The organism is Paenibacillus ginsengarvi, from assembly GCF_003626695.1.
Classification (GTDB): domain Bacteria; phylum Bacillota; class Bacilli; order Paenibacillales; family NBRC-103111; genus Paenibacillus_AB; species Paenibacillus_AB ginsengarvi.
The window spans coordinates 1-57,671 of record NZ_RBAH01000033.1 but is presented as its reverse complement, the minus strand read 5'-3'; the positions used below and the strand labels follow the sequence as shown (position 1 = coordinate 57,671).

Genomic DNA, 57,671 nt, shown 5'->3' with positions numbered 1-57,671 from the left:
TTTACCCCGGTAATCCCGTGAGGCTCAACGATCGGCACAGGTCCGCCGGTACTGGTATTATTCGTGGATGTCGAAGCTCCGTTAAGCAAGTCGTAATCGTAGCTAACGCCGGGATAATTGTACATATGTTTAAGCGTAATTACGTTCTGGCCGCCAACAGGACTATCTTGGGATTCAATGATATTATTCCGATAATACGGTCTGTATAATTGAGCGTCTTTCCGGGTTATATGACCCATTGGACTAATGATCGTATTGTTAAACAGATAGTTAACGCCCAATCCCATTCTCCAATCAGCAGGATCTGTTCCGTGCTTGGTTACTCCTGTAACCAATCCCCATTCGTCACCCAAGTTCGTGATCAGATTTCTAAACACATACACGGGACCTATATAAACCGAATCCATCCCTAAGCCGCCAGACATGCCCTCTATTTTGTTGTTGTAAAACCTTACGTTCATATTCGAGCCTTCTAATTCCATGCTGTCGGCTTGACCAAACGCCAAATAGTTTCCGTATACGTCGGAATCGACCCCGATACCGCCGTCTGTATCGTGATTTCCGTAAGTTTCAATGAGAGCGTTAAAACGGTGATCGTCGCTTCCGACAATGTCGTTGTATCGAATCACGACGCCTACTCCTCCTCTTGCATACATGCCGCTTACACCTTGCGGATGTTTTTCATTCCATTCGAAGAACCCCGGCACATTTTCGTACCATCCTCTACCTCCGCCAGCATTCCATGCATTGGATTTTGTTCTTGCATTATGAATAAAGTTTTTTTCAATGACGAGATAACTTGCGTCGCTTACATGGATACCCGAGTCATTGTTGACAGGCGTGGCGTTGGCAGAATAAACTTGCCCTGTGCGCAGGTCAACAGCCAGATTCGGATTTGAATTGTTGACTATCGTTTGCTTTCCCAAGTAGAGGGTTGCTTCTCTTCCGAAACCGGAAATATCACTATTGATAATTCGGATGTGGTGACTGGAACTGAGAACCGAGATCCCGCTCCTTTTGCCTCCCCGGATGATTAAGTTTTCCAAAATCACATATTCGGACTGCGCGATCATGACCGCTTCCCAAAATTCATCGGTTACTTCGATCACAGTAGTTCCGTCTCCGATAATACGGATATATCCGCTTGCTGTTCCTCTCAACCCTTGAACGGACAGCGGTTTACCCGGCTCATAGATGGATGAGATAGGGATGTCCCTTGCGATCGGGACGTCTTCTTTCCATGTTCGGATTATATCGGTGTACGTAGAATTGTCCTTAAGGACTTTCACTTGCACTTCATATTCCGTGTCGGGCTCAAGACCGATGATAGAGCCTCTGAAATTCCTGTTAGCCGAATCGTATGCCAGTGAAAGGCCTTCTTCCCATGCCACAGCTCCTACTTTCCTGAAACGCACCTCATTTGCAGGATCAAGGGGAACTTGCATGGTGTTAGGAGATGCAACTGGAAGCGTATATGTAATTGAATCTCCGGCCGTATAACCGAAATAATCCAGATACACGCTTATATTATTGAACGTACTTCTTAGATGATAGGTGTAGTCGGGTATACTGTTACCGCCCCCGACAACTGTGGAAATGGTGGTTTTAAACCACTTATCCGGCGTGATGCCGTCTGAGTATTTAATTCTAACGCGAATGATTTCGTTGCCGGGGCCGCCCGCATAACTAATGCCTCCTTCAAAGGCGCCTATTTGCCGCATTATAACCGGGCTTAGGCATTTCAAGCCAAGCGTTGCCCGTATTTCTCGGTTTAGCAGGGATGACATAGTTGGCTGGATCCGCCGACTTCCGCCATACCGTTACTACAGCATTCGGATCGCTAAGCGGAATCCTATAATAGCCGTCTCTCGATTTTCCTACGGCTGTTATATCAACACCAGGCACGGCTGTAGGTATAGCAGCCTCATCGGTAAGATGCCGGTTTTCATCATAGAGAACTTCCGCCGTATTGCTCCCAGCATTCCACGTATATGTGGCTTCAAACGCATACATGAGCGTATCCAATGGGATAAAACTTCTATAGCCGTCTTTAAAGGGCATTGCGGTAGTAATGGTTGTAGTCGTTGAACCGTTATTTACTGTTACTTGGTTGCTTCCGTATGCGGCTGTCATTTTATAGTAATCATTTTTTAAAACAAATTGAGTGTGATCGGTAGTTTCATAAAATACCGAATATAGATAATGAGCCATTGCCTCGGCGGATACCCATATTTTACCGTCGTTAAATTGGGGCGGTAAATCCGATTTCACTAATTTGCCGTTCACCGTTATATTGATCGGCGAGGCCGGGTTTGTAATTGTAATAGGCGCATGCGTATATCCCGCCCATATCGAAGTAGGAAAAACAAGTGAAATAAGTAAGGCAACAACAAAAATAAATTTCATCCTTGGTTTCACCTTGTTGGTCATTTCAATAACATCCTCCCTTTCGATTTGCTGATTGCCTCGGGAATATCTTGTTGCCAGTAAATCCATCCGATTACGACAGCGCTTACAACGAAGCATGGCTCGAGATGATCCGCCATCGCGTCCACGATCATGGCTTGATCCGTTCCTGCAGTCGGATTCTCTACTCACAGGTCTTATAAAATATAAAGTACTATTCACCCCTCCTTTCTGACAGTTTCACAGGGATTGTGTCGCAATGGGAACGGAATGTCGTCGAGTTAATAAAACCATAAAACAACCGCTCCATTCTATTCAATCAATCATTTTCCAATCGGTCCTTATTATTCTACAAGCCCCGGCGTTTTTCACCATTCCAGGTTGGTCTTTTTTTTCACAATGCACTCAAATTCTACAATGGGTACAATTCAGCCTCTCGAGCAGCAGCTCACGAAAAGCCTCGCTGTCTACATCGATACAGGCCTCGACATTTCCGCGAGTGTTTCCCAAGTCCAGCCATATGCTCTCTTCCGGAGCTATTGCAACGGTTTGGCCGGTACCTACACGGTGATCATACTCGACCGTTACTTTCATTTTTCGGGTGGTAACCAACGAACGGTTCAACAATAGGGAGACGGCTAATGGATCTTGCATATGTGTTTTATCTTGGCCGGTTTGACGGATATCCGGTCTCTTGGTGCGAATCACTTCAAACCATTGTTCTACCATGTTCGCCAGCATTTCGTTCAGCGGATTTCCTGATTTTCGCAACAGGTCGCATTCATTTTGCGTGAATCTCACCTTCATAGTAACGTCTAATCCAACCATCACAATCGGTGCTTGGGATGAAAACACGACGGAAGCCGCTTCGGGATCGCGCTTTACGTTAGCTTCGGCAGGGTTCAGCCCCGCTCCGTTGCCCCCCAGTCGGTGAGCTCCCCCCATCAGGATAATTTCCTTGACAAATTTGATGATCCTGGGCTCCCGGACCATGGCCACGGCCACATTGGTCAGTGGACCGAGAGCCACAAGTGTGATTTCCCCGGGATTGTCCATAATGGTCTTGATCATGAAGTCAACCGCATGCCCTTTCCATTCCCTTCCGATGTCAACACCTTCATCCTCGCGACCGGCCTCCCAAGGCAATCCGTCAATGGTATGCCCGCCAGGACGATTGCACAGCATCGTTTCGCTTAATCCGGGATAAACGTCAATGTCATCCCTTCCTCCCAAATGCAGGATCTTTTGTGCGAAGCGGGCGCGCGGTATTGCATCTCTATAAACTGTGGTCACGCCTTCCAGCTTGATTTCCGGTGAGTTCATGGCGAGCGCAAGGGCTATAGCATCGTCCGGGTCCCCTCCGAGTACGGCCCCGGTTCCAATATCCGTATCGATTATGATTCTGTTCGCAAACATCTCTTCATTCATACTCTCGCCCTCTTTCCACGATGAACCACTCGCGGATTTCACACGACCGTGCGCCGTGAATCACATAGGGATCATGGGTGGCGAGCTCTTCGGCTTCTTCCAGCGTCTCCGCCCGGTATTGGTTGATTTCTTGATCTATCAAGGGCAACGTGACGACAAAATGTTTCATAGTTAGATTCTCCTTCTCCCAGCAGTTACACTACTCCTACAACTCGGCCAGCATCCCTCCGTCGATGACCATCCCGGAACCAATAATAAACTTGGCTTCATCACTGGACAGGAAACAAATCAGATTCGCGATCTCTTCAGGTTTTCCGATTCGGCCCAGCGGTTGAGAGTCTTTCCATGCTTCGTTCAGATCCGCATGAAACAATCCCCCCAATTCCGCATATCGATTCAACATGCCGGTATCGGTAGCGCCCGGAAGGACGGCATTCACGCGGATCCCCTGCTTGGCATAATCGATGGCCATGCTTCGGGTCAGCGCCATCAAGCCTCCCTTGGAAGCGGCGTAGGCCGCATAATTGCGTATCGTAGCTTGAGCATGAACCGAAGCGACATGGATGATCACGCCCCCACCTGTATCGATCATAGGCGGAATCCCGTATTTCCCGAGCAGAAAGGCAGAAGTTAGATTGACATTGAGGGTCGTGTGCCACTCCTCGATCGATAAATCCACGACTCCCCGTAAGGATTCAATGGCGGCGCTATGGACGATCCCGTCCAGCCGCCCGTAGGTATTTATCGTGGTATGGATCAAGTTCCGAATATCGTCATGCTGCCCGACATCCGTCTTCACGAACAGCCCAAGTCCCGCCAGACCATCAATCTGCTCCAGGGTCTCTTGGGCATTCATCTCCGACCGGTTCGCGATGACTACGCGAGCCCCTTCGCCAGCCAACCGTATAGCGGTTGCCCGCCCGATTCCGGTCCCTCCGCCGGTAACGATGAACACTTTGTTATCAAATCTCATGGCATCGCATCCTTCTTTACGGATTCAGAATGATTTTGCTGAAAGGGGATTTCCCCTCCACTAAATGTTGAAAAGAGGCGGGGCCTTCCGTCAAGCTGCCGGTAGCCGTCCACGGCTCCATTCGGATATGACCTCCGGCCAACAACTGAACCGCTTGCCCAAAATCCGCGTTGGAATACGAATAGGAACCGATGATGGATACCTCTTGCCGCACAAGGTGGCTCATCAGGATCGGCGATTCCTCATGCCCCAAGCCGACCATAATGATTGTGCCGCCGGAATTAATCAGTTGCAGAGCTTGGTTGCGAGTGGCCGTCACGCCCACACAATCAATGATCGTATCGATTCCTTGCGGCAAGCAGTCATTCGCTCCGTTGCCCAATCGTTCCGGCGTGACAACGTCCGCCCCCAGCGCCTTGGCATGGTGCATGCGCGCCTCTTGCCTCTCCACGACCAGAACTCGATTAGCTCCCATCCTCATCGCTGCTTGCACGGTGAGCAGCCCGATGGCTCCGGCGCCGAATATAAGGACATCCTCAAACGGCTGGAGACCCAACTTGACGGCATGGATGCAAACCGCGAGAGGCTCAGCCAAAGAGGCTAACGAAGCGTTCATCTCCTTGGGAACGGAGTACAAATTGCTCAAAGGTACCGCTACATACTCGGCAAAGGCACCGGGCCGATGAATGCCGATCAACTCGCGCCTGCTACAAAGATTTTGTTTGCCTTGTATACAGCGATCGCAGCTCCCGCAGGAGATAAGCGGATTCACAACGACCTTGTCCCCTACGGACCATTCGGATTTGTGGCTGGATTGTCCGACGACTTCGACGATTGTTCCGCAGAACTCATGGCCCATGATGAGCGGAGGAATCCTCACGCTGCTATGGCCCAAATACCCTTCCAATTCGCTCCCGCAAATGCCTACGGCTTCCACTTTGATCAAGGCTTCGGTCGGGCCTGCCTTCGGCAGCTCTTGCTCTTCGACGCTTATTTGCCGCGGTCCGTGATAAACCAAAGTTTTCATGATTTCCTACACCTCTACCCCGTTCACGATATGCTTGGGACGCTCGCCGCTGAATATTCGTTTAATTTCCAGAGCTGCATGTCGCTGCAGCCGGTTTAACGAGCTTTCCGAGTACCAGGCGCAGTGGCTCGTGATGAAACAGTCGTCGAATTGGAGAAGCGGACTGCTCATCGGAATCGGTTGCTCTTCTAATACATCCAAGGCCGCTCCTGCGATTTTTTTGGTTTTCAACGCATCCACTAAACTTGCGGTTTTGATCACTCCGCCCCTGGATGTGTTCACCAAGTAAGCGGTTGATTTCATTCGCTCAAAGGCTTCCTCATTAAATAGATGTTTGGTCTCCGGCGTTAAGGGAAGATGAACCGAAATCATATCGCTTCGTTCCAGCAAGGAATGCCAATCGACCTTCTGTGTTCCCCACTCGTTACAAACGGTTTCCGGCACATACGGATCGTAGGCGATCGTGTCGATGCCGAAGCTTTGGGCTCTCCTTGCCACATCTTTTCCGATATGGCCGAAGCCGGCGATTCCGAGCGTTTTCCCTTGCAAGCCCATAATCGGTCGGCACGGAGTTGTTTGCCACACCCCTCGGCGCACCTGGGAAACAATTTGGGGGATTTTCCGAACGCTCGAGAGCAAGAGCGACATCGCATGATCGGCGACTTCCCCCGTCCCATAATCCGGTACGTTGACAACGGGAATATTTCGTTCTTTTGCCGCTTGAATATCCACGCTATCGACACCGACGCCATACCTTACGATGATTTTGCAACGCTCCAAGTTCTCGATGACTTCTTTGGTGATCGGCGCTCTTTCGATTAAAATCGCATCCGCGTGTCTGGTTAATTGCATCACTTCATCCGGCGTTTTGCATTGTCCCGTTACAAATTCAAAGCCCATAGGAAGTAACACATCTTCTTCCTGATGCAAATCAGGAAAGCCATAGTCGGTCACCGCTACCGTATACTTGGTCATCTCATCAACCTCTCCTTTTTGCGTTGACTATAGCCGGACCATACTCTCCTGTGGTAACCGGAATATACTTCACCATATTCATATCCTCGGATTCAAAGGCATGCTCCCACATCTTGCCGTACATTTCCTTCAAAAGAGCTTCCGATTCCGGACGGTCCGCAATATTGTGCATTTCATACGGATCCGATTCCAGGTCATATAGCTCGTCAAAGTCGGTAGGATTATAGACGAACTTATAGTTCTTCGTCTTGACCATCCGGCTGGTATAGTATAATTCAGTACCGTTGCATTGGGCGTATATGCTGTCCCGCCAGTTATCCGGCGTTTCACTGGACAGAAACGGAACCAGGCTGCGCCCGCTCGTTTTGCCCAGCGGTTCCGCTCCAGTAAGTTCGATTAATGTAGGAGCTATATCCATGAGTGTCACGAATTGTTCGACGGCTCTCCCCGGACTTTGGACAAGCTTGGGAGAGCTCATAATAAGAGGAACGCGATACCCTTCATCGAACATGCTGATTCCTTTGCAATATAACCCGTGGGCTCCCGCATGTTCGCCATGATCCGATACGACGATTATCAGCGTATTGTCCATCTGGTTGTTGCGAGCCAAAGCATCCAGGACTTCCCCGAATAAATCGTCAACTAGCGTGCAGTAGCCCCAATAATGCGCAATGGATTCCTTCACCTCCTCTTCACCTAATTGGCTGAACACCTTGCGCATGCGTTGATAAATGCGGGGTTTATCCTCCATATCGTCCTCGTAATTGGGCGGCAGATCGATCTGATCGGGATTATACATCGTGGCGTACTTTTCCGGGATGATGAATGGATCATGCGGACCGTTCGGTCCGATATACATGCACCAGGGATCAACACTATCTTGCAGCCGATCCAATTGCGAAATGGCTTGATGCACGCATTCATAGTCGTCTAGCTCGGAGTAGGATTGGTCCGAAGTGCCGTAAAGGGTATAGCCTCCCCATCCGGGACGCAAGATTTCCCCGCGTTTTCGGCTTCTTTGGCCGCTTTCGCAGATCATTTCCCGATACGCTTTTCTGCGTGATCCATTGTCCAGTTCCTGTTCCTTCAGGTACAATTCCGTCCACCCTCTGGATTGCGGCGTTTCTGTGGCTGAGACGTGCCACTTTCCGGCATAGTACATTTGATAACCGCCCTCCGCCAGTTTCTCGGAAAAGGTCTCGATCCCGGGGGTGAGTTGGTTATGAATCGCTTGATCGTTGGAAACGTTGTTGTAGACCCCATGCTGGGAAGGATAAAGACTTGTCATGAAGGAAGCCCTGGCCGGACAGCAATGGGCCATAGGCGGATACGCGGAGTGAAAACTAACGCCGGCTTCTTTGATTTTATCCATGTTCGGGGTTTTACAGGGGTGACCGGGAAATGTGATTTGGGCCTGCATTTGATCCGGCATAAAGATCAAGATGTTGGGACGGGTCTCGTTTTTCAACTGCTTTTACCTCTCCTATTCTTCATGGTTTAGGGAAAACCGCACCGGATACAGATGCGGCTTTCCACAATGAACTGAAATTATTTCTTGTTCTTTTTATTGTAGTCTGCCATATATTCAGTCAGCATTTTGTCTCCGCCGGTTTTGCGCCATTTCTCGATTTCCTTCTTGAAACCGGCTTCGTCAATTTTGCCCATAATAAATTGGGTGGCCGCATCCGTGATGATTTGTTCCAGTTCCTTTCCGCGTTCCATGTAGGTTGCAGAGGTCAATGTCTTGGACGCATCAAAAACACCGTATTTTTCATCATCTTTGTCGCTGCGATCCGATTTATCCAATAGAGCATGCTGTTTGGGCGGCATTGTGTTGTGAAATATCCAGGTTTTCAGAAACTGGTTGCGTAAATCGGAAACATCCTTAAGGAATAATGCGCCGTCGGTGGTGAGCGCTTTGCCGTCTTCAACTTTGTAGTGCTTTCCGTTGACCCCTCTCGCGAGCAGGGTCGCCATTTCCGGTTCCGCGAGCTTGTCGAAGAAGGCGAGAATGCGAAGTAGCTCTTCCTCTGTTTTCACGGATGATTTAGGAATAAGGGTCAAGGTTTCCGTATTGATCTCCCCAACCACTTTTTTGCCCTTCGGCCCCTCGAACGCTGTGAAAAAATCCACTTCCGCTTGAGGCACCGGTTTGACCAGAACGGCATATAAGTTATAAGCGTTGCCGGAAACGGCTAGAACCATGCCCGACTTGCCTGTAGTGAATGCGCTTTGCGTTTGAGCTCTCGTGGCGACCGCAAAATCCTGATTCATCAGTTTTTCGTCATATAAACGCTTCATGAATTTCAAAACATCCATGTACTCTTTGGTCTCAAAATCGGGAATCAATTTTCCGCTTTCGATCGCAAATTTGTTTGGACCGCCATGCATCACAACGATGTTGTTGAGCTTGCCTAAGCCTTCCATGGATAGGCCAACTGTATCATTAGCGCCATTTTTGTCCGGATCATTTTGTGTATACGCTTTTAAGACTTGATAAAGCTCCTCTAAGTTTTTCGGCTCCTTCAAACCTGCATTCTTAAGCCAATCGCTGCGGTAAATGAGGGATTGTCTGGTAATCGGCCGTGAAGAGGGAATTCCATACACTTTTCCATCGATCTCAGTATGATCGAAATACGCTTTATTGAAAGTGGATAAGTTTTTGAATTTGGACAAATGCGGACCAACTTCCCAAAACATGCCGGATTTCATGGCACTTTGAATCGTAGGACTAAAGTTTGCATTCACGACCTTAGGCAGCTCTCCGGATGCAATCATCAAATTGATTTTGTCGGCATAAGCAGCCAAGGGAATCCACTGAATGGACAGGTTGGTATTCGTGAATGCCTCCATCCGTTTCTCGATTTCATTCCCTTCAGCGGGCGGTTCTTGCGCAGCCAGCGCGGCCATAGTGAGCTCGAGGGGCTTTTCCTCCTTCTTGACTGCACTTCCTTCCGGTTTATCCGTGCTGCTAGTACCGGCGGTGGAGCAAGCTAGGGTCGTCAAGAGCATCGAAGCAACAACCATCCCTTTAACCGATAACCATCCTTGCTGTTTCATTGACAAATGCTCACCCTCTCTTTGTAATAAAATCGGTCCCTTCTGATTTCCAGACCCTCACTGCCGATTCGTTCGTTCCCCCCCCCCTCAAGACTAGCCTTTTACCGATCCCAACAGAACGCCCTTAGCAAAATGCTTTTGCAGGAACGGATACACCATTAGGATCGGTGCCGTCGCAAAAGTGATCACTGCCATTTTCACGGTTTCCGCCGGGAGTATGGCATCCTCCAGCGAAGACGAATCCGCGAAGCCGGATTGCGCTAAGATGACAATTTGCCGCAGCATAACTTGGATCGGCCATTTATCGGAATCGTTCAAATAAATGATGGCGTTGAAATAGCTGTTCCAGTGTCCGACTGCATAGAATAAGGCAAAAGTGGCCAATGCCGGTGCCGACAGGGGAAGCACAATGCGGAGCAGAATCCGCATATCGTTCGCGCCGTCGATCTTGGCGGATTCCTGCAGTCCATCCGGAATTTGCTGAAAGAAGTTTTTCAGAATAATCAGGTTGAATGCGCTGATCGCATTCGGGATCATTAGGGCCCACAAGGAATTGATCAGACCTAGTGACTTGACGACGATATAGGTGGGAATCAAGCCGCCTGTAAACAACATCGTAAATAGCACGAGAATAAGCAAGGTTCGTCTTCCGCGCAGACGATGATGGGCAAGCGGATACGCCATCAAGGAAGTGAGTATCAGATTGATCAGTGTTCCTACAATGGTCACGTACAACGAAATCATCATGCTGCGAACGAGTGTATTGGTCGAAAAAATATACTTGTATGCATCAAGCGTTACATCAGTCGGAAAAAGCAAGAACGTTCCCTTCGCAACAATATGTTCCGATGAGAAGGATGCGGAGACGATATAAACAAAGGGAAGTACCGCCGATAAACCGATCAAGGTCAAAAGAATGACATTGAATGCGTCAAACATACGACCCCCGAGGCCTCGATGATTCACCAGATTCCCTCCTCTCCCGTCTTTCGTACCGCCCAGTTGGCCGACAATACCAGAACCAGTCCGATTAAGGATTTGAATAGACCTACAGCAGTGCTGTAGCTGAATTGTGCTTGTGTCAAGCCGACCCGGTAAATGTAAGTTTCAAACACTTCCGCAACCTCCCGATTCATCGGATTCAGCATCAGAAAAATATGCTCGAAGCCTACATCCAAGAAATTGCCCAGACGGAGGATAAACAAAATCACGATGGTGCTGCGGATGGAGGGCAAAGTAATCAGCCATAGCTGATGCCAACGGTTAGCTCCGTCTATACGGGAGGCCTCGTAGAGCTGGGGATCGACTCCCGCCAAAGCGGCCAGGAAGATGATCGTCCCCCATCCCGCGTCCTTCCAGATCGCCTGAAGCATAAACAGAGGCCGGAACCATTCCTCGCTGAGCAGAAAAGGGATCTTCTCCATTCCCATCGAGGCGATCAGGTCATTCACGACCCCGCCTTCTGTTGTGAAGAAAAGATAAGAAATCGCGACCACAACGACCCAGGATATAAAGTGTGGAATATAGACCAGCGTTTGGATGGTTCGCTTGAACAATTGAAGACGAATCTCGTTGAGAAGCAGCGACAAAATAATCGGTATAGGAAAATAAAAGACGATGTCGTACACGGCCAAAATCAACGTGTTTTTCAGAAGATTCATAAACTGCGGATCCGCAAACAGACGTTCAAAATGCTTGAACCCGACCCACGGACTGTTTAAGATTCCCAAATGCGGCCTATAATCTTGGAACGCCATAGCTATACCAATCATGGGTACATATTTAAAAAAAATGAAAAAAACGATACCTGGAACAAGCATTACATACAACCATCGATCCATGATCAGGTCGGCAACCCACGGCCTGCGTTTTTTAACAGACTGATTGCTTTGAAGATCGGTTGTCGCCATGGCGTTGTTCTTCATGTTTGATGTTCTCCTTTCCCAAATCGTTATTGGATACCTGAAATGTAACGCGCCGTGTTCAAAGAAGTATATATACCTCAGTTAACTATTTCACCGAGATCGACATTGATGATCGTTATATACAGAAGATAACCTATGCATCCACCCCATTTAGCTAATAGGTCCGATAAGAAGAAACACCCAAGTTTCCTTAGGAAGCATGGGTGTTTGTATGTCCTACAACTGCATATGATCTTTACGATACTTTCCAGGTGTAACTCCGGTAGCCTTGCTAAAATATCGGATAAACGGGGTTGAATTCGCGTAATTCAGCCGCGTGGCGATTTCCAAAATGGTCATATCCGTCTCGACCAGCCATTTCTTTGCGATCCGTAGCCGATGCTGCGCCAAAAAATCACTGAAGGTTAACCCGGTTTCCTTCTTGAACACGCGACTGACATAAACCGGGTGAAAATTAAGTCTCGCCGAGCAATCCTCCAGCGTTAAATTGGACTCGAATTCCCTTTCTATTATCCGAATCAGATCTTCCGTTATCCGATTATTATGCGATTCGCGTTCATCCCTTAAGTGGTTGGCTATAGGCATCGCGATTTCGTCCAATAGCCATCGTTTCCACTCAATCAATGATTTTCCTTGCAACAAATGATGGGCAACCTGCTTATCGCCAAGAACCTTCTCGGCTGACAAACCTGAACCGTAAAGCAACTCAGTCAAACTTCCGATTAATTGCATCAGCATAAATTGGAATTCTTGAATATGGATATTGGATTGGATGGCATGTAGCAAATAGACTTCCAAGCATGTGGAGATCCGCTCGGGATGCCCGAGCTTAACCGCATCAACAATATCCCTTTCCAACTGCTTGGGGTATACGGTTTCCTTGTTTCTGTTCAATTGAATGTCATTAATGTGCAATATCATTTCCGATCCCAGTTGGAACCTATACTTCAGAGCCTCAAGACCTTCCTGGTAAGCTCCCGATACATCGACAAGGTCGACATAAGAACGGCTGACCCCAATGCTTACCTTCAAACTGAGGAATTCCGCTATCTTGATTCGAATATCTTCCGCAATCGAGAGCGCCCATCTGCTGCATTCTTCATCTGTTTCAAATTCCGAAGCCAGAATCGTCACTTGCGAGTTGTCCATGGATACCGGCTGAAATCTTTTCATGGGTTCTACCAAATCGCCCACAATATTCCCGATCGCGAAAAGTAACAAATCATTGTCTCGTTCCTGATAACGGGTATTTTTCAAAGTATCAATTTGGACGACAAACACAATCAATCGCTTCCAAGCAACGGGAAAGCCTGTTGCGGACAAGTGCTCCAGCAATCTGCTTTTAGTGATTTTTCCGGCCAATAACCGCTGCACGAAGCTGTCCCTGAGTTGGACGGCATAGAAGGTCAATTGGTCCTGCATCTGAAGACCGCTGTTCATCAAATGACGAATACGTTGGGCCAAGTCGGCGAAATCATCTTTCACATCCCCCTCGTCTTTGTTGCCTAAGTCACTTCGCATGAATTGAACAAATCCCCGGATTGGCGAATACATCCAATGGGAGCCATAAAGGGCTGCCGCTCCGAAAAGCAGGAACAACGCCGCACAGCTTGCCAATGTGAAGATCCCGATTTGTCGAGCCTCCATTGTAGACTTTTTGGCATCTTGAACGGCTAGATAAGTCCAACCGTGCTGGGGTGATTGTATAAAATGAATCCATACATCTCGCCCTTCCCAATCCATCGGAAAGTGACCGTTGCGACTTTGCAAGGACTCTATCATTTCAGTAATCCGGTTTTGGACTTCCACAGATAATTCACCGATATTCGGATCACCGAGCACGGCTTGGGGGGAACGATCTAGCACGAACAAGTTTCCCAGCTCATTTTGCGCCAAAAATTGCCGATTCAAATCACTTTTTTTGATTTTTAAAATTAGCAAAGCACTAGTTTCCACGGAAAAATTCAATAGTGGCACTTTGCAGATCAGATTCAAGGTTCCCATCTCTGGGGAGGAAGTCGGATCCGGCATCCACACCAAATTGTTCCTCATCGAAGTATATCGTTCCAAGCTTTCATAATCGGCAAGCTCTTTAAGGTTGTTCCCGAATCCGTTTTTTCCTATATACCAGTTTTCCCTCACATTAATCAAAGAAGCATCTTGCACACCGATGAAAAAATGAAGATTATGCAATCCTTGCGACAAATCGTTGATTTCCTTGAAGTGGGTGGCGGTAGTGAGCGACTTATAAAGAGCATTATTAACAATTGGCGAACTGACATATTGCATCACCACGTACTCCAGTGTTTTGAGCAACTGCTCCACCCGCATTTGGGTCTGTAACAGATTTTGCAGATTGCCCTCGTCTACTTTCTCTTGAATGCCCTTGGATGCAATTGTATATGAAAACACTCCCAAAAAAAGAATCGGGAGTGACGTAAGAAGCGTGCTGAACACAAACCATCTTCTTAACAGTGAAGAAGCGATCACCGGTTGCACCTCTCCCGATAAGCTTTTCTGCGTTTTCCGAACGGGTCTGGTTTTTCATAGGGAAGCCCATAAATCGGTCATGGCGATCAAAGGGTTATGGCCCATATACTCGCGACACGGTTGATTAAACTCGGTATAAGGTTTTCTTTGGAGTTCGGTCGGATGTCCTCCATGTGGATGATAGAACTCCCATAATGTCCCGGTCTCGGAAAATTTCTCGGCTGTATGGTCCAATGCGCGTTCCAGAATCACTTTGGCCGCATCGTTTCTCCCGTACAGGGTACAACCCCGAGCGACCCAATAGGTGATACTGTTCCAGGAAGGCCCCCGCCACATGCGAAGTTCAAATGCCGGATCTTCCAGAGCGATGGTCGGAACCGGATGCTTGGTGAAAAAACGCTTTGGATTCAATACATTTTCATCGATCACGCGATTCGCTTGCTTCACGGTTGCCGCACCGACCATCATCGGCCACATGCCCTCAAAAGTAAGGCGACGGCTCCCGGGATTATTAACCGACCAAATATCGTGGAATAGAGCCGTTTCTTCATCGAACAAGGCGCAGCGTATAAATTCCGCAAGCTGTTCGGCTCTGATTTGCCATTTCGCGGATTCAGCAGGCAAATCAAGAAAGCTCGCCCATTGTGCAGCGAAAACATGCATTTGATAGACATGCGCCGTCGCATCGACGCACGCATATGGCCCCGGTGTGATATGGTCATACCGAATTCCGTCATCGACACCGCTTTCCCATACCTTTTTCCACAGATCGAGATAGTAGTACCCTTCGTTTTCCGCCTTCCGTTTGGTTTCAAACCAGCCGATTTGCCGAACCAGAGCATGGTAGGCGGTTTTCAACAAATCGATATCTTCGTATAGGTCATAATAATCCTGCACGGCCACCGGCCAAAACGGAGGATGCCCCTTCACCGTACTCCATTTCACCTCGCCGTCGCGGAACCAAATGCAGCCGGGGATCAATCCGTCGGAAGTCTGCAGGTTTAAGTAGTTTAAGATTTGATGTTTGGCATGATCCGGCTGATAACGGAGGGTGTCCAAAGTCGCATGGGTTAGATCAATGTGACCGAATGCCGGACCGTAGCAGTACCCCGTTCCGATTTCTTCCCATGGATAATGAAAGGGAGGCTCCGGTTCTCGAGTGCACTTTTTATGAAGCTCTACCGTATATTCCAGCATCGATTTCCACTCGGGCTTGCCCATGTCATACACTTGCTGTTTCAAACTTCTCATGAAAGTGTCTCCTTCTCTCTCCACAATCCTTCCCCGAGCGAACGTTCGTGACCGTGATACATCCTCCGATTCTCCAGCCGGTGCAACTTTCCTTGACTGCACCGGTCCGGAGGATCGATTCAAATATTCCGTCCGCCCATCGTTTGGTACAGCTGCTCGTAGGCTTCTGCGATCGCTTCCGATGCCCGGTAGGAGCGGACGGGCCAATATCCAAAAGCGTCGTGCGTTCGAATCGTGGCAACGACCAATTCTTCGGCAGGAGCGCCTGCAAGCTCGCCGGGAGAATCCGTCAACTTGCATTCCGAGCTGATGGCGAGCAGGTTGTCGAATTTTTTCGGTCCGATCATATAACTGCCCCCATCCGTAGAGGCTCTCAGGTAGAATGCGTGCGTGGTTGCTGTTTCATCTTTGGCCACTGCCTGTACGGCTACACGGGCACCTGTAACGAGTCCTCCGTTAACCGGATGAATGATGAGCCGTGAGCCGAACATGACAGGCAGCGTTCTCAGATCGGGATATCTTCGGTCATGGCATACATGCAGGCTGACCGGGACGCCGTAAATGTCAAATTCGTTCAGCCTGTGCCCATGGTAATAGTGCCTTTCGCAAGTCCTGAATTTTAGATTGTCGCGCACGGTATTGCCGTCCGGATCGTACAACCTGCAAGAATTGAAGACAGGTTCGGACGAACCGGGTCTCACCTGATCCCAATTCGGTCTCCCGACAATCAGGTAGGGAGAGTTTGCGGTTTCCCGCAAACAGGCTCGAATGATCGCTTCGGCCTCTTGCATCGGTTCTATCTGATCGAGCGTCGGCTTGGTGCCAAAAAAACCAAATATACAGTATTCCGGCGCTACTAATAATTCAATACCAAGCTCCGCCGCGCTTCGTATCCCTTTGCAAATAGATCGAACATTGTCCTTCACATCGCGGGAATTCAGCATTTGCCAGGCGCCTGTCTTCAAATACTCTTTCATCAGCGCTGTTGGACCTTCATGCGCGAATCGCAGCAGCTCCACATCCGCATCCTCGACACTAATCCTTACCCCCAACTGAGGGATGATATCATGATCGCCGCTGCGAATCACGCATTCGCCGTTCCAATAGATTGCCAGATCGGCCAGCTTGATCCGATTGCCGGCTCCTTCTGTTTTGACCAAAGTAACTTCGATCTCGTCCTGCACAGCAGGCGGCAACTCGACCCGAACGACGGGCTGTGCGCGATTCCACTCGCTGGTGAAAAGCGCAGCCTCGCGACAGCCGAGGTTGCATTCCACATAGGCGTATTCGAAACCGCCTTCAAAGCCGAATCGAACATAACCGGAGCCGCTGCCCAGATCTTTGAAAACTAAGTGAATGGCGTCGCCGTTGCGCGTATGAACGCCCGGACCTTCAATCGCAATCGACGGTCCGCCCGAAGCCCGTACGGACAATCCGTTCTCCTGCCGTACAACCCGATCCGATTCCGGGATCACCCATGCATCGGATTCTCTTGCAAAATCGAACTTGTTTAATACAAGCACAGGATCGTCTCCTCCCATTTCTCGATCAATCGTTTCATCGAGATATAATAATTCTCGGTAGGTATCCACATTAGAGATGTCGGCTTCATACCCGGCACCGACGCCGATTCTCGCTTCCACCCGGTTGCAGTAGGCCATGATCGCGGCATCCGCAGCTTTCACCGCCAGCCATGACTGGTAAGATTCGTCCGCTTTATAAAACTTCCCGGTCACAAGCAGGTCCTTCCATGCCGAAGTGAAGATCAGCGGTTCGGTGCCGGGTCATAAGCAACATTCCATTCTTCCAAGGACAACGGGCGTCTCAGATATAAGGATTCCATGGCGGAATTGATCAAGAAAGTGGTAAGCAAATTTCTTTCAATCCGGCAAGGAAGGGTCCCGTTGATGATCATCTCCTCTATCATTTCGGTCAGCCTGGTAAAATGGCGATAAGGCCTCTCTGTCCCTGTATTACAGTACGCAGCGATACAAGCGCCTTCATCATCCTGAACGGCAAAGCTCCATCGGGTTGCAAATTTATCGAGCTGAGCCACGTACCCCATCGTACCATCCTGATAGGTTACGACGAACAGCGCGGGATTAGGACACTCCTTACGGGGATGTCTCCCTGCTAGCTCCGGCTCGAGTGCGAGGGCACGCAGCATCAGCGCTTCCGGCCATTCTCCACGGTCCATCGCTTGCCACATCTCGTCACCTGACAAGGCATGAACGGATGCGACGCCCAACTCCGCCCCGAGGCGGTGTTCAGCTAGCGCCTGCAGCACTTCCATGCCATGGAATCCGTAAGACTCATGCCCGCCATGACTGTTGATGAAGAATATCCGGCCTCTCTGCAGAAACGCCCGATCGAAGTGAGGCAAATAATCCGTGTAGGGGATGGAAGAACCGGCCATGAAAGGAATACCCCGGCGCTTGACCTCATCATAAATCCAGCGCGCATCCGTATTGTTGTATGAGAAATGCTTATCCAGAAAGATCGGCACGCGAATGCCGTGAAGATCCATGGCCGCCAGCGTCTCTTGCATGAACCTCAGCCGCGGATACAAGTGCTGCTGCTTCTCATTCCACGGGTAATCTCCATGCTCCCCGATGACGACAACACCGTCGACCGGCCGTTCTGGGGCACCCCAGGCGACCGCTTCCTCAATGGTGGCACAGATGGGTACGCCGTGCCTCACGGATTGCTCACGACTCAAGTCTCTGGCTGTCACTTGTTCGACGTACATAGCGACAAGCTCGACTTGCGGTTTATATCCAAGCTCGCCAAGCAGCCTGCTGACGATCACATCAGCGTGGGAATTAAGCCAGTATTGGGTTATGATCACCGCAACCCGCTTCCTCATATCCGGATCCCTCCGTCGATCGTATACAGCGATCCCTTGATGTAGGCGGAGGCATCAGACAGCAGCCTTTCCGGGCCATATTGCTCCATCAGCGCCAACATCCGGGGAGAATTATTCGCAACTACCCAATCATTGGCGACCACCTTGGCGCCTCTCCAGAAACATTCGAGTTGAAGAGAAGCCGATCTTGCCCAGCGCGCCGGTTATTACAATCACTTTATTTTGAAGCTGGAGCTTCATCCAGTCCCCTCCATGCCTGGATTCAAACACCACTTTTAACGTTCGAACACCGCAAGCTTCCATAGCCGCTCGTCTGCAGCGTGATCATTTACGCCTACCGCCGTCGAAAAATTCCTGCTGCAGCCTTCAGGCTTCCTCGTTATCCTTTATGAGCTTGACAGCGTGCGCCGCTCGCTCGGCAAGCAAGGCGATGAGTTCTCTTCGGCAAGCCTGCGTAAAGTCCGGTGCGGTCAAATGTTCCCATTGCCTACGCAAACCTTATCCCACTTCCGCATGTTTAGAACTTGATGCCGGCTTTTAGGATAGTTCGATAATAATAAAAGATCGGGTAGTAGTATTGGGCAAACTTTTTCGGACTGTCTCCCCAAAAAATAAGCGCCTCGCCGGATATTTCCCTTGTTTTACCACTCCCCTGAGCGACTCTGATGGCCTCTTCGAAGGTGACTCGCCCGGCTTCCAAATATTTGAGGTCGCCGGAGAATTCGTAGGCATAGGAGAGCGATTCCAGACAGATTGGATTGCTGTGCAGATGCTGCGTGCTCGGCAGTTCTTTGTAATAGAACATGCCCGTTTCCTTCACATAGCAATGCTCCACATAATCCTCCAACGCGTCCACGATCATTTGCTTGATCCGTTCATCCGGGCGGATTCGATAATAGCGCATCAAGCTGTTGACGGCGATGCATATCATGAAGCCTGAACGATAAACGACATGCCCTGCAGCCGGTGCCAGCCAGGCGCCATACTTCTTTTTCCAGGCTTCGAAATGATCGACGATTTGGTCTGCGGATTGCAGCCACTTCTCGTCATGGGTCTCGGTATACAAAGCTCCCAGACTGCGAAGCGCCCAACCGCTTTCTCTTGCGGAAACGCCGCCTTCGCCTTGGTAACGGGGAGTAGCCAGCAGCCTCCTCACATTGTCTCCGATGCCGATTGCGGCCTCGAGTGCGGATGCTTCCCCCGTTAGGTGGTAGTAATCAAGCAACCCTTCCACCCACTCATGACATATTTTCACCTCGCCTGTCACATGCTTGGCGGAATGCATCACTTGACCTTGATGACGCAGCGGATTGGGGCTGTAATGGAGAATGTCCACGTCCTTCCAATGTTCCGCCGCTCTCATCAAATAGTCGTAAAACCTTCGTTTACCGGTTCTCGCATACAAATGCATCATCGCATGCGGCAGATCATATTCGTTGTTCACCCATACCCAATCTCCGCCGCCTCTGCCCTGGGCCGTATAGTCTTTATCCGGCGCATCGCCCCAATCAAGCATGCCGTATGTTTTCGTACGGCCGTCGGCCATCCGATAAAATCCGCGTTCCACCCAATCTATCGTCTGATCGCCGGGAATCGATTCGATTATGCCGGCGCGCTCGAATGCAGCAGACTCAAGAACGGGATGATCCGGAAGCTGGAATTGCAGACTGCGTACATTCACTTCTTCCAGCGTTTCGTCCCCGCGATGCACATGCAGGAACAATCGATGGGTTTTGGCCATTCCCTGCAGCATACGGATCGGATGTCCGGCAGGAATAATGCCGACGGTTATTTCTTCGCCGGTCACATCCAACGATTTAGGACAATTTTGCAAGGCCTGAAACAAAGTAACACTAATTCCGCCGTGCTGATGTCCGGACAGATCCGCCCAGAAAGTACCCGCGAACGTTTCCGCCTGGTCTTCGATAAATTCTTTTTCGAGATTCTCGGCCGTAAATTTACACGACAACCGTTCTCCCGGCGATCCGCTCTTCATCCTGCGATCGACTCCGGCGCGGTTCATCCCCAATCGAAGTTGATCGGACGTCCGGATAGCGTGCGCGGAACGAACATGCAATTCGGCTGCGTGAATCACCTGCTCGCTCTCTGGCTCCTTATTGACAATCTGGTAGTCGATCATTAGCCAAGGCTTGCCGGCATACGCATAGACCCGGACTACAAAGTCAAACCATTGGCTCTCTTTTGCACGATCGCGGTGCTTTCCTCTCGCTTCAACCGCACAGCGAACCGGACCCGCTTCGATGACGCGCCAGCCTTCTGAGGAAATCTGGCAATCATACTCCTGTTCGGAAGCGTCTCGAAGCGAGGGTCCAACCACATCATGGGTGGGTACAAATCCTGTTCGCTTCAACGATTGGAATAATCCCGTTCCTCCCGGTGCTGTCAACTCGGCTTCGATCGCACCCGTACGGATCACAAACGTGCCATTCACCGGCTCGATCATGACTGGGTTCGCAGGTACTGCCGTTACGCGATCCGTCGAGAGTGCGAACGCTTTGCCCAAATTGGCCGGAAGATCGGCTAGAAAATGCAGCAGCAGCCATTTTACGGAGCCATCGGGCCATTTGGCGGTCACCCTTGTTTGAGTCGGTATCGCCACGTTGCCGTCAAGGACGGATACTCTTGTTGTATCAGACACTACCCCTTTCGCGAATGGCACCGCGATCATGCACGGTTCCTCATGTCTGGGATACATGGAAATTTTCTCGAAATGGAGCGATATCATTCGTGCATCTCCTTCTCAATCAAGCTTCATGCTGTAATGAACCCGATCAATCGCGATTCTAAATTGGAGGGCAGCAACTGCCTTCCAATTTAGAATCTTTCTTGCATTCTTGGATTATTGGGAAGCTTTCAAAGCACGTTGATACGCTGCATTATAAGTCTTGACCAAGTCATCCAAACCGCGTTGCTTCAGTTCTCCTACGTATTTATCGAAGTTTGTCAACGGTTCCTGGCCGATGATGAATTTGATCATGTACTCGCTCGTTTTGTCCATAATCGGTTGCAGGTTTTTGGACACGATATCCTGCTCCGCTTGCGTAAAGCTCAGTTGCGGCTCCTGCTTGGTCCAATCGGGCTTCGAAGTTTCTACGGCATCGGCCACTAACATGCCTTCATTTCGATCCTTGAATAGGCTCGGCAGAGGAGCGGTAAAGAAATATTTGGATGTGCCTATGCCTAGATTTATGGGGTTATTCACCATATCTTTCTTGAAATCATCCGTATATTGCGGCTTTCCATCTTTCATGGTATAGCTCTGACCTTCAATGCCATATTGCGTCAGAAGCCTGCCTACAGGGCTGTACAAGAAGTCATAATATTTTACGATCAACTCCGCGTTTTTGGACTTGGACGAAATCGCCATGACACCTTTCAGGCTGAAATCCGGCAGCAACTCTCCTTTTCCGTTTTTATCCTTGAGCGCTCCGCCGCCCACCATCTTGGCTTTCGCATTTTCCTTCTTGAGCACATCCGTGAAGAAATCGGTGCGGCCCGGGTTAAAGAAGATCGCCCCCACATTGCCTTTACTAACCTTCGCTTCCCATTGCTGTTTCGAGATGATCGCAAATTCGGGATCGATTAATTTTTCGATATATAGTTTGTTCAAGAAGGTCAGCGCATCTTTCATCCCTGGAAGAGCAGGGCCAAATTGATACACCCCTTCTTTGTTCAGATACATGCGCGGATCCGTTCCGAACGCCCTGAAGATCGGGAAGTTGCTATAACCTTGCGGAGCGAACGGAATCGTGTCCTTGCCTCCCAAATTCGCATCTTTGAAAGCTTTGAGGACTTTATAAAACTCATCCGGGTTTGTTGGGGCTTTCAGTTTCACTTCATCCAACCAATCCTGTCTGTATTGCGGGACGGTAGCGGTGGTACCCGGCATGGAAAAATAGGGAATCCCATAAATTTTCCCGTCGGCTGCCCGCAAGGAAGCATCTATGCCTTCTTCCTTGATCGCTTTCAAAATGTTGGGGCCGAACTTTTTGAGCAAGTCGTCCAGCGCCAAGAACGCTCCATCCATGCCGTACTTTTTCGCCGAGGCGACGTCCGAATCCATCACATCCGGCAAATCGCCGGAAACCAGAGTCACCTTGAATTTATCGGCGTAGCTTGCAGAGGGAATGTTGGTCAATTTCAGCTGTACATTCGTTCTTTTTTCAATTTCGGCAAAAATTGGTTCAGTTCCCCTTTGCGGTTTCGTATCGTGGGCGGCGGAGAATATTTCGAATGAAGCCTTTTCCTTTAGCGGGAATGTGGCAGCTGGCGGCGCGCTTGACGCTGTACCGGCAGACGGCGCCGCGCTCGGGCTTGACTGCCCTGCCGAACCCGAATCCGAGCTGTTGCATCCTGCCGCACAGATCACCAAAACCGAACCGGCTGTCATCATCCACGAGATTTTCTTGAATTCCTTCATCGTTATACCCCTTCCTTTCGCTTTGCTCAAAACACAAAACGGAATGAAATCCGTTGGCGTCGATGAGCGATTTTTTTGTATGGTGGGCCGCCTCTTCACGAGGTGACCGCATCGTTATATGTGTCGGTTGGTTACCATGTGATGCCCGTGGCCACCTGACTTTTTATCCGCCTCCACATACATTTATTTCCATTTAACCGTTCTGAGCACGACTTATTTTGTTATGCCCGTTCTCCGTACTACGTGCGGTGAGCTTAGATTTCAGACTTTGAACCCCTCCTAAATGTTTTTGTATATATGGTAAAAAGCTTGCGCTTTTTCACCCTTTCAGCGATCCGATCATGGCGCCTTTTACAAAATACTTCTGGATAAACGGGTATACGAGCATGATCGGCAAAGCAACAATCATGATCGTTGCATATTTGAGCGATTCCGCCATCAAGATCGTCTCCGTGCTCCCTTGTCCACCCGTGATATCGGCCGTTTGACCAAGCAATACGATCTTGCGCAAAAATAATTGCACGGGATACAAGTGTTCACTCTGCAAATAGATCATCGCCGGAAAATAGCTGTTCCAGTGTCCGACCGCATAAAACAAGGCAATCGTTACGAAGGCGGGTTTCGATAAAGGCAAGATGATGCGAAACAAAATTTGCATCGACGACGCGCCGTCGATCGTGGCCGCTTCTTCCAGCTCTCTGGGCAAGTTTTCGAAGAAGGTCTTCATCAGAATGACGTTCCACGTACTGATGGCGCCTGGAATTAACAGCGCCCAATAAGTATCCACCATACCAAGCGACTTCACGATCAGGAACGTAGGGATCAAACCTCCGGAAAAGACAAGGGTGAAGGTGATCATGATCATGAACGGTTTGCGGAATACGAGGTTCTTCCTGGAGAGTGGGTAAGCCATCAAGGAAGTGAGCAACATGTTGATGGCCGTTCCTACAACGGTATAGAAGACGGTGTTCACATATCCGATTCTTAATTCCGGGTAACTTAATATGGTTTTATACGCCTTCAAGCTGAACCCGATCGGCCACAAAAAGATTTGATTTTTATATACCGCTGTCGGATCGCTGATCGAGGACGAGAAAACGTATACAAACGGATACAAGGTAACGAGTACGACGAACCAGATCAGGATCCGCGAAATATTGGCAAAGATTCGGTCTCCCCAGCTATCGGCGATTTTCATTGGATGTTCCCCCCACTCGGTTTACCATATACTGGTTTCCGTTGCTTTTTTGCTGATTTTGTTCGCAGCGAACACAAGAATGAGGCCTACGACGGAATTAAACAAGTCGACCGCTGCAGCGAAGCTGAACTCGCCAGAAATCAATCCTCTGCGGTAAACGTATGTCGACAGCACATCGGCCGTTTCATAGGTGACCGGATTGTATAAAAGAATGATGGATTCTGCGCCGACGCTCAGGATATCGCCCAATTGCAAAATGAATAAGATGATGATGACCGGCATTATCCCCGGGAGCGTCACATACCACACTTTTTTAAGCTTACTGGCTCCATCAATGGAAGCGGCTTCGTACAATTCCGGATTAATCCCCGCCATCGCTGCCAAGTAAATGATCGTCCCCCATCCGACCGATTTCCAGATGCCCATGCTGATGAAAATCGTCCTGAAATAATCCGGCATCATCATAAACGAAATCGGACTGACCCCGAAAAGGCCCAGCAATTTGTTGGCAAGCCCTGTCGATGGCGAAAGAAAATTGACGACAAGTCCGGCGATGACAACGGTAGAGATAAAATGCGGCAGAAAACTGATTGTCTGACTAATCTTTTTGAACCAGGCCTTTCTCAATTCATTAAAGGCAAGCGCTAAAAGGATCGGCGCCGGGAAGGCAAACAGAAGTTGATACACATTGAGGAGCAGCGTATTGCGGATCAGCCGCCACGCATCCGGGCCTTGAAAAAACTCTATAAAATACTTGAGGCCCACCCATTCGCTGTGAAAAATGCCTTTGTACAGATTGTATCTTTGGAAGGCGATGACGACTCCGTACATGGGGGCATACTTGAAGACGAGAAAATAAAGGATTCCGGGAAGCAGCATGAATAAAAGCAAGCGGTCTCTTTTGATTAATCGTAAGGTTTGTTTCAACTTATCGCCCTCTTCCTGATCGCAACCAATTGCATGTCTTTTCCGCATCGTGTTGGATATGTTCACTCTGTGTTAACACGATCATAAAAGCGGTTTCAATGCGATTCAAGCATTCAATTTCGAAGAGGAATTCAAATTCTACATTCTGGGCACATACGGCATCTATTTTCTATATTTGCTTTGCAAAAACCGCAAGTTCTAAGAAAAACCGTCCGGTTCGCGGACGGTTCTTGGCTTCGGCGTTCGGTTAGGCTCGTGAAGCGGGGGTTCGATGGGATCTCGGAAAATTGCGGCTTTACGTTTGTCAGAGTAAGAAAAACCTCTGAGCAAATCACTTCAGAGGTTTTGGGTCGCAGCCTTCAGTTGGGAGCGAAAGGAGACAGGCCGAGGGTTTCAAACCTTGGTTGTAGCGTTCAGTTATCAAGACGATAGTTCCCTGAACTTTCCGGGTGTCATCCCTTCATGTTTTTTGAAAGTGGTAATAAACGTATTTTTGTTCAAATAGCCGACTTTTTCCCCAATCTCGTCGATATGGAGACTTTTTTCTTTTAGCAACAGCAGTTTGGCTTGATCTATCCGCAGCCGATTGACATATTGGATGAAGTTCGTTCCGGTCTGGTCTTTAAAATAGCGGCTCAAATATTTGGGATTCAAGTTAAAATGATCCGCAAGTGTTGTTAAAGAAATATCGCTGCTAAAATGGGATTCGATATAGTGAATCATTTGGTTCTTTAAATCGTAGTTTTTGCTCTCCTTATTCCCGTATAACGTTTCGATCATATACCGGTAGATGCCGAATACGGAGTCCTTCATACTTTCCAGGCTCGCCATTTCTTTGTTCATATAAATGCTGATGACGGCTTCGTCAAACACATCTTCCTTCTTCACACTGCTCCTTTGGATGATTTTGTTGGCCGTAGCCATAAGCGTGTTGTAAAGATCGTTCAATAGCAAATACGAGTTTATGGCATGCCTGTTTCTGTCGATGGTTTCATTCAATACCGTTTCGAGCTTCGCGTAATCGCCGGAAAGAACATTTCCGATGATTTGCTGTTCCAAATCGATCGGATAATCCACAAACTTCTGTACGAAGTGGATGTCATGATGTTGAATAAGCTGAATCGTTTTGTCTACTTCACGATAATTTAATGCTTCCAGTGCTTCTTCGTAAGATCGATTCACGGTCAAGAGATCATCACACGGTCTTCCGATCCCTAGCGCAAGGGAAAAGCGGACCTTTTCCGGCAACCCGGATATTTGCTCCATGGCAGCCTGCAAGTTCAGAGTGAGTTTGTCTTCTTGTTCATAATTCGCAAGAATGGAGATTTGATTCCGGCCAATATTCGTTACCATGCACGAGATATCCGCATCATTGTTCAAGAGCTGATTGAACACCTCGATCAGGCGGCTATTGAAATTCATTTGTTGGAAGGTGGTGCTTAAGGGATCGGTCATTTCGATCTTGGCCGCGATAACGGAAAACAACGGATACTTGAATCCAGCCGCCGAGTCCGGCCTGACCTTCATCCGTTCCTCCGGTATGCCCAGGATCATCGTTTTCGCATAATAATCTTTCAAAAGAGACATATGCTCCGTTTCGCTTTGCATCAAATGCTGATTTCGCTCTGTGATGTAGTGAATGTGGCTCGAAATCAGCTCCAATTCGCTTATTTTTTTCTCCTTTTTCCAATCCACGGCGGACATGTCGAATTGGAACGACCTCATAATTTCTCCAATCGGCTTGTATAAGTTTCTCGCGAGAAAGATGGACAGCATCACTCCTAAACTTAGCAGGAATAAGCTGGTGATCACCATCAAATTGCGTAAAAAGAAAACCGGTTTAAAAATATGGGCCGCCGATGAAAATGCGATATATTTCCAATCCGTCACATTGGAATGAAATTGGGAAACGAAGTAATTGTCGTATCGCGTTTTATTGGAAGGGCTTTCAATCAGAGTCTCATTTAAAAACTGCTGCAGCTTCCAATCCGAGAATCGTACATTGAAATGGTTCGCATCCGATTCCATAATCGTTTGAAGCTTCTCGTTCACGATATAAAAACCGGTTTGAGCGTCCGATGGATTCACGGAATTCATCATGGACATAAATTTAGTCTCATTGATTAAGACAACAAGGGCCCCCCTGATCCCAGCGTTGTAAAGGGGAAACGACGACAAAACCACGATATACCGTTTGCCGGACCCAGCACCGTCTGTCAGCTTGAAAGTACCCAGATCTTGAAAGAGATTGCGGTCCTGCAGCTTCTGAAGCAATTGTTCTCGATCGTTCGTTTCGGGTTTATACACGTAGTCGAAGAAATACTCCGGATAAAACAAACCCGACTCCGTGATAATCCAATTCTTCTCCTTATAGTACACGTATACATCGTCTATAAAAGATTGCGTGCCTTTGATGCGATTTAATGTTTTGGACACGTCCAGCAATTTCGTTGGATTGCCGGGATCGACATCAACGGTCAACGAAATTTGATACAAGGTTTGCCGGACTTCCTCCATTTTTTGCTCAATGTTGACATAAACATGCTTCAACAGGAGTTCGTTGTTCTTTTTCACTTCCTCTTGAAGCGCATTCGAGAATAGGAAATAAGCCAAGCTTCCAAAGATTAGAATCGGCACCAAAATCAAAATGATAAAGGAGCTTAGCAGCTTGAAAAAAACACTGCTCGTATTAGGAAAACGCATTTGCAGCCTTCTGTTTTTCATTTCGAAGCGCCCCCCTTTGGGATTGCCAAGATGAACTTTACTTCTCATCTTGTGCCAATATAGATTAGGGTGATACAAGAAGTCAAGGCAAAATTTTCTAAAAATAATTAGCAAAAATCTCCCGCAAGAAAAGAGAGACTTCCGCTGCAAAGTCGGACTCTTTATGGTGGTAGCAATATCAGACCCCGCGATCAAAAAGAGCAGCCACACAGGGTGAACTGCTCTTTTTAACGTTCTTCATTATATTTTAAAGTGGGAACTCTCTCTTAATAATCAATCATCTGTTTACCCCAACGGATATAAACGTTACCGTTATGATCCTGTTCTTTCACCATTAGCACCTCCGGTCGTTTTGACGGACATGTCCACCCCACTCTCCGCATATCTCTCTAATGTATATCACTTATTTGATATATAACTATATAGCCATGCATACTGTGCCGAATTTTTGCCTCGACTCCTCTGGCAATTAAAGTACTCTATTTATCACTAAAGATCTTTTGTTATTCGCGTACCTCTGCTTTATTACCGAATGTGAGGGCAGCCCATTCCTCGAGCGTCAACCCGTGCTTCTCTTTAAAGCCTTCCGTCTCATCTTTTTCATCGAAAACAAGAAGCTGGCTATCGGCTTCTTCATCGACCGGTTTACCTGCCGGCGTTCTACAGCAGTTATAAGTGGAATACGTATGCAATTGCAAGGAGTAATTGTTCGTGGAGCTTTTTCACAGCATGAAGATTATGTAAAGGTTTATGCTCGGATCGTGCTGTGCAGTTCGACCGGCCCGCCGCCTATTCCGGAAAGCTCCAAATGCCACGCGGATAAAATTCGTTCATGGCCCTGAGCCGCGATCCATTCGTGCAAAATCTCGTATGTCCGCCTGATCCCCGTATTCGGTCCTTCGTGCGTGATGACGGCATAAGTTTGCGCCGGAATTTCCAGACTAGTCATCCCGGCAGGGATATGCTGTGTATTCTCCACCTCAACGCCAATCCAGTAGCCGTCTTGTTCTTCCGGATATTCCGCTACGACGAAAGCCCCGATGAATTGCTGCGGATGGACCTTGTTCCGAATTTCCGGCAATCTCATCTTGACGGCTTCGGCCGCCATCGGAATTTCGTGCACGTATTGATCTCCTTCGCATAGTACTCGAATCCCGATCAGCTTTTTAGCGCCGAGCTGTATAATATTCATAGTTTTACTCCTTTACCATGAGGCTAGTCTATTTCCCAATATTATACATTAACTCCGCAATCTTTTCTGCATCGGGATATCCCTGCTGCCTCAGGGCCGCGATCACTTTTTGCCGTCTTTCGTCGGAATGATTCTGGCTCAGCTTCCATTTTCCTTCGAACCGGGTCACGCGGATTTTGAAGCCGACGATCGCTTGCATGAGCTGACGGTTGAAGCCGTTACCCAACTCCGTTGTCCAAGGCTCGGGCATGGACGATTCGTACCGGTCGATCGTGCGCTTCATCATGGCGGCAAGCTCCTCTTCGTCCATGATCGCCGCAAACTCGCCATATACGTGAACGGCGACATAGTTCCAGGTTGGCACCGTGTTCGGTTCTTCGTACCAGGACGGCGAAATATAGGCATGCGGGCCTTGGAAAACGGCCAAAACCGGGGCGCCCTGGCTCGTTATATAGGCATGGTGCGGATTGGACCTCGCCATATGTCCGGTCAGTTGCCAGTCCCCCTCGGCGGTTTGCTCGATCAGTAATGGCAGATGCGTCGCGAAAGGCAAGCCGTCGTTTTGTGAAAACAAGATGCCGAAGCTGTTGTCCCGGATGAAGGAGACAAGCTTTGGTACGTCAGATACTTCAAAATATTTGGGAATGTACATGGCTGACAGTCCTTTCTTTTTTGTAAATTCTTTGATCTTGGCAACAAAGTTTGTGCAGGTTCCTCATGCCGCATAGCCGAATACATACTTACGAGATTCTATACAGCGATGGGGATGATGAGTTGACCTTATACGTAGTCAGGCATGGTTTAACCAAATGGAACGAGGAGAATCGGGTGTGCGGTATATCCGATATCCCTTTAGCGGACCGCGGTATCGCCCAAGCCACAGAGCTTTCCGTACAAATAAAAGAGAAACAGGTCGAGATCATCCTGTGCTCTCCTCTGATCAGGGCCAAGCAAACAGCTGAAATTATTTCCGCAGCCCTTCTTAAACCCTATACCGTCGACCCAAGACTGAAGGAACAGAACTACGGTGCGTTCGAAGGCATTTTAAGAACTGACGAAACGTTTAAAGCAGCAAAGCGGCATTTCCCTCACAGAATGCTTGGCGGGGAATCCATCCTGCAAGTGACGCAAAGAATTTTCAATTTCCTGGACGAATTAAAAGAAAACTACGCAAGCCGGAACATCTTGATCGTAACTCACGGCGGAGTATGTCGCGTCGTTCACGCCTATTTTCACGATTTGTCTAACGAGCAGTATTACCACTTTCATGCCGACAATTGCGGAATGAACGAATACGAATTATAGAAAAAAAGAAGCCCGCAGCGGATACGGACTTCCGGACGTTTTCCGGCAGCGCCAGATAACCTCTACTCCTCGAACGGCGGCAGCAGCTCGCGGCCCTCTTGGGCCGAACGTTCCGTCGTCTCGATGACGGCTATGACTCTGCGCGCCTCCTCCGGCTTTACGATCAGCTCTTCTCTGCGGAGCAGATGACCGGCGATATTGTCGTAATACCGGTGATGCTGCTCCGGCTGCGTTTGCAGCGTCGTCTTCTCGTTTTTTCCGTCGACATCGGTATACAGATTCAGCTCGCCGGAGTTCCACACCTCGGCCGCCCCTTTCGTTCCCAAAATGCGGAACTTTGCTTTCCCAGTCCTGGCAATCGATGAAATCTGGATTTGGGCTACCGCTCCGCTTTCGAACAAGATGGTACTGTCGATCTGGTCCTCGTTCGTTTTCTGGTGCCAGACGCGATTATGTACATAGCCGCGGACGGAGCGGATTTTTCCCGGAACGATGCCGAGCAGGTAGTCGACATAGTGTGCGCCCCAGTCGTAGAAGGCGCCGCCGGAAATTTGCTTGTCTTCTCTCCACCAATCTCGCGGCTCATTGTACCCGCCCATAAACATCTCGACATGAAAAATGTCGCCGATGACGCCTTGATCGATCAGCTCTTTCACGGTCAAGTACCACCCGTCCCATCGGCGATTGTGGAAAACGGACAGCATCAGCCCTTTCTCACGGGACAGCCTCACAAGCGCGTCCGCCTCCTTGGCGCGGATGCACATCGGCTTCTCCAGGATGCAATGCTTGCCGCTGCGGAGAACCTGCTCGGCTAGCGGCGCATGGGTGTTGTGCGGCGTTATGACGGTAACCAGATCGATATCCGGCTGCTCCAGCAGCTCGCTGACGCTAGTGTACGTCCGGATACCGGGAAACTCCTCGCTCGCCTGCTCCATCCGCTTCGGGTCCAAATCGCACGCGGCGACAAACTCGAAGCCGACGCGTTTCATATTATTGCCGTGCGCCCTTCCCATGTTGAAAGCCCCGCCGTATCCGATGACGGCTCCGCGGATCGTTTGACTCGTACCGGTCATATGTATCCCATCCTTTGTTCGGTTTTTCTATATGTGAACAAGGGCGTGCTTGCAAACACGCCGTAACATGGTGTACACTCGGACACTTCCTACTGTCATTGTATCATCCGCGGGCGATACGAGATACGAAAAAATACAATCGATAAAATTCCGCACCCTCCCCTCCAAACCCAACTTTCGAACCACCTATACCTAGGTCTATTTGCGTATTTTTAGGCACGTGGTATTATTTTCATAGATCTTATACATCGTCGGAAGGTGGTTATCGGTTGAACTACTCGGAAACGCTGCATCGCAGAAACAAACAGATGGTATCGATCATCTGGGGAATGCTCGCCTTGGGCATCGCCGTCGACTTTTTGACCGGCGCGCCAGCACAAACCATCATCGTTTTGGCCATAGTCGGCCTGGTCACTTGCGGAGTGGCAACCGTCATGACCTATAAACGCTGGTTCCCGAAGTTCATTATGTACGTAGTAGCCTCGATCGTAACGATATTGACGCTGCTGCTTGTTTTAAGCGGCCCGATCATAACGACTTATTTTCTCGTCTTCGTTAATTTGGCTATTATGACGCTTTATACGAACTTTCGGGCAATCGCTTTCTCCGCATTTCTGGGAGTAGCCCTAACGATTTATTTGCTGCTGAGCCCTTACAAGGACGCGATGTTCGGCAACAACGATCCCGTCACGATCTTCATGTATTTGGCCTTTGTCGCCATCCCGCTGCTCGTGTCCGCCCTGTTCAGCGAACGGATGCAGCGGGAAGTCATCGCGAAGCGCGAGCAGGCCGAGGCCGAGCAAGCCCGCACCGCCGCGATCGTCGATCAGTTGTCCGCTTCGCTTGTACTGCTGAACGACTTCAGCTCAAAGCTGAAAGCGAATATGACTTCGGCAAGCGCAATTTCGAAGGAAGTGACGATATCCTTCGCGGAAATATCGGCCAGCAACGAAACGCAAACCGGCAGCGTTTCCGCCATCAGCGAGTCGGCGCGTATGATCGAACAGGCCGTAGCCGCTCTAGCCGGAAGGTCGACGGAGATGATTGCGCTATCTAGCGATTCCGTCAAACTGACGGATCACGGCAGCCGGATGGCTAGGTCGCTAGAGGAACAAATGGGCCATGTGCGGCAGTCGATCGACAAATCCGTATCGATTATGGACGAGCTGAACGAACAGAACGGCCGCATCGGCGACATCGTATCGACGATCCAGCAAATATCGGCGCAAACGAACCTGCTTGCGCTTAATGCCGCTATCGAAGCGGCGCGTGCCGGCGAACACGGCAAAGGCTTTGCCGTCGTATCTAGCGAAATCCGCAAGCTGGCCGAGACGTCGCAGCGATCGACCGAACAAATCGTGACGATACTCGAAACGATTCACAGCAAAACCGATCAAGCGTCCGAACAAATAACGCAAGGTCAGCAAACGGTCATCGAAAGCGGCCAAGCCGCCAGCGAGGTGGCCGAAGCGCTCCGCACGCTATCGGGCAATTCGGCCCGTGTCGACGGTCAATCCGCCGAGGTCAAGCTTGCGGCAGACGATCTGTATGTCCAATATACGAAAATTACGGAGGAGCTCATTACGATCGCCAGCGTTACGGAGCAGAACAACGCCTCCATGAAAGAAATGGCCGGAAGCATGAAAACGCAGGACACGCGGATTCAGGACATCGTAGAGAGCTTCCTGCAGCTCGACAAGCTTGCAGCCGATATTAACAAAATGACGGAACGCCGGTAACAGGCGGCGATTCCGGCGATTAAACGAAGACGCCGTATACCGGAACGCCCGGCAGCGGCGTCTTTTTTTGTGCGTGCCCCTTATCCGAACCAAGCTTCGCGAAGCAGACGAATACTGCCCGCCAGCTCCGCATCGCTCAGACCGCCGAAGCCGAGCAACACGTACGAGCGCGGGCATTCGTCCGGCTCCAGCCAATGAATACGGGGTGAATATACCCGAACGCCTTTGCGGGCCGCCTGCTCCAGCAGTACCTCGCTGTCCTTCCCGATCACATCCAGCAGGATGTGCAGACCGGATTTGTGCCCAATGATCGTGACCCGCTCCCCCATCTCCTGCTGAATCAAAGCGATCAGCGCCTTATGCTTCGCCTGATACAATCTTCTCATTTTACGGACATGACCGGAGAAATGCCCTCGGCTCATGAACAAGGAGACGGCTTGCTGAATGATCGGCGAAGCCGGCTGGTTGTAAACCGATAATAGCGGCTCCAGCCTCGATAGCAGCGTTTTCGGCAGTACGGCATAACTCAGCCGGGCTGCCGGCAGAAACGATTTGGAGAATGTGCCCAAGTAAACCACCCGTTCAGACATATCGAGCGCCTTGAGCGACGGGATCGGCTGGCCGACATAGCGAAATTCGCCATCGTAATCGTCCTCAATGATGATCGCGTCGTGCTGGGCCGCCCACTGCAGCAGCCTCATTCGTTTCTGGACCGAGAGTATCATGCCGAGCGGAAATTGATGGGACGGCGTCACGTACACGGCACTCACGCCGGCCGCTTTCGCATACAGCTCGTCCACATGCAGACCGTCCTGATCGAGGGCTACGGGGACGATCTGGCAGCCGCCGCTCTGGAATACCGTCCGCGCGCCGTTGTAACCCGGGTCCTCCATGGCGATACGCTGCCCCTCCAGCGACAACAGCCGGATTACCATATGGATCGAATACTGCGTGCCGGAGCCGATCATGATCTGCTCCGGGGTACAGGAGACGCCCCTCGTTTTGTACAAATAGCTTGCGATTTGCGCCCGAAGCTCGGGGTTCCCTTGAGCATCGCCATATCCGAGCACGCCATACGGATCGGCGTCGAACGAATCCGATAAGCAGCGTTTCCAGGTACGCACCGGAAAATGTTTCAGCTCAATATCGCCATAACGAAAGTCATACCGGCAGCAATCTGCCCGAACATCCGGCCGGGAAACGGGCTGAGGCGGATCCGGGATCGTATCCGCTTCTTCGAGCGCCAGCACCGTCAAGCCGTTTCGTTTTTTGCTCTCCAGATAACCTTCCGCCACAAGCTGCTGATACGCGGCCTCTACCGTATTTTTGCTGATCCGCAAATCGCCCGACAAATAACGAATCGAGGGCAGTCTGGTTCCGGGTGTTATACCGCCGGACTCGATCTGTTCCTTGACGTATGCATACAACTGCGAGTACAGCGGTACCTTCGACATCTTATCGAGCAGCGGCGTTAATTGAAGCACTCCCTGACCCCCTCATTTATTCGTAAACTGTCACTTTTAATAGGGACAATATCCCATTAAGATGACAATATCACAAAACACCAAACGAAGAAAGGTGAATGCCTATGTTTCCCATTCGCATGCAAAAAAGAGCCTGTACCGACACGGACAAAATCGAGTCGTTCCTGCAAAGCGCCAAAACCGGATTTTTAGGCCTGTCCGCAGGCAACCAGCCTTATGTCGTACCGCTGAACTACGTCTGGCATCACGGCGCCGTCTATTTTCACGGAGCGGCGGAAGGGCGCAAAATCACGTACATGCAGCAAAACGCGGAAGCTTGTTTTACGGTATGCGAGCAGTACGGAACAACGACCAGTCCGGTTCCGGCGCTTACCGATACAGCCTTTATGAGCGTCATGGTGTTCGGTCATGTCCATGCCGTTACCGACTTGGACGAAGCGACCGAAGCGATGCAGGCGATGCTGGACAAATATGTGCCAGGCTACTACAAGGAGGCGCTATCCAAAACCCATGTCGACAAATACAGATCGTCGCTCGGGAGCCGGACGGCTGTGTTCCGCTTAACGGCCTCATCCGTAACGTCCAAAGAAAGCGTCAGCGAAGGGGGCAGTTTGTTTTATCCCGGCAAAACGGTCCGTGACGACCAGTAGAAGCAACCCCGGATTCAAACAGCAAATGAAAAGCAAACAAGCCCCCGGATCGGATTGCATCCTGGGGCTGCTCTTGCCTTATTTCGACTTCGTCGCTAGCAACTCGGCGATCGCCTTGTTCGTAAGGGTCTGGAACATCGATTCGACGAGCAGCGTCTCGTAGTGATGATCATTAAGAATCAAGCCGCATTATCATCAGTATTTCAATCCACTCTTTAATCGTATCATTCGGCCAGGCCCCTCGGTTTCTCCTTGATTGCTTTTTTTACCGTTTTGTCTTCCGGCAGAGTCATTTGCCCATTGCAAACCTGCGCGTTTTGCCGTACTTTAGATTATCCTGGAGGTGTCGGTTATGCAGATTACGAAACGCCGGTTAGCCCCAAGTTCGAAATACGAAACGCCCTACTATATCATACGGGGCAGCGGGAGCGGCCGCACCGTCGTCGTAACGGCAGGCGTTCACGGCAATGAAGTGGCCAGCATCGCTGCGGCGAAAAAGCTGCTGCGCCTAATTCGACAGCATGATGTTTATATTCGCAGCGGCAAACTGATCTTGGTCCCTATCGTCAACCAGATAGCCTATAAACGGCATATTCGCGGCAAGCCCGACCTGAACCGGACGTTTCCGCGTCATTCGCGGGAATCGGCGCGCCACCCGTTATCCGCCTCGCTCTTTCGCCTGGCAAAGCGTAACCGGCCCGACTGGTACATCGATCTGCACGAAGCGAACGGCTTTTCGAAGCGAAATCCGCGCGTACTGGGACAAACGCTGATCGCCAATCCCCGCAGTAAAGCGGTCCCCGCCATGAAACGGGTGACGGCAAAGCTGAACGGGCGAATAACGAACCGATCGCGGCACTTCACGATCAAGCTCCGGTCGCTGCCCGGATCGGGGCGCAATGCGGCTTACGGCATTCTGAAGTCCAAAGCGATTACAGTGGAAACAAGCTGGGAAATGCCGCGCTCTACGCGAGTCGGCTATCAGGTGGATATTGTGCGCAGACTGCTGAGGGAAGCGAAGTTGACGTCGGACTGAACGTGTCATGCGAAGACTTGCTCCGAAGTGAAAACGCGGAAACGCCAAACAGGCGGCCAGAAATATTTCCGGTCGCCCGTCATGACCTGTCCCCTCTATTTCAGATGGCTACTTCCATCTTGACGGACGGATGATAATTGTAACCAACCAGCTTGAAATCGTCGATCGTAAAATCGTCGAAGCAGCGAATGTCGGGATTGATCCACAACTCGGGAGCCGGATACGGCTCGCGCTCGACTTGTTCCAGCAAAGGCCCCACGTGACGTTCGTATATATGTGCATCGTTCAGATTAAACGTAAGCGTCCCCAGCTCGTACCCGATTACTTGCGCCATCATCCGCTGCAGCACATAATATTGAAAGACGTTGAGCGGATGGCCGAGGCCGATATCGTTCGATCTGGCGTTAACGATCAGATGCAGCTTCCCCTGCTTCACCAGCCACTGGTTGTTCCACACGCACGGGTACAGCTCCATCTGGTCCAGATCGTCGACATCCCACAGCGAGATGACATGCCTTCTCGAAGCCGGGTTTGTTTTCAACTGATCGATCAGATTTTGAACTTGGTTCGTTATCTTCCCCTTGATCATGATCGGCTTGCCGAGCTGATAGCCATACGCCTTGCCGATGTTATTGCCTTCGTTCGTCCATTCCTTCCATAGCTTGACGTCGTGCTCATCCAAATAAGCGCAGTCGCTCGTACGCTTGACATAAAACCAGAGCAGTTCGTGGATGGCCGATTTCCAGGCAACCCGCTTCGTCGTCAGGATCGGAACCTCCGAATTGTCGAAACGGAGCTGCTTGCAGATCAAGCTTTTCGTATAGGCAGGCGTGCCGTCCGCCCAAACGGTTCTGACCTGCTGGTCTTTATCCCAATCCCCGTTCTCCGCAATTTGTTGAACAAGCTCTTTGTAGATCGCATCCGCCATTCCCATCCGATTGTTTGCCCTCCTATATGTCCATTTATCGCGAATACTATCATTTCGCCGCCATTTCGTCATCTCCTGCAACAACGATAACCTCCGTCTGATTAGGATCGGAGGTTTGTCGGTCGGATCGTGGCCTGCTTACCTGTCGGAAAACGAGTCCAAGAGCGAGCCGACGGCTAGACCGTTGCAGGAAAGCACATATTTCAGCGCCTCGGCTACGCCGTCTTCGGTATTTGAAGCCGTCGTCTTGTCGGCATGTTGTTTCACATCGTCGGGCGCGTTCGCCATCGCGATGCCGAGACCGCAAGCCCGCAGCATGGAAATATCGTTATCGCCGTCCCCAATGGCCACGCACTCGTGAAGACCGATACCGAGCATCCGGCATACTTCTTCCACCCCGCTGGCTTTTGTAATACCGATAGGACCGATTTCCAGATTGGACCAATGGGAATTGGTCACTTCGATGTCCGGAATCGTCCCCAGCCATTTGGCGATTTCCTTCAGAAGCCGCTCGTCCTTGCTGGAGTAGCCGAATTTCAGCCAAATCTGTTTCTCCCAAGGCTTGTCTATCCAAGAATCGCGATTCATGAGCCCTTCGGTCGTGTAGGCCCAATACCAGACTCCCGTGTCCAGCGCCTTCTCCCTCATCTTGCGGATCAGCTCGTGATGAAGCGGAATACGCTTGTGCACTTCACCGGGCGCCTTCCACACTTCGCCTCCGTTTACCGCCACAAGCGGGGAGCGAAGCTGAAGCTCTTCCACATACGGCCGGATATTCTGGATGCCGCGTCCCGTCGTCAACATGACCGTCACGCCGTTTTGCCCGGCGCGGGCGATCCAGTTTGCGTTTTCCGGCGAAATCCGTTTTTGGTCGTCGAGCAACGTTCCATCCATATCCAAGGCTACAAGCTTATATCGCATCCGTATTCGTCCTTTCGCTCCCGCCAGCGAAGCTGCCAGTTGATGATTGCTGGGTGATGATGCGCTGCCGATACTCGGAGGGCGAGCAGTCGTTCCACTTCCGGAACGTTTTGGCGAAATGGGCGTAATCGTCGAAACCGACGGCGAGTCCGACTTCATACACTTTGACGAACGGTTTCTGCAAATGCCGCTTCGCCTTTTCAATCCGCATGTGTGTGACATATTGGGTGAACGACAAGCCGGTCAGCTTCTTGAACAAGGTGCCGAAATAGTTCGGGGAGATGCCGTAATGGCCTGCTGCGTCCTTCAACGACAACGTCGGATCGGTATAATGACGGGCAATGTACGCCAGCGAATCGCGGATAATCGGGTGCTCCTGACCGTCTGCTGCGCCCGCTTCGCCAACCGTCGGTTGTACCGGATCGCTTTGCGAGATTCGCTTCTTGATCCCGGTCAAAACCGATACGAAATAATCCGCATCGATCGGCTTCAACAAATAATCGGTTACTCCGTATCTCAGCGCCGTTTGCGCATAACCGAAATCGCCATAGCCCGATACGATTACAAATTCCGCCTGCAGCCCCCGCGTTTTAAGCTCGCGAATGAGAGCCAATCCATCCATGCCGGGCATGCGGATGTCCGTGATCACGATATCCGGGCGGTACAGCTCAACCGCTTGCAGCGCTTCTTGCCCGTCCTTCGCTTCAGCCACGATTCGGAAGTCGGTCATCTCCGTTTCGATGAGCGCTCTCATGCTCCGTTTGACTACTCGTTCATCGTCGACCAGCAACACCTTCATCATGATAAACCACTCCCATAATGAACCTTAGTCGTCTACTATTATAGCACTATTACTCTTTCAAAGACCCCAGCATCGCGCCTTTCACGAAATACTTTTGCAGAAACGGATAAACGATCAGGATCGGGATCGTCGTGAACAGGATCGCACCCGCCTTCAGCATTTCAGGCGTTTGCAGCACCTGCGAGTCGAACATGCTGTTGTCCACGCCCGAATCGAAGGCGCTGTTCTGCACCATATTGCGCAGCTTGAGCTGAAGCGGGAACAGATGCTCCGAACGGATATAGATGAGAGCGCTGAAATACGAGTTCCACGTGCCGACGGCATGGAATAGCGCGATCGTCGCCGAAACCGCTTGGGATACGGGGAGCACGATGCGCAGGTACACGCCGAATTCCGAACAGCCGTCGATCTTCGCCGCCTCGATCAGCTCCTTCGAGACACCCTGAAAAAAAGTCTTCATAATAAATACGTTATAGGCGCCGAGCGCCCCCGGAACAATTAAAGCCCAGAGCGTATTCATCATGCCGAGCTTATTAATGATAAGAAAGGTAGGAATAAGCGGCGCCGGGAAAATGAAAGAGAACAGAATGAGCCTAACAATCCATTTTCGCCCCGGCATTTGCGGACGTGCCAGCGTGAAGGCCAGCGTCGACGTCAGCGCCAGCGATAGCACAGTTCCAACTACGGTAATATAGACGCTGACGCCCATCGCTCTCCACATGTCCTTCATTTGGAACAGCGTCGTGTAGACATTGAAAAACAGTCCCTTCGGCCACAAATATACGAGCTTGGCCCCGGCATAGACGGGATCGCTTATCGATACGGCGAGCAGGTGGATCATCGGCGCAATCATCGTAAGACATATGAGCAGGATCAACGCGCCGTTGGTCCATTGAAATACAGTTTCCGAACGCTGCCGGTTCATCATATTCGTTCTCGACTCCTTCTCAGTAGATGCTTTCACCGGTTGTTTTCTTGCTAAGCTTGTTGAGCAGCACGACTAGAAGGACGCTCACGACCGCCTTGAATATGCCGATCGCCGTCGTATAGCTGTACTTTCCACCGGTCAGGCCTACCCGATAAACATACGTGTCGAACACTTCACCGACTTCCCGCACGAGCGGGTTCAAGAAGAATAGCACCTGCTCGACGTTCGCATCCATCAGATGCCCGATCCGCAGCAGCAGCAGGATAATAATCGTCGGCATCAGCGCAGGCAGTGTAACGCTCCACATTCTTCTCCAGCGCCCGGCTCCGTCTACCATCGCCGCTTCATACAGATTCGGATTAATGCCGGCAATGGCCGCCAAATAAATAATCATCGACCAGCCGATCTCTTTCCAGATCCCAGCGCCGATCACGACGCCGAGAAAATACTTCGGTTCCGTCAAAAACGATTGCGGCTCAAATCCGAATCGCTGCAAGATTTGGTTCATCATTCCTTCGTTCGAAAGCAGCTCGACGAATATGCCGCCGACGATTACCCACGACAAAAAGTGCGGCAAATACAGCATCGTTTGCGCCGCCCGCTTGAACCAGGTCAGGCGGATTTCATTCAGCAGCAGCGCCATCACAAGCGGCGCCGGGAAGCCGAACACGATCGAGTATAGTCCGAACCGCAGCGTATTTTGGAGTATGATCCCGAATTCGGGATACTGGAACATATAGATGAAATGCTTCAGTCCCACCCACTTGCTGTGCAAAAAGCCCTGAAACAGATTGAAATCCTGGAAGGCGATCACGTTGCCCGCGAGCGGAATATATTTGAAGACTAGAAAATGAAGCAATCCCGGAATGGCGATCAACAGCAGGACGAATGAATCCGATAGTTTGATGTTGCGGAGCAAGCCGATCTTCCTTTCGTTTATGTTTCGGCAAGAAAAAGGGGCACCTCCTGAGGATGCTCAAACGCGGGGGCCCCTTTACCTTCGCTCGGTTTATTTTCTGTACGCGTTATACCAGTCGGTCGCTTCCTTGATCGCCGTATCCCCGCCGCGGCTTCTCCATTCCTTCACGAATTTGTCGAAGCCGGTATCCAGATCTTCCTTGCCGACCACAAGCTTGACGAACGTATCGTAGAACAGACTGCCCGGCTGAAGCCCGATATCCAGCTCCGGACGGCCATCGAGCGATTCCATTTGCGGCATGCCGAGCGACGCGTGCTTGTACACGGAGGCGGCGGCATCGTCGTAAGCTTTCATAATATTGTCCGGCTCCGGCATATATTTGACGATTATCGGCCGGCTCGCGCCGCGCGGATTGATCGTTTTGCGGAAGAAGCCGCTGGCCACGTTTTCCGCATTGGCCGGATTTTTCTCGTCGAACACGACTTTCCCGTTTTCTTCCTTATAGTTGTAATCTTTGATGCCGAAGCCGAAAAACTTCTCCGCATCCGGATGGCCCCATACCCAGTCCAGAAACTTGATCACTTCCTCCGGATTTTTCGTCTTCGCCGGAACGACCCAGACGAAGTCGATTTGCTCGGATTGCTTCTCGAAATAGGCTTCGCCGCGCGGCCCTTTCGGGGGCGTAATCATCACCGTTTCCGCACCGGGCTGATTGACATACTTGGAGACATCCGTAAACGAGCCGTACTGATTGGCCGCTGCGCCGTAGGCGCCGAAATACCCTTTGTAAATTTCGGATAGCCGGTCACCCTGCTTCCGCGTAACGAAATCTTTCGCGATGTAACCGTTGTCATACAGCTTCTTATAAAACGCGATCGCTTCCTTCATCTGCGGCTGGATCATATCCGGCTCCATCTTGCCGCCACGCATTTGCCAAGCGTCCGGCCTCACTCCGAACGAACCGGAGAATACGTCGCTCCAGCCGAGGTTGTCCGTCAAGGCGAGCGCATATTCGTTGTTTTTCCCGTCGCCGTTCATGTCGTTGTTTTTGACGCCTTCGGCAAACTTCAGAAACTCGTCGAGCGTCTTCGGCGGCTCCATGTTCAGCTTTTTCAGCCAGTCGCCGCGCATGAACATAATTCGCGTTGCCGGAGCGGCCGACAAGATCGGAATACCGTAAATTTTGCCGTTCTTCTGGACGCGAGGACTTTTCCAAGCGACTTCCGGAATGTTCTTCTTGATGTTCGGACCGTACTTGTCAAGCAGCGGACCGAGATCGAGGAATACGTTCTGATCGACGGCCCCTGCGTGCACGTTCGAATAGATGCTGTCCGTCATCACCAGATCGCCGAGATCGCCCGTGGCAAAGCGCAGCGCCAGCTGCTGCTTGTAATCCGCTCCGCCGCCCCATGTCATCAGCTCGTACTTCACGTTGTACCCGGACAGCTTGTTCAGCTCGTTGTAATATTTGTCCTTCTCGCTGGCGGGGGCTTGTGCCACAAACTGGGAACCGCCTTCGGTCGTCAAAATGCTGATGTCCTTCTTTACCGGCTGGCTTCCCTTACCGTCACCCGCTTCCCCCGCCGTTTTCGATTCGTTGCCGCATGCCGACAGCGTTGCCGCGGAAACGAGGAGTAGCGAAGCTATCGCCGCTATACTTCTTTTCATTAAATGTGACCTCCCGTGGTGTAAGGCTTTACAAGGCATACCTTGCTTAGCACTGAGTATAGCAGCGGATTCGCCGCGCCTATATGGAATAACTAACGAAATCATGTGCTTTTCCTCACACGCACCTCGCAGAGACGATTACTCCGCCTTCCGGTACGGCAGCCGCACCTCCACATCCGTCCCGCCCGCTCCGGACCGCAGTATACGAAGTCCGTACGGCTGGCCGAACTTAAGACGCAGCCTGCTGTGCACATTCCACAGCCCGATTGAGGGCAGTCCCCTTGCCAGACGGCTATCCGAATCCCGCTCGAATTCGGCGTTGTACCAGGCGGCCAGCTCGGGCGGCATCCCTCTACCCTTGTCGATGACGCGCAGCGAATAATAGTCCGGTAATGCCGAGCCGACGATGCGAATCTCGCCCGGATGCAGCCCGTGCTTCTCGTAGGCGTGAATGATAGCATTCTCGAGAAGAGGCTGGAGCGTCAGACGGAACAGCTCCGCTTCGCCGGACGTATCCGTTTCCAGCTCGATGACGACCCGCAAATCCTCATAGCGCTCGGATTGGATGCGCATATAGCTGCGGCAGTGGTCGATTTCGTCGCCGAGCGAAACGGGCTCGTTCGGATCATTGACGCTGTAGCGGAACATGTTCGCAAGCGTAACGGTCATTTGACTGATCGGCCTCACCTTCGCTACTATAGCGTACGAGTTGATGATTTCCAGGCTGTTGTACAAAAAGTGCGGGTTGATTTGCGATTGCAGCGATCCGAGAATCGCCTCCCGCTGCTTCAGCTCCAGCTCCTTCTCTTTCAGGCGCGAGATGTGAATGACCTCGACGAGTCTTTTGATCTCCAGCAGCATTTTGCCGAACGTGATGTAAGCAAGAATAAGGATCAGCAGGGCGATTATAATCGTGACGGTTCTGAGGTTTGGCAACCCGCCGACAAGCTCGTTATACGAAAGCTCGGTAATCATCGTCAAATGCGTGTTTTCGGACGTACGGTAGACGACTATTTTTTTGTCTCCGCCCGTATGGTCCATAAAATAGCCGCCCTGCCCTTCCATCCGGTTCTGCCAGCTTGCAGGCAGCGCGTTTCCCCACTCATCCGGGTCGGAATGGTAAAGGAACCGGCGATTCGCATCCGCGATGGCGATTCGCCCTTTCTGGCCGATTCGCTCCGCATTGCTGATGTTCAGGATCTGATCCAGATCAAACGCCGATATCATCGCTCCAGCCGGCTGGTAAGTGATCCGGTCGTTAATATTGCGGTAAAACAAGATGACCGGCACATCGCCGACTCGCTGTACCGCCAGCACCTGGAAGCTTTCATCCGTAAGGTTCCAGTCGCGGTAATCGATCGTGCGCGTGCCGGCAATCAGGTCGCCCAGCCCGCCGCCTTTGGCCGACTGCACATAAAACCCGACAAACTCCTTGTTCCGGTAAGCGATATAGGGATATACTTCACGGCTGATGCTCTCCTTAAGCTGGAATAGCTCATACGTTTCGCTCGGGTCGAGGCGAATAAACTGCTGGATGAGGCTGTTGCCGGGCAGCGTCTGCGTATCGAGCTTGATGCGGGTATAAAATTCATCCAAGCGGCCGCTGAGCTGCAGCATCAGCTGCTCGTTATACGAAATCGCGCTGTTCTCCAGCGCGCCGGTCGTTTTGTTATACCAGATCAGCCCGATCGCCAGAAATGGGATGCAAAAAAAGACGAGGAAAAACAAAGTCAGCCTTTTTTTGATCGAAAGCTTGCGAAATCGCTTCATCTTCGGTCGCTCCAGTACGGGTAGGTTGTATGAAATCTTGCGCTTTCGGCTGTTACCATCTATAGTAGGCGAAGGCGAAATAAAGCGCGAACAACGAATAATCAGGAGGAACTAGGCCTATGGACATCGTGTTTTTGGGAACCGCCAGCGCTGCGGGCAGTTTCCGGAGAGACAATACCTATTTGCTATTGCGCCACGGTGAGGATGGCTGGCTTATCGATGTGGGGGGCAACCCGCTCGGCAAGCTCAAACAGCTTTCCATGCTGCCGGCTCAAATTCGCGGAGTGATCCTTACGCATTTTCATACGGATCATATTTACGGTCTGCCTTCCCTATTATGGGGAATGTGGATTGCCGGACGGACGGAGCCGCTGACAATCTATTGCTCGGAGACGGGAGTGGCGCAGCTCCGAACCCTATTGGACGGTTATGAGGTGAAGAAATGGCCGATCCGGTTCGAGCTGGACATTCGCCCCTTCGACTGGATGACGCCTTCCGCGCTGTTCGAGTCGGACGGGCTCATCTTGTCCGTCTTTCCCGCCCTTCATGCCGGGCCGACTGTCGGCGTAACGGCGCAAATCGGCGGCAAAACGCTCGTCTACTCGGCCGACACGAAGCCGAATTCGTGGATACGCGATCTGCCCCGCATCGACCTACTTGTTCACGAAGCGACGGCCGCGCGAGGCAGCAGAAACAATCATACCACTTTGGAAGAGATCGTACACTATTACGATCCGCAGAAGATCAAGCGGATCATTGCCGTTCATCTGACCGATTGCGAGCCGTACGAAGATGTATTGGCGGAAGCCGGGGGAGCGGCTATTACACTTGCGGAGGATATGCAGGTCACAGAGCTATAGTCTTATACGAATACGAATCAGGAGACACCCGCGGGTGTCTTTTTTCATTCCGTAACGAACACGGCGAAAGTTTATGAAGACGAGGACGGATGTCGCTCTTGTGTATATGACGGGCATCGCCGACGAGCTGCTCGTGCGTCAAACGCTAGACCAACTGGCCGCCATCAAGATCGATCGGGTGCTGGAAGGAGAATACGTCGAAGAGCTGTTAAACGCCAAAAGACAACTCACTATTTTCCCGACGCTTTACAACACGGATCGGCCGGATTCGGTCGCCGCCGGGGTCATGGACGGAAAAATCGCCGTTTTTATCGACGGAACGCCGTTCGTGCTGCTGCTGCCGGCCTTGTTCGCCGACTTTATCCAATCCGCCGAGGATTACTATCAGGCGTCCTTTTACAGCAGTCTGATCCGCATCTTGCGATACGGCTCTTTATTTATTTGTATGATGGCCCCGGCCATCTATATTGCCCTGACAACGTATCATCAGGACATGTTTCCAACCGTCCTGCTGCTGAGCTTAAGCGCTCAGCGGGAAGGCGTCCCGTTCCCGGCGTTCATTGAGGCGCTTATCATGGAGATTACGTTCGAAATTTTACGGGAAGCCGGTATACGGATGCCGCGCGCAATCGGTCAGGCCGTCTCCATCGTCGGCACGCTCGTAATCGGCCAGGCCGCCGTTGAAGCGGGCATCGTATCCGCGGTGATGGTCATCGTTGTGGCGATTACGGCGATATCGAGGACAGGTTGTCGACTCGTCGCAGATGGCGCATAACCGCTCATCGAGCCGCTCCCCGGTCACGATCTATACCGATAAGTCGCCTACGCTATTCGAGGCGCTGCGTAAAATGACGACGCAATCGCCGCGGCAAATGTACTTGGCGCATTTGCGCTTTCTATTTTTCGATGAAGCGGCGGCCAAAAAAGGGATTAAACCCGCGATCGATTTTTTGCTGCGCGATTATCAGGTGCGGCCGGACTTCCATCTGGCCGTTATCCGAGGCAGTTCGACGAGACAGGTGCTGGAGCTGCTAACCCCTGCGGAAGCGCTGCCCGTTATGGAGCTGTACAAGTCGCTGAAAGTATCCGAGAAAGCTTGGGCCCCTACGTCAACCGTCACCGTGCAGGATTTGCTGCAAAAGTTTACAAAATCGGGCGTAGAGCCCGTGTTGACCGGACTTACGCTTCGCGGCGATATCGCGGAAGGCAAACAGACTTCGAATGTGATGCAGTCCTCCGTATCGGCGAGATACCAGTATACCGGGATCGGCGTGTTCCGTGACGATCGGCTGCTCGGATGGCTTAACGATGCGGACAGCAAAGCATATAACTACATCACGAACCATATTACAAGCTCGGTTGCCGCGACTCCATGCCCCGGGTCGGACGGCTATTTTGTGGCCGAGGTCGATCGCTCGGAGGTCAAAGTGATTCCGAGGCTCGTGAAAGGCGACCCGCAAATCCGGATCGACGCCACCGTGGAGGCAAATGTAGCCGAGGTCGGCTGCGCAAACGTGGACTTGACGCAGGAGCAATCGCTGCTTGATCTGCAGCAGGCGGCGAGGCGTCAGCTTAAGCAAGTGCTCGCTACCGGCGTCCGAAATGCGCAAACCTTATGAACCCTCTTGTGCTTCCGCTGCTGCTTATTGCGATCGTGCTGGCCTACTCGATATGGCCGAATACGTCTTATTTGATCGAGTTTTTTCAGGTTTGGCCGCTGTATTCCATCGTATTCGGCGTTTTCCTCCCACTTCTGCTGTGGATGCTCGGCAAGCTAAAGCGGCACCGCGCGGCAGCAAAAAAGCCGTCCCCGTGAACGGCTTGCTTCCTGGCGTATCGAAGGCGCTTTCGAACCTCAAACTCCAGCGGGATTCCACTGCTCCAGACGCGAGATAAACGTTTCCTCGTTCTCCAGGCCCGCCCAATACAAGGTAGCTTCCTTCATGATCTTGATCAAATCTTTTTGGCCGATGTTCAAATCGGTGAAATAATGAAAGGAAGGAATCGTTTCGCGGAATAACATAAATCTGGGCGGCCGATACATCGCTTCCGTTCCAACCCATTCCGCAGCCGGCTTCGACGCGGGCAGTGTATACGTCTTTTGGCGGATGACGAGTTGCGCCTCGTACGAGGTCAGGAATTCGGCAAGCTTCAGCGCCGCCTCCTTCGACCGCGAATGACGGCTGACGGCGAGACCGATACAGATGAGCAGCGTCTTCGGCACTCCGAAATGCGGAACAGGGCCAATATCGAACGGAATGTCCGAACCGCGAAGGATATTCAGGTGGAAATAGCTTGTGAGCATCATCGACGCTTTCCCTTGCACGAACAGCTTTTCGGACTGATCCTGGCCTATCGTTTCCCACAGCGACGGCAGCCGGTTCTTCATCTCCCGGCAAAACCGGAAGCCGTCCGCCATCGGCGTACCGGCGATACGCACCCCGCCGCTATCGCTCCGCTCGAACGCCCCGCCGCTTTGCAGCAGCAGCAGCGGCCACCGGTTCGGCGAATGGAAGTTGTAATAAAAACCGAGACGTTCGTTCTCGGCGGCGAGCTTGGACGCATTGTCAATCAATTGGTCCCACGTCCAAGAGCTGTCCGGCTCCGGCACCTCATGCTCCAGAAAATGATCGCGATTGTAGCAAAGGATGACTGGAGAAAAAACAAACGGGATGACGTGCTGCATTCCGTCCGTCCGGAATGCTTCCGCCAAAAACGGATACAGCTGAGGATTGTGCGGCAACGGCTCCAGAGTGCTCAATCTGTCGTTCTCTGCGAACTCGCGATACTCGTTGTTGTTCATCGTCACAATGTCCAGCATCTCGTTTTCCATATACTTCGTGACCATCTCGTGATTATACGTAGGCAGCGGAATCAGCTCGACGCGGATGTGCGGGTACTTCTTGCCGAACATGTCAAGCAGCAGCTCGATTTCCGTCTGGCTCATAATGGACGTATGATAGCCGAATTTGAGCGAAATGATGCCGCCTGGTGCAGGTCCGGCCACCTTGTTGCCCACTCTCGGTATTTTCACGATCAGCCCTTCATCAACCAGCACCTCGAGCGCTTTGCGTACCGATTGATTGCTGAGGCCAGACTGTTCGGCGTACGTCTTTTCCGAAGGAAGAAATTCGCCGACAACCCGTTTCCCCGTTACAATCTCGTCACGCAAGGTGGTTATAAGCTCGTCCAGACGGGTCCGAAACGTTTTGCGGCTTTGCCGGCTTTCCATATGAACCAACTCGCATTCACAAAGTAGTGGATACAGACCAGATACAAATCACAAAACACGGTAGTCCAGTCCTATGCTACTGATACTAATGGAATCGGATATGGATGTCAACGTGAGCAAACGAGTAAAAAGAAAGTCAGCGGGAAATACCGGGGAGCCGACATCAACGCCCGCTGCCCCGGTATTTGGGTCCACCTGCCTTTATTTTTTGCTCTTTTCTTTCTCGATTTCTTTCTTCAGCTGTTCTTCCAAATCGCGCAGAGCGGTGTTAACGTCCATTTCGTTCAAACCGACTTTCTGGAACGTAGCCGACATCAGGTTTTGCTGCGTGCCGGCAGCGACGTCGATCAATCCGTTTTGGCGCTTCGGCGTAGGAGGAGCCGGCGGGTAGAAGTTAACCGCGTTCATGTTTTTCTTGCTGTAAACGGCATGGCCTTTGCCGAGCGCGGCCTGAACGTCCTTGTTGTTCAGTACGGTCGGAATCCCGCTGCGGGAATCTTCCATGGCGACATCGTCCCCGAGCATCTCCATAATGACCTGGAACGCGTCGTCCTTGTGCTTGCTCTGCTGCGTGATCGACCAGTAGGCCGGACCGCGCTGACCCATCAGCTTCGGGCCTCCCGGAATCAGCGGGGTCGCCACCATATCCCAGTTCAGCTCAGGCGGGAATATCAAGTAGATGCTGTGCTGGTTGAGCTGCATCGCCACATTGCCTTTGGCGAAGATCCCGGTTTCCTCGGCAGCCGTTTTGCTGATGCCGTTATTCGGAATATCGTACATCCGTTTCAGGATCGTAAACACTTGGCGCCATTTCTCCGTATCCGACACCCCATCCGTCTTCGGGTCCAGAATCGGGTTCGAGAATTGGTTGTCGCGCAGCCACGCCATCGTGTTGGCGCTGAAGCCGCGGTACGTTTGCCCGCCCTCGACTCGGGTCATCTTTTTGGCAACGTCGTATACTTCATCCCATGTCATGCCGTCCTTCGGATACGGCTGCCCGAACTTATCGAACAAGTCTTTATTATAGTAGAGCACTTGCGGGAAATACGGGGGAACCGGCAAGCCCATCACTTCTCCCGTTCTTACCACGTCGACGATTTCCTGCGTAAAGACCTGGTTGAATCGCGTCATATCGTATTTATTCTTTTTGATCTGGTCGCGCAAGTCATAGGCGAGGCCGAGATCCATATATAGCGTCTTGAGCGTCGGAATATCCGTACGGATAAGGTCCGGAATGTCGCCTTGGGCAACCAGCTCCGTAATCGTCGCGCCGACCTGGTTCGTCTTGTAGTTAAACGTGATGTGCGGAAACTTCGTTTCCAGCTTTTTTCTGAACCGCGTGTCAAATTCCGCTGCGCTTACGCCTGCCGCATAAAGCGTCATCGTATACGGGTCTTTCTTCGCCTCGGGCTGCGGCTGCCCCGCTTTCGTATCCGGTTCCTTCGCCGTGCCGCCTCCGCATCCGGACAATCCCGCCGCCACCAACATGAACAATGCCGCCGAACCAACTATTTTTTTCATCGCGCACAAGTCCCCCTTCTGAAAATTGTATGCCATAAAGCTGCCGCCAATTGGCAGAAGCGCCTTATGTAATCGCTTTCTTTTCTACATGCACCCATACATTCGACACTACATTCTCCTACTCTGGTTCCCTTCACGCCATATATAAGCGCTTACATAAGAGGTGTTAAAATTACAAAACAATTCTAGTTTGTATACTCACTATCGACAAACCAGTTCAGAATGTTTGAATTCCTTAACTCAATTAATTTACATCTGGTTTACTAAATTATGTACGACGACCCCTGCATATGTCAATCCGCTTTGATTTAAAGACAAAATAAAGATAAAATGGGACAAAAAAAAAGAACACCGTCATACTTATCTGGTGTTCTCGTGACCGGCAACTCGGCCTATAAATCGATTCATAAGCAGCGGTAATGAAATCAGGATCGGGGGATCGTCGGGATGCGGCAGGTGCAGAACAGCGTGACAGGGAGGAACCGGCGTGTTCGGCTTCACGACGATCGGCTCCCTGGAACGGGTGCGCAGCGTCGCGCGGGGCAGCAAAACATCAATCGCGCTGGCCCCCCACTCTACCGAAGTCGCCATTAAGTAATACGTTCCGGGCTTAACGCCCGTAAAGACGAAGCTGCCTACCGAGGAGAGCAGCGTACCGTGCAGCGGCAGTCCTTCGGGGATCGGCTTCGCAAACAGCCCGATCAGAATAACTCCCTCGAACGGAACGACCGATTGGATCGTCCCTTCTACGCGGCCATGCAGATGCGATACCTCCCGGTCGCGCCAGTCGGTCAAATTCCGAAGCATATGCAGCTGGCTTCCGGTCATCTTCATCGAATTCCGGAATTGCGACGGCGTAACGCCGACGCGTTCGGTAAAGCGCGATGTAAAGGTTCCTAGGCTTTGCTGGCCGATCTCCAGCCCAATATCGCGGACGCTCAAATTCGTATTCAGCAGCAGCTCTTTCGCCCGTTGTAACCGGTAAGCGGAGACGTAGTATAAGGGCGGAAGGCCGATTCTCTCTTTGAAGATGCGGGCGAAATGGTACGGGCTATACCCCACATATTTGGCCAGGCCGGATAGTTCGATCGCGTCGTCGATATTCCGATGAATATAAGCGATCGCTTCATCAATCTCGATATACCGGTCGGTCACTTCATGCACCACCTTCATCTATTGTTCCAGAGGACAGGAACAAACGTTCTCTGTGATCATACCATATTTTCTCTCGTATTACAAAAAAACATCCGCGAAATATCGCGGATGCCTGTGTAAAATTTCGATCCATCGTTCAAAGTCCGGCTCGCAACCGACTCCATCGTTCCATGCGTTCGGTGAATTTCGGCGGCACGATACGCGGCTTCCCCGCCTGACAAACCAGTGTCTCCCCTTCCGTCAGCCCCGCTTTTCTCGTTTGCAGCACGGCAACGGCTCTGCTGCGCCATAGCAGCAATTGTTCGCGATGCTCGGGAGAGTTCGCGAGATCGCGACATTCGCCTGGGTCGGCTGTCAAGTCGAACAACTGCTCCGTCCCTTGTCTCGCAAGCCATATATACTTCCATTTGCCGTCCGTCAAATAGTGCATTTCCTGAAGCTCCGAATAGCAGACGCCATGCTCGCCATGAAAATAGGGACGCCACTGCACTTGTTCATCGCGAATAAGAGGAAGCATGCTTTGGCCGTCCACCGTCTCCGGAATGCGAAGCCCGGCTGCCTCGAGAATCGTCGGCATCAGATCCTGCAAACCAACAACGCGATCGACCTTGTGCCTATCGCTTCCGCTCTCCATCTGCTTGGGCAGACGGACGATCAGCGGAATATGGGCGGAGCCTTCGTAGCCGTACGTTTTGCGCCATAAATGATGATCCCCGAGCATGTCGCCGTGATCCGAGGTAAAAATAATGAGCGTGTTGTCGTACAGCCCCATATTCCGCATCTCGTAAAACAATCTGCCGATCTGATGATCGATATGGTTAATATTTCCATAGTAGCCCGCTCGCGCCCGGTGAATCTCTTCGGCGCTCCGTCTCCCCCGCCACGCTTCCGTGCCCGAGGTCGCAACGTCATGCTCGCCGCACCAGTCGCCGAGGTAGGGCTCCGGCAAGCTTTTGCGCATATACAAATCAAAATAGTACGGAACCGCATCGTAAGGGGAATGCGGCCGGGCAAACGACGTTTTCAGAAAAAACGGCTTCTCCGGGTCCCGCTCGCGCAGAAAACGGATCGATTCGTTCACCGTCCAATTGGTCGGGTGCATATATTCGGGAGCGTGGTAAGGCCTCGCCATCCAGGAGTTCCACGTAATGCCGTGATCGATATAGCCATAATCTCCGGTTTTGCGATCCTCGAACCATTTCCGGTAATCGGAGACGAACGAAGGATCGCCTACGCGTCCCGATTCGTCCAGCACCGTGCGATGAAACCCGTTAAGCGCCCGCTGCGGCTCGTAGTGCATTTTACCGACGCCCTGCGTATGATAACCCGCCTTGGCCAGCTCGCCCGGAAGCGTATATTCGAATCCCCCGCCCATACCGCTTGCGATGCCGCCTCCCGACGAATAAAGGATGCCGGTGTTCCACGGGTCCATCCCGGTCAGCAGCGACGCCCGCGCCGGAATGCAGGAGGGCGTTCCCGAGTACGCACTCGTGAACAAGGTGCCTTCGGCAGCCAGCGCATCGAGCACAGGTGTCTCGATGACCGGATTCCCGCTGCATCCGAGCGTATCCCAGCGCTGCTGGTCCGTCATAATGAGTAGTATGTTCGGCTTCTTCATACCGTTTCTCTCCTATCCGCTGAATCTTTATAGGTATGCGGCTCTATTTGTGGTACAGTAAATGCAAGATAAGTCCAGCCATGCTTTCGTTTTTGACATTTCTTCCGCACTTCCGCGCGGCTAAGGAGAATGGCGATGTTCATTTTGAACGAATCGTTTTATGTCGATTACTTGCAGTTCAAAGTCCGCTGGGCCCGCAGCATGTACAAGCCCCATACGTATACGTCGGACATGCAGTACCCGCATACGATTTTCTGGCTTGTATACGAAGGGTCTTGGAAGCTCCACGCGCTGGATCGCGAGCTGGTTGCGAAGCCCGGAGATTTGCTGGTGTTCCCGCCCAACACGCTGATCGGCCTGAATCGCGGCGAGAACGAGAGCATCCGCTATTTGTCGCTGTGCGTCGATCTGAAGATCGGCAATCTCGATCTGGCAACCCTCTACGATCTGCCGCTGTCGACCAGCCTGTCGGACAGCCCCCAGCTTGAGTCGTTCACCTCCGTCTGGCTGGAAGCGGTACGCTCGTTCGACACGCTCGGGGAGCTGATTACGTCCAAAATGCCCGGCCTTTCACCGGCAGCGAGTCATACCCATATCATTCATACCGACATTTCGCTGTCGTTTCTCGGCCTGCAGGGCGTTCTGTACGGCTGGCTGAAGCAGCTTCTGACGATCATGCGGAGCCATTTGCCCGACGAGCCGCTTCGCTTTGACCACCGTGTAATGAAAGTTTGCGATTATGTGCGGCATCATATCGACAAGCCCGTGCGGCTGCGTGAAATGGCGGACCATGCTCACTTAAGCCCAAGCCATCTGAGCCATCTGTTCGTGAAGACGCTCGGATTGTCCCCGCTCGAATACGTCCGGCAAGTAAGGCTGCAGCTGGCCAAAGAAATGCTGGCGCACTCGACCAGCAGCGTCAAAGAAATTGCGGAAATGATCGGCTACGGCGAACAAAGCCAGCTCAGCCGCTACTTCAGCCAGTCGGAGGGCATGAGCCCTCTCCAGTTCCGTAACGCCGCCACTTCCGCCAATTCCTTATAAACGCCGGCAGCCGCTTGCCGGCTTTATTTTTTCGCTTTCTCCGCGTCGACCGCTTTTCGCGCCGCTTCCGCTGCATCTCTTAGCGCCGTGTTCGTGTCCTTCTTGCCGGTGACGATTTCCTGGAATGCCGTGCTCGCTTTGCCGGCGGCAATATTGTTATATTTGTCCTTGTTCGAGATCGGCGCCGTTTTTTCCGAGAAATACGCTTTAATGTTTTTGCCTTTAAAATCCGCCTGGGTTTGGGCGAACGAGCTCTGGACCGTTTTGTCCAGCAGCGTCGGCATCGTGCCGTCCTTCGACTGCCTCGTCTGGAACTCGTCGGACGTAAGATAAGAGATGATTTCAAACGCCTGCTCCTTATGCTTGCTCAGGCTTGCGATGCTGAAATAAGCGGGCGATTGCTGGGGAGCTACACCCATAGCCTCTTTAAAATACGGCATCGAAATAATGTCCCAATCAAACGTGGCCGGATAACCGATCATTTCACTGCCATAGTAGGCGTACATGGCCGCTGCCTGGTCCTTCTTGAACAGGTCCGCGTGTTTCGTCAGCAGATCGGACGCATATTTCTGATCGGCGATTTGATAAAAACGCGCGAAGTTGTTAACGACCGCCTTGAACTTATCGTCTTCGATCATGACTTTATCCGTTCTCGTATCGTAGGACGGAATCGACAGCTGATTGTTCGTAATCATATGCGAATACGAGGTAACGAGGCCGAAATACTGCGTACCACCTTCCGTCCGGGTCATCTTTTTCGCCAGCTCGTAGATGTCATCCCACGTCGAGCCTTCCTTCGGATAAGAAACGCCGAACTTGTCGAACAAATTTTTGTTGTAGAACAGCAGGAACGTGTTCGAGCGGATCGGCAATCCGTACATGCCTCCTCCCGCGAAGCCTTGCATAAACTGCACGGCGGACGGTTCCAGGCGGTTCAGATCGTACTTATACTTTTTGATCAGCTCTGTAATATCGTATTGCAGGTTGTAGTCGACCAATTCGTTAATGGTGGAGGTTGACGAAATGATGATGTCGAGCGGCTGTCCGGACGCCAGCAGATCGGCGGTTTCGGTGCCTTTCGCATACTGCACGAACTTTACCGTTACGTGCGGAAACTTTTCCTTGATCGCATTACCGTTCTCCTTCATAAACTGCTCCGGCGTGCGCCCTGCGTTCGGCGAATAAAAGACGATTTCCACCGGCTCCTTGTTTGCAGCAGGCTCCGCCCCTGTTTTTGGCGGCTCGGTTTTTGCTGCGCTGCCCCCGCCTCCTCCGCAAGCGGCCATGAGCGAAGTCAGCAGCGCGACGGCTGCGAGGCCGGACAGATGTTTGCCTGGCTTCATGTTCATTTCTGGTTCCCCCTTTTTAACGATAAAAGAAAGCGACAGTGTGCAGGTCATCGCTTTCTATCCTGAAAGCGTTTCCCGTTTGTCTGTATCGTATCATGCGAGGCCATCCGATTCCCATATCTTCAGCGTTGATGTTTTTGACATTTCTTACGATCTGTATTTCGCAATGACAAGAAAAAAGCATCTCGAATTATCGAGATGCTCTTCGCCTCTATCTTTAAATTTCACTTAAACGTCCCGGCGCAAGGCCCGCAATACGTCGACCTTTGTAGCTCGTCTGGCGGGACGGGACCCGGACAATACGGCGACGGCCAGCGAGATGACTGCGGCAAGCACGGCCAGCAGCGGCGGAATAAGCGAGAAGCGGAAGTCGGCCGGCACCTTTTCATCCAGAAACGACTGAATCAGGAGAGGCAGCGCGCCGTTAACCGCAAATGATAGCGCATAGGAGACAATAATGCCTATAGCTGCCCCGAGTACGCCGATCAGCCCGCTCTCGAGCAGGAAAATGCGTCGTATGGCTGCCGGATGCGCTCCGATCGCCTTCATGATGCCGATATCCTGGGCCCGTTCGGTCACCGCCATCGTCATTGTATTGAAAATACCGATCGAAGCGATCAGAACGGCGATCGTCCCGACGAACACAAGACCGATCTTCATAATCAAAAACACCATGTTGACCTGCTCCAGCTCGTTCGCGATCGAATGGTTCATGTATCCGTCCGCGCGAATCTGTTCGCCGATCGCTTTCACATACTGCGCTCCGTCGGCGATCGCCTGAACCTGGGTATAAATCCTCGGCTCGTCCGGCTTTTTCGGCTTATCTCCGGGTTCGCCATCCTTCGTTTCGCTCGGTTTTTCGGCAATACCGAACTGCGTACCGGTAATCGCTTCGATCTTCTGAAGCAGCGGCTCGCCCATATAGACATTCTTATCTGTTTTCCATTCTCGCGTAGGCTTCTCGGTCACGCCGACAATCGTCGCCGTTATCGGCGTTTTCTGCTCGGCTCCGTTCACATAATGGATGACGTCCATCCGCATCGTTTTACCGATCCAATCCTTCGCCTCGCGTGCCGGCTGCGTCTGCTTGGACTTGTCGGCTGCGCTGTCCGCTCCCGAAGCCGGCTGCTCGTCCCGCGACTCCCGGATATTGTAGCCGATGACGACTTCATCAGCCGCCTGCGGCAATCGGCCGCTGCTTAAGGCGAAGCCAGCCTTCGTCTCCGCGTCGAAATCGACCGCGATCGCGCCGCCTCCGGATACCGCTTGTCCATCGACCGTTCGCGGCAGCGCCTGCTGGATGTAGTTGCGGTAGGTGACCGCCTTGATATGCTCCACCGAGCGCAAATACTGAATATCCTGGTCGGTCAGTTCGTTGTTCATCTTGCCCCCCGTCTCTTTCCCCCATACTTCAATGGCGGTGACGAGCCGGTCTCCGATCATTTTATCGACGATGCTTTTTTGCAGCCCGAATCCGACGGACGCCAGCACGATCAGAAACGCACATCCCATTGCGGTTGCGAGCACAGTCATAAACAACCGCGTTTTATTTTTTTTCATATTTTGCCGTACAAACCGGACTTGATCCGAAAATTTCACTGTTGTTCCTCCCTTATGCCCAGACCGGGCTTTTAATGATACGCCCGTCCTGAAGTGTGACCGTGCGATTTGCCGTGGCGGCCACCTGCTCGTCGTGAGTAATGATCAAAAACGTGATCCCCTGCTCGCGGTTCAGCTCGCCGATCAGCCGCAGGAGCTCGCGCTCGTTTTCGCTGTCGAGACTGCCTGTCGGTTCGTCCGCCAGTACGATCGGCGGCCTCAGGACCAGCGCCCGCGCCACCGATACGCGCTGCTGCTGTCCGCCCGACAGCTCACTCGGGTAATGCTGAGCGTAATCGGACAAGCCTACGCGCTCCAGCATCTCGTTGACCCGTCTTTTCCGCTTTTCGATGCGAACGCCTTGGAGCACAAGCGGCAGCTCGATATTTTCGAATGCGGTCATGCTTGGAATCAGTTGAAAGCTTTGGAACATGAAGCCGAAGTTCGCAAGCCGGAAGTCGGCCCATTCCCCTTCGCTCAGCTTTGTCACCGTCCGTCCCATTACCGAAATATCCCCTTGCGTGGGCCGAATGTAGCCGGATATTAAGTTAAGCAGCGTCGATTTGCCCGACCCGCTGCGGCCGACGATCGCGACCATCTCTCCTTCCTCGACGCGCATATCGATATGTTGAAGGACCGGAACGATGCGTTCCTTCCCTTTTTTGCCGATGGCGAATTGATGGCTGACGCCCTGGACTTCGATCATGATTGTACCTCCGTTTTTTGTTGTTGCTGCATTTTTTCCGTTGGTTTACGGTCACCTGAACAACAATACCGGAGAAAAGTTAAAACAATATGCTACGATTTATGAAAAATTTCTTAAGTAAATCTTTATTTTGATAAGAAAAACGTCTATCGAAGTTAATTCAAGGATGAGCGACCGCGACTGAACCCCACAAAGTGAAGAAAAGCTGTGGACACGGACGGGCAAGTATAACGGAAGCGATATTTCCGCTAAACGCTATTTTCACTCGCAACTTCCCCTATAAAGGAACAAGAAGTTCCGCTATTTCCTCAGGCAAAACCGGATCCGGTCCTACCCCCTAATTATGGAGAATAACCTGCACAAGCTAGAGCGTTCGCAGTCTTACTTGAAATCTCACGTAATCAGGCTTTAAAGCGCAACTTGGAAGGGGGTTAAGTCTGGCTTCGCAGCGGCGATCCACTCCCGGAACTCCGCCGGCGAG

Annotated in this window: 49 protein-coding genes and 1 pseudogene (1 of these 50 running past the window's edge); 10 read left to right on the top strand and 40 right to left on the bottom strand. The window is 51.3% G+C overall.

The window, feature by feature from the left end; all coding sequences use genetic code 11:
- The 24 genes from D7M11_RS31130 to D7M11_RS31030 form a co-directional block, all read right to left on the bottom strand.
- Nucleotides 1–1,721 carry the 5' portion of a hypothetical protein gene (locus tag D7M11_RS31130; protein ID WP_120751187.1) on the bottom strand. 1,399 nt of this gene lie to the left of the window's left edge, so the window shows 1,721 of its 3,120 coding nt (coding positions 1–1,721); it begins with the start codon at nt 1,719–1,721; its stop codon lies beyond the left edge, outside the window.
- A complete protein-coding gene (locus tag D7M11_RS31125) occupies nt 1,699–2,430 on the bottom strand; it encodes a stalk domain-containing protein (RefSeq protein ID WP_120751186.1) in 732 nt (243 codons plus the stop codon). Before D7M11_RS31125 ends, D7M11_RS31130 begins: the two co-directional genes overlap by 23 nt.
- Nucleotides 2,431–2,811: 381 nt before the next feature.
- Nucleotides 2,812–3,834 carry a nucleoside hydrolase gene (locus D7M11_RS31120; protein WP_120751185.1) on the bottom strand — a complete coding sequence of 341 codons (1,023 nt, stop codon included), beginning with the start codon at nt 3,832–3,834 and terminating at the stop codon, nt 2,812–2,814.
- Nucleotides 3,827–4,003, bottom strand: a complete 177-nt coding sequence (locus tag D7M11_RS36810; RefSeq protein ID WP_168928337.1) for a hypothetical protein — start codon at nt 4,001–4,003, stop codon at nt 3,827–3,829. The genes D7M11_RS31120 and D7M11_RS36810 overlap by 8 nt, the downstream gene beginning before the upstream one ends.
- 36 nt (nt 4,004–4,039) lie before the next feature.
- Nucleotides 4,040–4,807 (bottom strand): SDR family NAD(P)-dependent oxidoreductase, encoded by a 768-nt coding sequence (locus D7M11_RS31115; RefSeq protein ID WP_120751184.1) that lies wholly within the window; start codon nt 4,805–4,807, stop codon nt 4,040–4,042.
- 16 nt (nt 4,808–4,823) lie between these two features.
- Nucleotides 4,824–5,834 (bottom strand): zinc-dependent alcohol dehydrogenase, encoded by a 1,011-nt coding sequence (locus D7M11_RS31110; protein ID WP_120751183.1) that lies wholly within the window; start codon nt 5,832–5,834, stop codon nt 4,824–4,826.
- Nucleotides 5,835–5,840: 6 nt separating this feature from the next.
- On the bottom strand, nt 5,841–6,809 hold the full coding sequence (locus tag D7M11_RS31105) for a C-terminal binding protein (protein ID WP_120751182.1): 969 nt from the start codon (nt 6,807–6,809) through the stop codon (nt 5,841–5,843).
- Nucleotides 6,810–6,813: 4 nt separating this feature from the next.
- The gene (locus D7M11_RS31100) at nt 6,814–8,250 is read right to left on the bottom strand and encodes a sulfatase family protein (protein ID WP_275671750.1); all 1,437 of its coding nucleotides are present in this window, start codon (nt 8,248–8,250) and stop codon (nt 6,814–6,816) included.
- Between the two features lie 107 nt (nt 8,251–8,357).
- On the bottom strand, nt 8,358–9,869 hold the full coding sequence (locus D7M11_RS31095; RefSeq protein ID WP_120751180.1) for an extracellular solute-binding protein: 1,512 nt from the start codon (nt 9,867–9,869) through the stop codon (nt 8,358–8,360).
- A gap of 93 nt (nt 9,870–9,962) precedes the next feature.
- Nucleotides 9,963–10,808 (bottom strand): carbohydrate ABC transporter permease, encoded by an 846-nt coding sequence (locus D7M11_RS31090; RefSeq protein ID WP_120751179.1) that lies wholly within the window; start codon nt 10,806–10,808, stop codon nt 9,963–9,965.
- 23 nt (nt 10,809–10,831) lie between these two features.
- A complete protein-coding gene (locus D7M11_RS31085) occupies nt 10,832–11,794 on the bottom strand; it encodes an ABC transporter permease (RefSeq protein ID WP_120751178.1) in 963 nt (320 codons plus the stop codon).
- A 216-nt stretch (nt 11,795–12,010) separates the two neighbouring features.
- Nucleotides 12,011–14,293: a helix-turn-helix domain-containing protein gene (locus D7M11_RS31080; protein WP_205127137.1), complete on the bottom strand. Its 2,283-nt coding sequence runs from the start codon at nt 14,291–14,293 to the stop codon at nt 12,011–12,013.
- A 45-nt stretch (nt 14,294–14,338) separates the two neighbouring features.
- Nucleotides 14,339–15,535: an MGH1-like glycoside hydrolase domain-containing protein gene (locus D7M11_RS31075; protein ID WP_158606941.1), complete on the bottom strand. Its 1,197-nt coding sequence runs from the start codon at nt 15,533–15,535 to the stop codon at nt 14,339–14,341.
- A gap of 119 nt (nt 15,536–15,654) precedes the next feature.
- The gene (locus D7M11_RS31070) at nt 15,655–17,271 is read right to left on the bottom strand and encodes a nitrilase-related carbon-nitrogen hydrolase (protein WP_120751175.1); all 1,617 of its coding nucleotides are present in this window, start codon (nt 17,269–17,271) and stop codon (nt 15,655–15,657) included.
- Between the two features lie 29 nt (nt 17,272–17,300).
- Nucleotides 17,301–18,401, bottom strand: a complete 1,101-nt coding sequence (locus D7M11_RS31065; RefSeq protein ID WP_120751174.1) for a hypothetical protein — start codon at nt 18,399–18,401, stop codon at nt 17,301–17,303.
- Nucleotides 18,398–18,544, bottom strand: a complete 147-nt coding sequence (locus tag D7M11_RS36595) for a hypothetical protein (RefSeq protein WP_158606940.1) — start codon at nt 18,542–18,544, stop codon at nt 18,398–18,400. The genes D7M11_RS31065 and D7M11_RS36595 overlap by 4 nt, the downstream gene beginning before the upstream one ends.
- A gap of 374 nt (nt 18,545–18,918) precedes the next feature.
- Nucleotides 18,919–21,147: an exo-rhamnogalacturonan lyase family protein gene (locus tag D7M11_RS31060; RefSeq protein WP_120751173.1), complete on the bottom strand. Its 2,229-nt coding sequence runs from the start codon at nt 21,145–21,147 to the stop codon at nt 18,919–18,921.
- Nucleotides 21,148–21,261: 114 nt separating this feature from the next.
- Nucleotides 21,262–22,842: an extracellular solute-binding protein gene (locus D7M11_RS31055; protein ID WP_120751172.1), complete on the bottom strand. Its 1,581-nt coding sequence runs from the start codon at nt 22,840–22,842 to the stop codon at nt 21,262–21,264.
- 319 nt (nt 22,843–23,161) lie between these two features.
- Entirely contained in the window at nt 23,162–24,040 is an 879-nt protein-coding gene (locus D7M11_RS31050; protein WP_120751171.1) for a carbohydrate ABC transporter permease, read from the bottom strand.
- Nucleotides 24,041–24,061: 21 nt separating this feature from the next.
- Complete coding sequence (locus D7M11_RS31045) at nt 24,062–24,967, bottom strand: ABC transporter permease (protein ID WP_338042524.1); 906 nt, start codon at nt 24,965–24,967, stop codon at nt 24,062–24,064.
- Between the two features lie 420 nt (nt 24,968–25,387).
- The gene (locus D7M11_RS31040) at nt 25,388–27,901 is read right to left on the bottom strand and encodes a helix-turn-helix domain-containing protein (protein ID WP_147433528.1); all 2,514 of its coding nucleotides are present in this window, start codon (nt 27,899–27,901) and stop codon (nt 25,388–25,390) included.
- A gap of 293 nt (nt 27,902–28,194) precedes the next feature.
- On the bottom strand, nt 28,195–28,389 hold the full coding sequence (locus D7M11_RS36205; RefSeq protein ID WP_147433527.1) for a hypothetical protein: 195 nt from the start codon (nt 28,387–28,389) through the stop codon (nt 28,195–28,197).
- Between the two features lie 50 nt (nt 28,390–28,439).
- A complete protein-coding gene (locus D7M11_RS31035) occupies nt 28,440–28,883 on the bottom strand; it encodes a GyrI-like domain-containing protein (protein WP_120751168.1) in 444 nt (147 codons plus the stop codon).
- Nucleotides 28,884–28,911: 28 nt separating this feature from the next.
- A complete protein-coding gene (locus D7M11_RS31030; protein ID WP_120751167.1) occupies nt 28,912–29,535 on the bottom strand; it encodes an FMN-binding negative transcriptional regulator in 624 nt (207 codons plus the stop codon).
- Between the two features lie 65 nt (nt 29,536–29,600).
- On the opposite strand from D7M11_RS31030, the gene D7M11_RS31025 reads away from it, so the two are divergent.
- On the top strand, nt 29,601–30,188 hold the full coding sequence (locus D7M11_RS31025) for a histidine phosphatase family protein (protein WP_120751166.1): 588 nt from the start codon (nt 29,601–29,603) through the stop codon (nt 30,186–30,188).
- A 62-nt stretch (nt 30,189–30,250) separates the two neighbouring features.
- Here D7M11_RS31025 and D7M11_RS31020 read toward each other — a convergent pair whose 3' ends face one another.
- A complete protein-coding gene (locus D7M11_RS31020; protein ID WP_120751165.1) occupies nt 30,251–31,261 on the bottom strand; it encodes a Gfo/Idh/MocA family protein in 1,011 nt (336 codons plus the stop codon).
- Between the two features lie 269 nt (nt 31,262–31,530).
- On the opposite strand from D7M11_RS31020, the gene D7M11_RS31015 reads away from it, so the two are divergent.
- A complete protein-coding gene (locus D7M11_RS31015) occupies nt 31,531–33,000 on the top strand; it encodes a methyl-accepting chemotaxis protein (protein ID WP_120751164.1) in 1,470 nt (489 codons plus the stop codon).
- Between the two features lie 80 nt (nt 33,001–33,080).
- Here D7M11_RS31015 and pdxR read toward each other — a convergent pair whose 3' ends face one another.
- Nucleotides 33,081–34,484 carry a MocR-like pyridoxine biosynthesis transcription factor PdxR gene (gene pdxR, locus D7M11_RS31010; RefSeq protein WP_240041388.1) on the bottom strand — a complete coding sequence of 468 codons (1,404 nt, stop codon included), beginning with the start codon at nt 34,482–34,484 and terminating at the stop codon, nt 33,081–33,083.
- Nucleotides 34,485–34,588: 104 nt separating this feature from the next.
- Here pdxR and D7M11_RS31005 point away from each other — a divergent pair, with 104 nt between their 5' ends.
- The 3 genes from D7M11_RS31005 to D7M11_RS31000 all read left to right on the top strand — a co-directional run bounded on the left by D7M11_RS31005 (nt 34,589) and on the right by D7M11_RS31000 (nt 36,170).
- Nucleotides 34,589–35,134 (top strand): pyridoxamine 5'-phosphate oxidase family protein, encoded by a 546-nt coding sequence (locus D7M11_RS31005; RefSeq protein ID WP_120751163.1) that lies wholly within the window; start codon nt 34,589–34,591, stop codon nt 35,132–35,134.
- Between the two features lie 25 nt (nt 35,135–35,159).
- Nucleotides 35,160–35,297 (top strand): hypothetical protein, encoded by a 138-nt coding sequence (locus tag D7M11_RS36590; RefSeq protein ID WP_158606938.1) that lies wholly within the window; start codon nt 35,160–35,162, stop codon nt 35,295–35,297.
- 189 nt (nt 35,298–35,486) lie between these two features.
- Nucleotides 35,487–36,170, top strand: coding sequence for a M14 family metallopeptidase (locus tag D7M11_RS31000; RefSeq protein ID WP_120751162.1), 684 nt, complete (start codon nt 35,487–35,489; stop codon nt 36,168–36,170).
- A gap of 100 nt (nt 36,171–36,270) precedes the next feature.
- On the opposite strand, the gene thyA is transcribed toward D7M11_RS31000, so the two are convergent.
- The 7 genes from thyA to D7M11_RS30965 all read right to left on the bottom strand — a co-directional run bounded on the left by thyA (nt 36,271) and on the right by D7M11_RS30965 (nt 44,106).
- Nucleotides 36,271–37,104, bottom strand: a complete 834-nt coding sequence (thyA, locus tag D7M11_RS30995; RefSeq protein WP_120751161.1) for a thymidylate synthase — start codon at nt 37,102–37,104, stop codon at nt 36,271–36,273.
- A gap of 132 nt (nt 37,105–37,236) precedes the next feature.
- Complete coding sequence (locus D7M11_RS30990) at nt 37,237–38,019, bottom strand: Cof-type HAD-IIB family hydrolase (RefSeq protein ID WP_120751160.1); 783 nt, start codon at nt 38,017–38,019, stop codon at nt 37,237–37,239.
- Nucleotides 38,009–38,821 (bottom strand): response regulator transcription factor, encoded by an 813-nt coding sequence (locus D7M11_RS30985; RefSeq protein WP_120751159.1) that lies wholly within the window; start codon nt 38,819–38,821, stop codon nt 38,009–38,011. The genes D7M11_RS30990 and D7M11_RS30985 overlap by 11 nt, the downstream gene beginning before the upstream one ends.
- Nucleotides 38,822–38,870: 49 nt before the next feature.
- Nucleotides 38,871–39,785, bottom strand: a complete 915-nt coding sequence (locus D7M11_RS30980; RefSeq protein WP_240041385.1) for a carbohydrate ABC transporter permease — start codon at nt 39,783–39,785, stop codon at nt 38,871–38,873.
- Nucleotides 39,769–40,668 carry an ABC transporter permease gene (locus D7M11_RS30975; protein WP_120751158.1) on the bottom strand — a complete coding sequence of 300 codons (900 nt, stop codon included), beginning with the start codon at nt 40,666–40,668 and terminating at the stop codon, nt 39,769–39,771. The genes D7M11_RS30980 and D7M11_RS30975 overlap by 17 nt, the downstream gene beginning before the upstream one ends.
- Before the next feature lie 90 nt (nt 40,669–40,758).
- The gene (locus tag D7M11_RS30970) at nt 40,759–42,336 is read right to left on the bottom strand and encodes an extracellular solute-binding protein (protein WP_158606937.1); all 1,578 of its coding nucleotides are present in this window, start codon (nt 42,334–42,336) and stop codon (nt 40,759–40,761) included.
- A gap of 138 nt (nt 42,337–42,474) precedes the next feature.
- On the bottom strand, nt 42,475–44,106 hold the full coding sequence (locus D7M11_RS30965; protein WP_120751156.1) for a cache domain-containing sensor histidine kinase: 1,632 nt from the start codon (nt 44,104–44,106) through the stop codon (nt 42,475–42,477).
- 119 nt (nt 44,107–44,225) lie between these two features.
- Between D7M11_RS30965 and D7M11_RS30960 the strand changes: the two genes are divergently transcribed.
- The 4 genes and pseudogenes from D7M11_RS30960 (at nt 44,226) to D7M11_RS30945 (ending at nt 46,782) form a co-directional block, all read left to right on the top strand.
- Nucleotides 44,226–44,966, top strand: a complete 741-nt coding sequence (locus D7M11_RS30960; protein WP_120751155.1) for an MBL fold metallo-hydrolase — start codon at nt 44,226–44,228, stop codon at nt 44,964–44,966.
- 76 nt (nt 44,967–45,042) lie between these two features.
- A pseudogene (locus D7M11_RS30955) lies at nt 45,043–45,705 on the top strand (spore germination protein); the annotation flags it as partial.
- Nucleotides 45,706–45,730: 25 nt separating this feature from the next.
- Nucleotides 45,731–46,585 (top strand): Ger(x)C family spore germination protein, encoded by an 855-nt coding sequence (locus D7M11_RS30950; RefSeq protein WP_120751153.1) that lies wholly within the window; start codon nt 45,731–45,733, stop codon nt 46,583–46,585.
- The gene (locus D7M11_RS30945; protein ID WP_120751152.1) at nt 46,582–46,782 is read left to right on the top strand and encodes a hypothetical protein; all 201 of its coding nucleotides are present in this window, start codon (nt 46,582–46,584) and stop codon (nt 46,780–46,782) included. The genes D7M11_RS30950 and D7M11_RS30945 overlap by 4 nt, the downstream gene beginning before the upstream one ends.
- Before the next feature lie 39 nt (nt 46,783–46,821).
- Here D7M11_RS30945 and D7M11_RS30940 read toward each other — a convergent pair whose 3' ends face one another.
- The 4 genes from D7M11_RS30940 to D7M11_RS30925 all read right to left on the bottom strand — a co-directional run bounded on the left by D7M11_RS30940 (nt 46,822) and on the right by D7M11_RS30925 (nt 52,492).
- Complete coding sequence (locus D7M11_RS30940; RefSeq protein ID WP_120751151.1) at nt 46,822–48,198, bottom strand: extracellular solute-binding protein; 1,377 nt, start codon at nt 48,196–48,198, stop codon at nt 46,822–46,824.
- Between the two features lie 201 nt (nt 48,199–48,399).
- Nucleotides 48,400–49,719, bottom strand: coding sequence for an ABC transporter substrate-binding protein (locus D7M11_RS30935; RefSeq protein ID WP_158606936.1), 1,320 nt, complete (start codon nt 49,717–49,719; stop codon nt 48,400–48,402).
- Nucleotides 49,720–50,079: 360 nt separating this feature from the next.
- Entirely contained in the window at nt 50,080–50,892 is an 813-nt protein-coding gene (locus D7M11_RS30930; RefSeq protein WP_193556326.1) for a helix-turn-helix transcriptional regulator, read from the bottom strand.
- 118 nt (nt 50,893–51,010) lie between these two features.
- A complete protein-coding gene (locus D7M11_RS30925) occupies nt 51,011–52,492 on the bottom strand; it encodes an arylsulfatase (RefSeq protein ID WP_120751148.1) in 1,482 nt (493 codons plus the stop codon).
- Nucleotides 52,493–52,627: 135 nt separating this feature from the next.
- Here D7M11_RS30925 and D7M11_RS30920 point away from each other — a divergent pair, with 135 nt between their 5' ends.
- Entirely contained in the window at nt 52,628–53,536 is a 909-nt protein-coding gene (locus D7M11_RS30920; RefSeq protein ID WP_158606935.1) for an AraC family transcriptional regulator, read from the top strand.
- Nucleotides 53,537–53,559: 23 nt separating this feature from the next.
- Here D7M11_RS30920 and D7M11_RS30915 read toward each other — a convergent pair whose 3' ends face one another.
- From D7M11_RS30915 to D7M11_RS30905, 3 genes are all read right to left on the bottom strand, one after another.
- The gene (locus D7M11_RS30915; protein ID WP_158606934.1) at nt 53,560–54,885 is read right to left on the bottom strand and encodes an ABC transporter substrate-binding protein; all 1,326 of its coding nucleotides are present in this window, start codon (nt 54,883–54,885) and stop codon (nt 53,560–53,562) included.
- A 228-nt stretch (nt 54,886–55,113) separates the two neighbouring features.
- Complete coding sequence (locus D7M11_RS30910; protein ID WP_120751145.1) at nt 55,114–56,484, bottom strand: ABC transporter permease; 1,371 nt, start codon at nt 56,482–56,484, stop codon at nt 55,114–55,116.
- 13 nt (nt 56,485–56,497) lie between these two features.
- On the bottom strand, nt 56,498–57,190 hold the full coding sequence (locus D7M11_RS30905) for an ABC transporter ATP-binding protein (RefSeq protein ID WP_120751144.1): 693 nt from the start codon (nt 57,188–57,190) through the stop codon (nt 56,498–56,500).
- Nucleotides 57,191–57,671 lie beyond the last annotated feature (481 nt).

Excerpts from the sequence above, each read along its gene's own strand:
- D7M11_RS30990 (WP_120751160.1), bottom strand. The coding sequence starts at position 38,019 with ATGCGATATAAGCTTGTAGCCTTGGATATGGATGGAACGTTGCTCGAC.
- D7M11_RS31025 (WP_120751166.1), top strand. The coding sequence starts at position 29,601 with ATGCCGCATAGCCGAATACATACTTACGAGATTCTATACAGCGATGGG.
- D7M11_RS31005 (WP_120751163.1), top strand. The coding sequence starts at position 34,589 with ATGTTTCCCATTCGCATGCAAAAAAGAGCCTGTACCGACACGGACAAA.
- D7M11_RS30965 (WP_120751156.1), bottom strand. The coding sequence starts at position 44,106 with ATGAAGCGATTTCGCAAGCTTTCGATCAAAAAAAGGCTGACTTTGTTT.
- D7M11_RS31120 (WP_120751185.1), bottom strand. The coding sequence starts at position 3,834 with ATGAATGAAGAGATGTTTGCGAACAGAATCATAATCGATACGGATATT.
- D7M11_RS31055 (WP_120751172.1), bottom strand. The coding sequence starts at position 22,842 with ATGAAGGAATTCAAGAAAATCTCGTGGATGATGACAGCCGGTTCGGTT.
- D7M11_RS30940 (WP_120751151.1), bottom strand. The coding sequence starts at position 48,198 with ATGGAAAGCCGGCAAAGCCGCAAAACGTTTCGGACCCGTCTGGACGAG.
- D7M11_RS31035 (WP_120751168.1), bottom strand. The coding sequence starts at position 28,883 with ATGAATATTATACAGCTCGGCGCTAAAAAGCTGATCGGGATTCGAGTA.
- D7M11_RS30950 (WP_120751153.1), top strand. The coding sequence starts at position 45,731 with ATGGCGCATAACCGCTCATCGAGCCGCTCCCCGGTCACGATCTATACC.
- D7M11_RS30970 (WP_158606937.1), bottom strand. The coding sequence starts at position 42,336 with ATGAAAAGAAGTATAGCGGCGATAGCTTCGCTACTCCTCGTTTCCGCG.
- D7M11_RS31110 (WP_120751183.1), bottom strand. The coding sequence starts at position 5,834 with ATGAAAACTTTGGTTTATCACGGACCGCGGCAAATAAGCGTCGAAGAG.
- D7M11_RS30905 (WP_120751144.1), bottom strand. The coding sequence starts at position 57,190 with ATGATCGAAGTCCAGGGCGTCAGCCATCAATTCGCCATCGGCAAAAAA.
- D7M11_RS31020 (WP_120751165.1), bottom strand. The coding sequence starts at position 31,261 with ATGACCGGTACGAGTCAAACGATCCGCGGAGCCGTCATCGGATACGGC.
- D7M11_RS31075 (WP_158606941.1), bottom strand. The coding sequence starts at position 15,535 with ATGAGAAGTTTGAAACAGCAAGTGTATGACATGGGCAAGCCCGAGTGG.
- D7M11_RS31065 (WP_120751174.1), bottom strand. The coding sequence starts at position 18,401 with ATGAGGAAGCGGGTTGCGGTGATCATAACCCAATACTGGCTTAATTCC.
- D7M11_RS36810 (WP_168928337.1), bottom strand. The coding sequence starts at position 4,003 with ATGAAACATTTTGTCGTCACGTTGCCCTTGATAGATCAAGAAATCAAC.
- D7M11_RS31095 (WP_120751180.1), bottom strand. The coding sequence starts at position 9,869 with ATGAAACAGCAAGGATGGTTATCGGTTAAAGGGATGGTTGTTGCTTCG.
- D7M11_RS30945 (WP_120751152.1), top strand. The coding sequence starts at position 46,582 with ATGAACCCTCTTGTGCTTCCGCTGCTGCTTATTGCGATCGTGCTGGCC.
- D7M11_RS30960 (WP_120751155.1), top strand. The coding sequence starts at position 44,226 with ATGGACATCGTGTTTTTGGGAACCGCCAGCGCTGCGGGCAGTTTCCGG.
- D7M11_RS36590 (WP_158606938.1), top strand. The coding sequence starts at position 35,160 with ATGAAAAGCAAACAAGCCCCCGGATCGGATTGCATCCTGGGGCTGCTC.
- D7M11_RS31125 (WP_120751186.1), bottom strand. The coding sequence starts at position 2,430 with ATGACCAACAAGGTGAAACCAAGGATGAAATTTATTTTTGTTGTTGCC.
- D7M11_RS30920 (WP_158606935.1), top strand. The coding sequence starts at position 52,628 with ATGTTCATTTTGAACGAATCGTTTTATGTCGATTACTTGCAGTTCAAA.
- D7M11_RS31085 (WP_120751178.1), bottom strand. The coding sequence starts at position 11,794 with ATGAAGAACAACGCCATGGCGACAACCGATCTTCAAAGCAATCAGTCT.
- D7M11_RS31105 (WP_120751182.1), bottom strand. The coding sequence starts at position 6,809 with ATGACCAAGTATACGGTAGCGGTGACCGACTATGGCTTTCCTGATTTG.
- D7M11_RS30925 (WP_120751148.1), bottom strand. The coding sequence starts at position 52,492 with ATGAAGAAGCCGAACATACTACTCATTATGACGGACCAGCAGCGCTGG.
- D7M11_RS30985 (WP_120751159.1), bottom strand. The coding sequence starts at position 38,821 with ATGATGAAGGTGTTGCTGGTCGACGATGAACGAGTAGTCAAACGGAGC.
- thyA (WP_120751161.1), bottom strand. The coding sequence starts at position 37,104 with ATGGGAATGGCGGATGCGATCTACAAAGAGCTTGTTCAACAAATTGCG.
- D7M11_RS30915 (WP_158606934.1), bottom strand. The coding sequence starts at position 54,885 with ATGAACATGAAGCCAGGCAAACATCTGTCCGGCCTCGCAGCCGTCGCG.
- D7M11_RS31115 (WP_120751184.1), bottom strand. The coding sequence starts at position 4,807 with ATGAGATTTGATAACAAAGTGTTCATCGTTACCGGCGGAGGGACCGGA.
- D7M11_RS31030 (WP_120751167.1), bottom strand. The coding sequence starts at position 29,535 with ATGTACATTCCCAAATATTTTGAAGTATCTGACGTACCAAAGCTTGTC.
- D7M11_RS31090 (WP_120751179.1), bottom strand. The coding sequence starts at position 10,808 with ATGTTTGACGCATTCAATGTCATTCTTTTGACCTTGATCGGTTTATCG.
- D7M11_RS30935 (WP_158606936.1), bottom strand. The coding sequence starts at position 49,719 with ATGAAAAAAATAGTTGGTTCGGCGGCATTGTTCATGTTGGTGGCGGCG.
- D7M11_RS31060 (WP_120751173.1), bottom strand. The coding sequence starts at position 21,147 with ATGATATCGCTCCATTTCGAGAAAATTTCCATGTATCCCAGACATGAG.
- D7M11_RS31000 (WP_120751162.1), top strand. The coding sequence starts at position 35,487 with ATGCAGATTACGAAACGCCGGTTAGCCCCAAGTTCGAAATACGAAACG.
- D7M11_RS30930 (WP_193556326.1), bottom strand. The coding sequence starts at position 50,892 with ATGAAGGTGGTGCATGAAGTGACCGACCGGTATATCGAGATTGATGAA.
- D7M11_RS31050 (WP_120751171.1), bottom strand. The coding sequence starts at position 24,040 with ATGAAAATCGCCGATAGCTGGGGAGACCGAATCTTTGCCAATATTTCG.